The following is a 55,699-nucleotide window of genomic DNA, read 5'->3' as shown; positions in this document are numbered from 1 at the left end:
CGGCGCTGTGACTGGTCGTGCCTGCAATCCGTAACCGCGAAACGTGAAAAGGCTTGCAGGCAATAACAGTATCTACAAATCCTGTGCCAGATCATAAGAACTTTCTTCGCCTTAGATGAAGAAATCAGCACTCGATCAAATTTTCTATTTTTTTTCTCAATTATTGACATCCCCGCCAGGCCTTATAAGACGCGCACTTAGCGATTCTTACCCTTTTGCAACCTCAATTTAACGTCAAAATCAACTCTTGTGCTGAAAAGAATCCCTACTAGAATACTCACCATATAGCGTCTATTTTATCAAACAACCCCTACATATAGTATTTATCCACAGACTTAGTCACAACATGACTCTGTGGATAATATGGGGGATATTTTTTCTTTCACGGACAGGTAAAAAACCACATGAATCAGAGTCTGCTGGTGACAAAGCGTGATGGTAGTACAGAGCGCATCAATCTCGACAAAATCCACCGAGTTCTGGATTGGGCGGCAGAAGGACTGAATAACGTATCGATTTCTCAGGTCGAGCTGCGCTCTCATATTCAATTTTATGACGGTATCAAAACGTCCGATATCCATGAGACGATCATCAAAGCAGCCGCCGACCTGATCTCCCGCGAGGCACCGGATTATCAGTACCTGGCTGCCCGCCTGGCCATTTTCCACCTGCGCAAAAAAGCCTACGGCGAGTTTGAACCGCCTGCACTTTACGACCATGTGGTGAAAATGGTTGAAATGGGCAAATACGACAATCATCTGCTGGAAGACTACACGGAAGAAGAGTTCAAGCAGATGGACTCGTTCATCGTACACGACCGTGATATGACCTTCTCCTACGCTGCGGTGAAGCAGTTAGAAGGTAAATATCTGGTGCAAAACCGTGTCACCGGTGAGATTTATGAAAGCGCGCAGTTCCTCTACATTTTGGTAGCGGCTTGCCTGTTCTCTAACTATCCGCGTGAAACGCGTCTGCAATACGTAAAACGTTTCTACGATGCCGTTTCAACGTTCAAAATTTCTCTGCCGACGCCAATTATGTCCGGCGTGCGTACTCCAACCCGTCAGTTCAGCTCCTGCGTACTGATCGAGTGCGGCGACAGCCTGGATTCCATCAACGCCACCTCCAGCGCTATCGTGAAATACGTTTCTCAGCGCGCCGGTATCGGCATCAACGCCGGTCGTATTCGTGCGCTAGGCAGCCCGATTCGCGGCGGTGAAGCATTCCACACTGGCTGTATTCCGTTCTACAAGCACTTCCAGACCGCGGTGAAATCCTGCTCGCAAGGCGGTGTGCGCGGCGGTGCGGCCACCCTGTTCTACCCAATGTGGCACTTGGAAGTCGAAAGCCTGCTGGTGCTGAAAAACAACCGCGGCGTTGAAGGCAACCGCGTGCGTCACATGGACTACGGCGTACAAATCAACAAACTGATGTACACCCGTCTGCTGAAAGGCGGCGACATTACCTTGTTCAGCCCGTCCGACGTACCGGGGCTGTATGACGCGTTCTTCGCCGATCAGGACGAGTTCGAACGTCTGTACACCCAATATGAAAACGACGACAGCATCCGTAAACAGCGCGTGAAAGCGGTCGAACTGTTCTCCCTGATGATGCAGGAACGTGCCTCTACAGGCCGTATCTACATTCAGAACGTGGACCACTGCAACACCCACAGCCCGTTCGATCCGGTCGTTGCGCCGGTGCGCCAGTCCAACCTGTGTCTGGAAATCGCCCTGCCGACCAAACCGCTGACCGACGTTAACGACGAAAACGGCGAAATTGCGTTGTGTACGCTGTCCGCTTTCAACCTCGGCGCGATTAAGAGCCTGGACGAGCTGGAAGAACTGGCCGTACTGGCGGTGCGCGCGCTGGATGCGTTGCTCGATTATCAGGATTATCCAATCCCGGCCGCAAAACGCGGCGCGATGGGCCGTCGTACGCTGGGTATTGGCGTCATCAACTACGCCTACTGGCTGGCGAAAAACGGTAAGCGTTACTCCGACGGTAGCGCCAATAACCTGACCCACCAGACCTTCGAAGCCATTCAGTATTACCTGCTGAAAGCCTCTAACGAGCTGGCAAAAGAGCAAGGCGCGTGCCCGTGGTTTAACGAAACAACCTACTCCCAGGGTATTTTGCCGATCGATACCTATAAGAAAGACCTGGATGCGATTGCCAACGAGCCGCTGCACCTGGACTGGGAAGCGTTGCGTGAGTCCATCAAGACTCACGGCCTGCGTAACTCCACGCTCTCCGCGCTGATGCCATCTGAGACCTCTTCGCAGATCTCGAACGCGACTAACGGTATTGAACCACCGCGCGGCTACGTGAGCATCAAAGCGTCTAAAGATGGGATTCTGCGTCAGGTCGTGCCGGACTACGAACACCTGCACGACGCCTACGAACTGCTGTGGGAAATGCCGAACAACGACGGCTATCTGCAACTGGTAGGTATTATGCAGAAGTTTATCGATCAGTCGATTTCAGCCAACACCAACTATGATCCGACGCGTTTCCCGTCAGGAAAAGTGCCGATGCAGCAGTTGCTGAAAGACCTGCTCACCGCATACAAATTTGGCGTCAAAACGCTGTATTATCAGAACACCCGCGATGGTGCGGAAGATACTCAGGACGATCTGGTACCGTCCATTCAGGACGATGGCTGCGAAAGCGGCGCATGTAAGATCTGATGAATGTTGCCGGGTAGCGCTACGCTTACCCGGCCTACGATTGCACGGTTTGTAGGCCGGATAAGGTGTTTGTACCGCATCCGGCGCTCATCCCACAAAGGATTCACATCAATGGCATACACCACTTTTTCACAGACGAAAAACGATCAGCTTCTGGAACCGATGTTCTTCGGCCAGCCGGTGAACGTCGCCCGCTACGATCAGCAAAAATATGACATCTTCGAAAAACTGATCGAAAAGCAGCTCTCTTTCTTCTGGCGTCCGGAAGAGGTCGATGTTTCCCGCGATCGCATCGACTTCCAGGCGCTGCCGGAGCATGAAAAGCATATCTTCATCAGCAACCTGAAGTATCAGACGCTGCTGGACTCCATTCAGGGACGTAGCCCGAACGTTGCGCTGCTGCCGTTAATCTCCATTCCTGAACTGGAAACCTGGGTCGAAACCTGGGCGTTTTCTGAAACTATCCACTCGCGCTCTTACACCCATATCATCCGTAACATCGTCAACGATCCGGCTGTGGTGTTTGACGATATCGTCACCAACGAGCAGATCCAGAAGCGCGCGGAAGGCATTTCCAGCTACTATGACGAATTGATCGAGATGACCAGCTACTGGCATCTGCTCGGTGAAGGCACCCATACCGTTAATGGCAAAACGGTTGTCGTGAATCTGCGTGAGTTGAAGAAAAAGCTGTACCTGTGCCTGATGAGCGTCAACGCGCTGGAAGCCATTCGCTTCTACGTCAGCTTCGCCTGCTCCTTCGCCTTCGCTGAACGTGAACTGATGGAAGGCAACGCGAAAATTATTCGCCTGATCGCCCGCGACGAAGCCCTGCACCTGACCGGCACCCAGCACATGCTGAACCTGCTGCGCAGCGGTGTAGACGACCCAGAGATGGCGGAAATCGCAGAAGAGTGTAAGCAAGAGTGCTACGACCTGTTCGTGCAGGCCGCGTTGCAAGAGAAAGAGTGGGCGGACTATCTGTTCCGTGACGGTTCGATGATCGGCCTGAACAAAGATATTCTGTGCCAGTACGTTGAGTACATCACCAACATTCGTATGCAGGCTGTTGGGCTGGATCTGCCGTTCCAGACGCGTTCTAACCCGATCCCGTGGATCAACACCTGGCTGGTGTCCGATAACGTACAGGTTGCGCCGCAGGAAGTGGAAGTCAGCTCCTATCTGGTTGGGCAGATTGACTCGGAAGTCGATACTGACGATCTCAGCAACTTCCAGCTTTGATATGAGCCGCGTTTTTCTGCGCATCACTGGCACACGGTTGCTGTGCCAGGATGAACACCCGTCCCTGCTGGCGGCGCTGGAGTCCCACAACGTTGAGGTGGAATACCAGTGTCGCGAAGGCTACTGCGGCTCCTGCCGCACGCGGTTGGTGTCCGGCCAGGTTGACTGGCTGACCGAACCGCTGGCCTTTATCCAGCCAGACGAAATTTTGCCCTGCTGCTGCCGGGCAAAAGGTGATATCGAAATCGAGATGTAACGGTTAGTGCACCTCGTGTGCGCTAACTAACGGCATCGCCCCGCGGCGTTTCATCTGCGCAATGTACAGCGCCCCGGCTAAAACCACCAGCAGCGCCCCTACCAGATAGATCGCCCGATAGCCCACGCCCTCGACCATCATCCCCATAATGAACGCGCCAATCGCCATTCCCGCATCCATCGCATTGAAGAAAAGCGAATTGGCGATGCCAATTTTATGCGGCTCCACCGAGCTAATAATTTGTGTCTGGAATACCGGCGTGACCGAACCGTAACCAATGCCGATTAATCCCCCGGCAATAATCATCATGATGCTGCCGTTGGTGTAGCCAAGCGCCACCAGTCCGAAGGTAAAGGCCAGCAAACACGGATATACCACGTATTTCGGCCCTTTTTTATCACAAATGTTGCCGGTAAAGGTTCGACAGATCATCAGGAAAATGGCGTAGCACAACAGGAAATTACTGGCGGCGGCCATCAGATCCAACTCGCGCGCATACAGCGCGAGAAAAGCAGACACACCCGCATAGGAGAAGGTCATGAAAAACGTCACCATCGCGAAAGGCAGCGCGGCACGGTCAAACATTGCCGCAAATCCCAGCTTCGGTTTTGAGCCATCGGCATGACGGATGACCGGCGGTACGGCGACGATCAATGACAGGATAATACCCAGTGCGGCAACCGCGCTACACAGCCAGAAGGCAGTGGTAAAAGCTTCCCAGCGTGCCATATTCAGCCCTACCCACGGCCCCACAACCATTGCCAGCCCCATGGCCAAAGAGAAAAAACTGATGCCCTCCCCACGTCGGGAGGCCGGTATCAGCCGCGCGGAAATCGTTCCTTTTACCGTGGTAATGACGCCAAACGTCACCCCATGAAGCACCCGAATAAACAGCAGCGATTCAATGGAGTGGCAAACAGGATACAGCGCAGTGACAACCAAAAAGGCCAGAGAAGAGAGCACCAGAATCGTTTTATTCGAATATTTTCCCACCCATTGCCCGGCGAACGGACGCACAACAATTGCGGCGCCTAAAAAGAAGGTGACCAATAAGCCGGCTTTATCCGGCGTGGCATGCAGGCGATCCGAAATATAGATCGGTAATAACGTGAGCAGGACATAAAACACAAAGAATATAATGAAGCTAATTATCGTGATTGCCCAAAAATCCTTCGTCCACAGTTTTTCTTTCATATTCGACAACCTGTCCAGACGGCGCACGCAGGCAACGCTCAGCTCAACTGAACTACGGACAGGTGCGTCAACATGTGATTTATACGGTAGACCGCAAGTGTAAACAGGTTCATCATATTAGAGAAATTAATCGTTTTAATATTGTTAATTAGAGGGAGCTAATGACATTAACCCAAATCCACGCCCTGCTTGCGGTGCTTGAATGCGGCGGTTTTACCGAAGCCAGTAAGCGGCTGTATATGACCCAATCCGCTGTAAGCCAGGCGATTTCAGCGCTTGAAGATGAGCTAGGGGTCGAATGTCTTATCCGCGAACGCCGCAAAGACATTCAACTCACCCCGGTTGGAAGGCGGATCGTACCGCACCTGCGCATGATAGTTTCTGAAACCAACGCGGTGAAAGAGATCGCCGAGCAGGAGCGAAAAAATCCAGCCCGAACCTTGCGTATCGGCTGTTTTCCCAGCGCCTGCGCCTGCATTTTACCGGGCATTATCCACCACTTCGAGCAGCACCATCCGCACATCAAAATCATTCCCTTCGAAGAGAACAGCACGGCGATCGTGGATTCTCTGCGCAGTGGGGATATTGATGCTGGATTTGTGCATTTTCCGGTGACTGGCATGTACTGCGTACCGATCTATCGCGACAAATTTACCGTCGTGGTTCCCGAAAGCCATCCCCTGGCTGCCAATACCGCGGTTAAGGTTGAACAACTGGTGGGAGAACCGCTGATTATCAGTAAAGGTCGCTATGAATTAAGCATCATGACGCTATTTAAAGAGAAAGGTATTGAGCCGGTTATTAAATACGAATTTAACCATCCGGATACCGCGATGAGCTTTATTCGGCAGGGACTGGGTATTGCGTTATTACCGGAATTGACGCTGAAAGCCATTGGTGGGGAGATACGCTCGGTGGCGCTGGAGCCGACGTTCTATCGACAGATATCGTTACTGGCAAAAGAGCCACCGGTGGACGGCAGCCCTTTATTTCTCCTGCAGGCTTGTATGGAAACGTTGACAGCAGACGGCCTTATCTAGCAGTTAAGAACGTTATCCAATCAGGCCTGTGACCGGAGGTGCATCACAGGCCTTGTGCCATTACTCTTTATTCAGGAATTTCACTGCTTTGTCGGGGAAGTCGGTGAACAACCCGTCAACGCCCGCCTTGTTATACAGAATGTCATACAACTGGTTTACGTCAGTGGTGTAATCCGGTAGCTGATCGGCACGAACGGTATAAGGATGCACCACCATCTTGTTCTGATGCGCGTCCTTAACCATGCCAGTTAACGAGATATTGCCTTTCTTAGACTTCTCATCAACCAGCATGTGGTAGTCCGGCCCAATGCCGTCCGCATACTGCGCAACCTGCTTCATGGCACCCGGTTTGAACATCCAGTCGTAGTTGTAATTAACCCAACTACCATCCGGCTTTTTCTCCTGAGTTTCATTCCAGTCAGTGTACGCAATCAACTGCACCAGATTGAGGTCCATCCCCATCTTCGGTTCCAGTTCATTTTTAATGCGCTTTAACTCCGCGACATCAAAACACTGCAGGTAAACCTTGTCGTTTTTGCTGGTATACCCGTACTTTTTCAGTACTTCCAGCGTTTTCGCGGCGATGTCCTTCCCTTCCTGGTGATGAAACCACGGCGCCTTCATTTCCGGGTAAATGCCGATGTTTTTACCGGTTGAGTGATTCAGTCCCTGAACGAATTCAATCTCTTCTTCGAAAGTGTGCACCCGGAAATCAGATTTACCCATTGGGAAACGCCCTGGGTATGTCTGGACCTTTTTGCCATTTTCGATATCAAAGCCTTCGGTAAATTTCAGCGATTTGATCTCATCAAGCGTAAAATCGATAGCGTAATAACGTCCATCTTTACGCGCACGATCCGGAAAACGCTCAGCGACATCGGTGACGCGGTCCAGATAGTGGTCATGCAGGACGACCAGATGGTCATCCTTGGTCATCACCAAATCCTGCTCCAGATAATCCGCGCCCTGAGCATAGGCCATCGCCTTCGCGGGCAGCGTATGCTCCGGTAAATAACCGCTTGCCCCACGATGCGCAATCACGATTTTATCGGCGGCGACCGCCGCGCTGCTAACAACCATACCTGCCAGCATCAGCGCCACGCTGAGACTTTTCAATGTGGTTTTCATTAATTAGCCCCCGTTACGTTTCAGCTGCATTTCTTCGTGATGGCGTTTTTCGCCAATCATGACGACCACCAGCAGAATCACCGCCAGCACACTACCGCCAATCATCACCATAAAACCGCCGTCCCAGCCGAAGAAGTCAACGGTGTAGCCGACAATGGCGCTCGCCGCCACAGAACCGCCGAGATAACCGAACAGTCCGGTAAAGCCTGCCGCCGTGCCCGCCGCTTTTTTCGGTGCCAGTTCCAGCGCGTGCAGGCCGATCAACATAACCGGGCCGTAGATCAGGAAGCCGATGATAATCATACAAGCCATATCAACGTTCGGGTTCCCTGCCGGGTTCATCCAGTAAACGATGGTCGCGATAGTCACCAGCGTCATAAAGAACACGCCGGTCGCACCACGGTTGCCGCGGAAGACTTTATCCGACATCCAACCACACAGCAGCGTGCCCGGAATACCCGCGTATTCATACAGGAAGTAGGCCCAGGATGATTTATCGAGTGCGAAATGCTTCACTTCTTTCAGGTAGGTCGGTGACCAGTCCAGGATGCCGTAGCGCAGCAGATAAACAAACACGTTGGCGATAGCGATGTACCACAACAGTTTGTTTGGCAGTACGTACTGCATGAAGATCTGCTTCGCAGTCAGCTCTTCTTCCGCTTTCTCGTTGTAATCGTCCGGGTAGTCGTTCTTATACTCTTCAATAGGCGGTAGACCACAGGATTGCGGCGTATCACGCATCAGAGCAAAGGCAAACAGCGCGACAACGATCGCACCGAAAGCAGGCATATACAGCGCCGCTTTCCAGTCATTGAACCAGGCCATACCGAGCAGGAACAGCAGAGGAGGCAGACCGCCGCCCACGTTGTGCGCACAGTTCCAGACGGAAACAATGCCGCCACGTTCTTTCTGCGACCACCAGTGCACCATGGTACGGCCACACGGCGGCCACCCCATCCCCTGGAACCATCCGCAGAGGAACAGCAGCACAAACATTACCGCAATGCTCGATGTCGCCCACGGCACAAAGCCCATAAACAACATCACTGCAGCAGCCAGAATCAAACCTGCTGGCAGGAAAACGCGCGGATTCGAGCGATCCGAAACGGACCCCATGATGAATTTCGAAAATCCGTAAGCGATGGAGATACCAGATAAGGCAAAACCCAGATCGCCACGAGAGAAACCCTGCTCAACCAGATATGGCATCGCCAGGGCGAAGTTCTTACGTACCAGATAGTACGCGGCATAACCAAAGAAAATCCCCAGGAAAATCTGCCAACGCAATCGACGATATGTCGGGTCGATCTCCGTAGCAGGCAAACGCGCCTTATGTGGCGCTGGTTTAAAAATACTCAACATAGTGTAGCCTCCGTGGCCGTCTTTCATTCGAAGTAAACACTGCAGTTCGTCATTACTACCCTACCGCTCCCAGTGTGGCCGCGATGTTAAGGAAAGATACATAACAAAAATGTGAAACGCAGCACATATTGTTACAGATTTATGACAAATGTTCATAAAGGCGCACGGAATCACGTTTCATTTTCGAATAATGAGCGATTATGCGCGAAATCAAACAATCCATGTTTTTTATGTGGCTAAATGATAAAAAACGAACTGTGAGGAAAAACAATGAAAACTCGCGACTCGCAAACAAGTGACGTGATTATCATTGGTGGAGGAGCAACAGGTGCAGGGATCGCACGCGACTGTGCGCTGCGCGGGTTGCGCGTCATCTTAGTGGAACGCCACGATATCGCCACGGGCGCGACCGGACGTAACCATGGCCTGCTGCACAGCGGTGCACGCTACGCCGTCACCGACGCTGAATCTGCCCGTGAGTGCATCAGCGAAAACCAGATTCTGAAACGTATCGCCCGTCATTGCGTTGAGCCGACGGACGGTCTGTTTATTACCCTGCCGGAGGATGAGCTCTCCTTCCAGGCTACCTTTATTCGCGCCTGTGAAGAGGCCGGTATTCGCGCAGAAGCGATTGACCCTAAGCAGGCGCGCATTATCGAACCCGCCGTCAACCCACAGTTGATTGGCGCAGTCAAAGTGCCGGACGGTACGGTCGATCCTTTCCGCTTAACCGCCGCCAACATGCTGGATGCGCGTGAGCATGGCGCGGTTATCTTAACGGCGCATGAAGTGACGGGACTGATTCGTGAAGGGACAACGGTTTGCGGCGTTAACGTGCGCAATCATCTGACGGGTGAGATGCAGTCCCTGCATGCGCCGGTGGTGGTAAACGCCGCCGGGATCTGGGGCCAGCGCATTGCCGAATATGCCGATCTGAGTATCCGGATGTTCCCGGCCAAAGGTTCACTGCTGATTATGGATCATCGCATAAACCAGCATGTCATTAACCGCTGCCGTAAACCCTCTGACGCCGATATTCTGGTGCCTGGCGATACCATTTCGCTCATCGGCACCACCTCGCAGCACATTGACTACGACGATATCGACAGCAACCGCGTCACCGCCGAAGAGGTCGATATTCTGCTACGTGAGGGCGAGAAACTGGCGCCCATTATGGCGAAAACGCGCATTTTACGCGCCTACTCAGGCGTGCGACCGCTGGTCGCCAGCGACGACGATCCAAGCGGTCGTAACGTCAGCCGCGGTATTGTGCTGTTCGATCACGCCGAACGTGACGGACTGGATGGGTTTATCACCATTACCGGCGGCAAACTGATGACCTACCGTCTGATGGCGGAATGGGCCACCGATGCCGTTTGCCGTAAGCTGGGCAATTCTCAACCTTGCACCACGGCGGACACCGCGCTGCCCGGCTCGCAGGAATCCACCGAGCACACGCTGAAACGCGTAATTTCGTTGCCCGCGCCGTTGCGCGGCTCGGCAGTCTACCGTCACGGCGATCGCACCCCGGCGTGGCTTAGCGAAGGCCGTCAGCACCGTAGCCTGGTTTGTGAATGTGAAGCGGTCACCGCGGGCGAAGTGCAATACGCCGTCGAGAACCTAACCGTCAACAGCCTGCTCGATTTACGTCGCCGTACCCGCGTTGGTATGGGGACCTGCCAGGGCGAATTGTGCGCCTGCCGCGCCGCAGGTTTGCTGCAACGTTTTAATGTCACCACCGCTGCGCAATCTATCACCCAGCTTTCCGATTTCCTCAATGAGCGCTGGAAAGGCGTGCAGCCTATCGCCTGGGGAGATGCGCTGCGCGAAAGCGAATTCACGCGCTGGGTCTATCAGGGATTGTGCGGTCTGGAAAAGGAGCACCAGGATGAAATTTGATACCGTCATTATCGGCGGCGGCCTGGCCGGACTGCTGTGCGGCCTGCAGTTGCAAAAAAGCGGGTTGCGCTGCACGATTGTCACGCGCGGCCAAAGCGCCCTGCATTTTTCCTCCGGCTCACTGGATTTGCTCAGCAACTTGCCCGATGGTCAACCGGTGGTGGAGATAGAAGCCGGTCTGAATGCGCTGCGTACTCAGGCGCCCACGCATCCGTATAGCACCATCGGAACACAAAACGTCCTGGAGCTGGCCCAGCAGGCGCAGGATCTGCTGGAAGAGTGTGGAACGCATTTGCAGGGCAAGGTACGCCAGTCACATCAACGTGTAACCCCGTTGGGAACCCTGCGTTCAACCTGGTTAAGTTCCCCAGAAGTTCCGGTGTGGCCACTGTCCGCACAGCGTATCTGCGTTGTCGGTATCAGCGGTTTACTGGATTTTCAGGCGCATCTCGCCGCGGCCTCGCTGCGCCAGCGCAATCTCAGCGTCGAGACGGCAGAAATCGATCTGCCTGAGCTGGATGTCCTGCGTGATAACCCAACCGAGTTTCGCGCTGTCAATATTGCGCGTCTGCTGGACAACGAAGATAAATGGTCGTTGCTCTATGATGCTTTACTGCCACTGGCAAAAACCTGCGACATGATCATTATGCCAGCTTGTTTCGGCCTGGCGGATGAGCGCCTCTGGCACTGGCTTAACGAGCGCCTTCCCTGCTCGTTGACGCTGTTACCGACTCTACCGCCTTCGGTACTGGGTATGCGTCTGCATAACAAATTACAGCGCCAGTTTGTGCGCCAGGGCGGCGTCTGGATGCCGGGTGATGAAGTGAAGAAAATCACCTGTCAGGACGGTGTAGTCAGTGAAGTCTGGACTCGTAACCATGCCGATATCCCGTTGCGTCCACGCTTCGCCGTACTCGCCAGCGGCAGCTTCTTCAGCAGCGGTCTGGTCGCCACGCGCGAAGCCATCCATGAACCGATCCTCGGACTGGATGTACAGCAAACCGCCACCCGCGCCGAGTGGTATCAGCGTGACGTCTTCGATCCGCAACCGTGGCAACAGTTTGGCGTCACAACCGATGCTACGCTGCGCCCGTCGCTGGCAGGAAAAACGGTAGAGAATATGTATGCCATCGGTTCTGTTCTCGGTGGTTTTGACCCTATTGCCGAGGGTTGCGGAGGCGGCGTATGCGCAATCAGCGCCTTACACGCCGCACATGACATTGCGAAACGTGCAGGAGGACAGCAATGAGCGACACACGTTTTGAAAGTTGTATCAAATGCACGGTGTGCACCACCGCCTGCCCGGTAAGCCGCGTCAATCCGGGATACCCTGGCCCAAAACAGGCCGGACCGGACGGCGAACGCTTGCGCCTGAAAGATGGCGCGTTATACGACGACGCGCTGAAATACTGCATCAACTGTAAGCGCTGCGAAGTGGCGTGTCCGTCAGATGTGAAAATTGGCGATATCATTCAGCGCGCGCGCGCCAAATATGACACCACGCGTCCATCGCTGCGTAATTTTGTTTTAAGCCACACGGATTTAATGGGAAGTGTATCCACCCCGTTCGCGCCGATAGTGAATACCGCCACCTCGCTGAAACCGGTACGCCAGTTGCTGGACTACGCGCTGAAAATCGACCATCGCCGTACGCTACCGAAATACTCCTTTGGTACGTTCCGTCGCTGGTATCGCAGCGTTGCCGCGCAGCAGGCGCAGTATCCGGATCAGGTCGCCTTTTTCCACGGCTGTTTTGTGAATTACAACCATCCGCAACTCGGTAAAGACCTGATCAAGGTCTTGAACGCCATGGGAACCGGCGTACAGCTGCTGAGCAAAGAGAAATGCTGCGGCGTACCGCTGATCGCCAACGGCTTTACCGATAAAGCACGCAAGCAGGCGGTGAGCAACGTGGCCTCGCTCAGGGAAGCGATTGACGGGAAAGGTATTCCGGTGATCGCCACCTCATCAACCTGTACCTTTGCACTCCGCGATGAGTACCCGGAAGTGCTGGACGTGGACAACACCGGTCTGCGCGAACATATTGAGCTGGCAACCCGCTGGCTGTGGCGCAAGCTGGATGAAGGCAAAACGTTGCCGCTGAAGACGCTGCCGCTGAAAGTGGTCTATCACACGCCTTGCCATATGGAGAAAATGGGCTGGACGCTCTACACGCTGGAACTGCTGCGCCAAATTCCAGGCCTGGAGCTGACGGTGTTAGATTCTCAGTGTTGCGGAATCGCCGGAACATACGGCTTTAAAAAAGAAAACTACCCGACATCACAATCGATTGGCGCACCGTTATTCCGCCAGATTGAAGAAAGCGGTGCCGATATCGTTGTCACCGACTGCGAAACCTGTAAATGGCAGATAGAGATGTCTACAAGTCTTCGCTGTGAACATCCGATCACCCTGCTTGCCAAAGCGTTGGGTTAGCTCTGTTGCCCGGTGGCGTTTGCTATCGGGCTTTTTTGCGAACCCTGTTCCGCTTAATTGAATACGTTGCAATCGGCCGTATTTATCTCTGATTCACCCGCGCAAATAGCCAAATCCTCCCATGCAGCCCTTGTTAAAAGTAGGTACCGTCATGCCAACTTCCCCTTCAGGTGACGGACGACCATGGATAAATCAACCACCTCTACACCGCATGATGCATGCGTGATTTGATGGGGCTGGTAGACCGTCTGGTTTCACTTTTAATTACAAGCACCGCTAATGACAGCCAGCTACAAACGCTATTTAATTACCTCCTACGGTACGGCGATGCTTCTCACGTGAGCGAATTTATCCGTGAGGTTGCCGAACGTTCCCCCCATCACAAGGAGAGGTTGATGACAATCGCAGAGAGACTAAGACAAGAAGGTCACCACCATGGTCTTCAAGAAGGGATACGGCAAGGATTAGAAAAAGGTTTAGAGCAAGGAGTGCAAAAAGGTACGCAAGAAGAAGCCCTACGTATCGCTCGCATGATGCTGGAAAATGGAATTGATCATAATTTGGTTCAGTTAATTACCGGGATATCCGGCGATGTCACCGCGTGAGCCTGATAGGGAAGGTTGTAGCCTTCCCTATCAATAATTAAATCGTCAGCGTTTCAACTACTTCAATCCAGCCGTGCTCGCTGGCAACATCCTGGTCGTTTAGCCAACGACGCAGCATATTCAGTGCCATCATCGCGCAAACTTCCTGACGAATCGGCAAGCTGTAGCGATTAGCGCTAAGCCTTACGCGCAAGGCATGTGTCCCATCAGGGGTGGCCAGCGCAAAGTTAATATGTTCGCTTTCGAATGCTGATACTGCCAGCGCCAGCCCGGCATAGTGTTTGCCACGTCGCTCGGTAATCCAGTGCGCCGTTTGCGCCAGCGTTTCTTCCTGGGGCGGAACCACTTCGCTCGCTAACAGAGGGGCATTAGCGCGCGAGAGCTGGAGTGCAACTAAGCCACCGGTGAACTGTTCGCTCAGCGTCAGACTGTATTGCCGCTCCTGCAATGTACGGGCGATTTGCGCTGGCAAACCTTCCGTACCTTCGAAAATCATATTCTGTCCGGCAACCCGCTTCACCTCAGGCCACAGCGCCAGCATGGCGTCCCGTTGGGAATCCGGCCCGGTCAGCTTCAGCTCGATAATCGGCATCGACGAGCGGTAACCCATTGTCACTCCCGGCGGCAAAGGCAGCGGATCCAGACTCTGCGCCAGGTCACTTTCAGAACGGCCAAAGGTGGTTAATCGCAGACAGAGCGGTGGTTGAGGCAGAGAAAAACGCTCACGCAAACGCGGCAGAATCTCATGCTCAACCATGACTTTAAATTCCGATGGTACGCCTGGCGTAAAGAACATCAGGCAACGGTTTAGCTTCACGGCGAATCCGCACGCGGTTCCGACAGGATTATTGATAAATTCAGCGCTGGCAGGAAGCTCAGCCTGTTTTCGGTTGCTCGGCGCCATCACGCGGCCACGGTCGCGGAAATAACGCTCCATCTCGGCCAGCCATGCTTCATGCAGTACCAGCCCTTCGCCTTTCGCCGTTGCCGCCGCCAGCGCGCTTAAATCATCGCTGGTTGGCCCCAGACCGCCATTAACGATCAGCACATCGGCGTGTTCGCTACGCTCACGTAAAATAGCGACCAAATCGTCAAGATTGTCCCCTACCGTATTGCGGCGGGTTAACGGTAATCCCTGATTAAAGAAAAAATCAGCCAGCCAGGCGGCATTGGTGTCGACGATTTGTCCGTGCAACACTTCATCCCCGGTGGATAGCATCTCCACGTTTAACATCGTGTTCTCCTGCTTTTATGATGAAAACACTATAGCGCATGGAGGGGGGAAGGCGCGACTGAACGCCGCGCCAGAAATATCAGAAGCTGGCGTTAACCCCAACGTACGGACCATCAGCAATCGCGTTATCGCGGTTGCCATCTTTACCCGCCAGGTTCAGGTAGCGATAACCGGCTTCAATGCTCAGCGGGCGCATAATTGTCAGACGCGCACCGGCATTGGCTTCTTCATAGCTGTCGATACCGCTGGAAAGCGAATCAGGAGAATAATAGTACTCACCAAACAGGCGGAAACTATCGCCAATCGGCCACTGCAAACCGCCACCAACTGCCGCCGCGTAGCCTTCATCACCATCATTAGGGTTAGTATAAATACCTTTCCCTCCGACGGTTGCCAGCAACGGACCAAGCGGAATATTCAGACCCAGTCCCAGACCTGCTGCATCGCCGTCGTCATCGTTATGCATCCAGTTACCGCTGACCGCCAGTCCGGTGGACTCAGTCCCCATACCAAACCCAAGGTTGGTGTAATCTTCGCCCGCCTGGCCACTAATGCTAATTGCGCTCGCCGACGCGGAAACAAACAGCATTCCGGCAAAACCCAACATTAAACTTTTTTTCATTTTCTATCCTTTCCAGCAAGAATCAAAACATAGCCCCAAAACCGAGGAATTGTACTGCCAGATGACAAGGAATCAATGAGCTAAAAAAGCGATGCAATGGCATATTGTAACCAAATACTACTTGCAAGTTTGAGTTAAGGTTAAATTCTGCGGCTAATTGCAGAATCGAACGTAGCTACCCCTCGTTTTCAACAAACATCCCTTTCTCCTCAGATAAAGAAGGGTTAATCGTCACGGAAGCGTTTTTTCTGTCGCCAGCAAAAGGTAAGATGGACATACGATGGAATTCTCAGCCCCCCTACAAGGACCCGATTTATGCGCCAAAGAACGATTGTTTGTCCATTAATTCAAAATAATGGCTGTTATTTACTGTGCAAAATGGCTGATGACCGTGGCGTGTTCCCCGGCCAGTGGGCGCTTTCTGGCGGTGGGGTTGAAGCGGGCGAACGCATCGAAGAAGCATTGCGTCGTGAAGTGAGGGAAGAACTGGGCGAACAGCTCGTGTTATCAGAAATTACCCCATGGACCTTCAGTGATGATATTCGCACCAAAACCTATGCCGATGGCAGCCAGGAAGAGATTTACATGATTTACCTCATCTTTGATTGTGTCGCAGCGAATCGTGAAGTGAACATTAACGAAGAGTTTCAGGCATTCGCCTGGGTTAAACCGGAAGATCTTGGCACGTACGACTTAAATGTCGCCACGCGTAAAACATTAACCCTGAAAGGATTACTGTAAGTTATCGTTCTAATAGTGGCATAAAATAAACCCTCTGAATTGCGGCATTGCATTGACCTGTCTACTGTAACCAGCAATGCCGTTTACGCCGCACCACTCCTGTAAAATCCATTTAATTTCAAAACAATAAATTAAAAATACCGTTATTTTCCTTTATATCTCGAACCTTAAACTCTTAAGGATAAATTAACCTTCAGTCATTAACCTTTGAAGCCTGATAAATAATTAACGACGCCCCTGTTTATCGCTAAAAATAAAACGTCGGTGCGTTAAATGGCTTGAAGGAATAATGATGTCTGACTTTTTGCCTTTCTCTCGCCCGGCTATGGGAGCTGAAGAGCTTGCCGCAGTGAAGGCGGTTCTGGATTCTGGCTGGATAACCACCGGTCCGCAAAATCAACAGTTGGAAGAAGCCTTCTGCCAGCTGACGGGAAATCAGCATGCCGTCGCCGTCTGCTCCGCTACCGCTGGAATGCACATCACGCTAATGGCGCTGGGCATCGGTGCGGGCGATGAGGTCATCACACCATCGATGACGTGGGTTTCTACCCTTAATATGATTGTCCTGCTGGGTGCGACGCCAGTCATGGTCGACGTTGATCGCGATACGCTTATGGTCACACCAGAGCAGATTGAAGCGGCCATCACGCCACGAACCAAAGCGATTATTCCAGTACATTACGCTGGCGCCCCCGCCGACCTTGACGCGATTTATGCCATTGGCGAGCGCTATGGCATTCCGATCATCGAAGATGCGGCGCACGCCGTAGGGACGTTATATAAGAACCGTCATGTTGGCGCGCGCGGCACCGCTATTTTCTCGTTTCACGCCATCAAAAATATCACCAGTGCGGAAGGTGGGCTGATTGTTACCGACGACGGCCAGCTTGCCCAGCGGCTTCGCAGTCTGAAGTTTCACGGCCTGGGCGTTGATGCTTTTGATCGACAAACCTTCGGCCGCGCGCCGCAGGCCGAAGTGCTGGCGCCCGGATACAAATACAACCTCACGGATATCAATGCCGCCATCGCGCTGGTACAGCTGAAGAAGCTGGAGCAATTGAACTCACGCCGTGCGCAAATTGCCCGGGAATATCAACAAGCGCTGGCCGATACGCCATTTCAACCGTTGAGCATGCCCCAGTGGTCCCACGTTCACGCCTGGCACCTGTTTATCATTCGTGTTGACGAAGCGCACTGCGGCCTGAACAGAGATGCCTTAATGGAAGCGCTGAAGGCCAGAAATATTGGCACCGGTCTGCATTTTCGTGCGGCCCATACGCAAAAATATTACCGCGAACGCTTCACCACGCTTTCGCTGCCAAATACAGAATGGAATAGCGCACGCATCTGCTCGCTGCCATTGTTCCCGGACATGACCGCCACTGACACCCAGCGAGTCATTACGGCGCTTCGCGAGATTGCAGGACAATAACCATGTTTGAAGCCACACCGATCAAGAAAGTCTCAGTGGTCATCCCTGTTTTTAACGAACAGGAAAGCCTGCCAGAATTAATCAGACGCACCAGCGCCGCCTGCGAAAAATTGGGCAAAGATTATGAAATCTTGCTGATCGACGACGGCAGCAGCGACCATTCCGCGCAACTGATGATGGACGCTTCTCAGGCGCCGGACAGCCATATCGTTTCTATTCTGCTGAATCGCAATTACGGCCAGCACTCGGCAATTATGGCCGGTTTCAGCCATGTCACCGGTGACTTGATCATCACGCTGGATGCCGATTTGCAAAACCCGCCGGAAGAGATCCCCCGGCTGGTCGCCACCGCAGATGAAGGCTTCGATGTGGTCGGAACGGTACGCCAGAACCGACAGGACAGCGTATTTCGTAAGACCGCCTCGCGCATGATCAACCACCTGATTCAGCGCACTACCGGTAAAGCGATGGGCGACTACGGCTGCATGCTACGCGCCTATCGTCGCCATATTGTCGATGCCATGCTGCATTGTCAGGAGCGCAGCACCTTTATTCCGATTCTGGCCAACATTTTTGCCCGTCGCGCCACGGAGATCCCGGTACACCATGCAGAGCGTGAATTTGGTGACTCTAAATACAGCTTCATGCGTCTGATTAACCTGATGTATGACCTGGTGACCTGTCTGACCACCACGCCGTTACGTATGTTGAGCCTGCTTGGCAGCGTGATTGCCGCCACGGGCTTTACGCTGTCCGTTCTGCTTGTTGTGTTACGCCTGACGCTCGGTCCGCAGTGGGCCGCGGAAGGGGTATTCATGCTGTTTGCCGTCCTGTTTACCTTTATCGGCGCACAGTTCATTGGCATGGGTTTACTCGGCGAATATATCGGTCGCATCTATAACGATGTCCGCGCCCGCCCCCGCTATTTTGTTCAACACGTTATCCGCCCACAAACCACGCAGTCAACCGAGGAAAACCGCGCATGAAAGCCGTCGTATTTGCCTATCACGATATGGGATGTCAGGGTGTCCAGGCCTTGTTGGATGCAGGTTACGAAATCGCCGCAATTTTTACGCACACCGACAACCCGGGTGAAAAAGCGTTTTTTGGCTCTGTTTCCCGCCTCGCCGCCAGCGCCGGTATTCCGGTTTACGCCCCGGACGAGGTTAATCATCCTTTGTGGATTGAGCGCATTAGCCAACTGGCACCCGATGTTATCTTCTCGTTCTACTATCGTCATTTACTGAGTGAGGAGATCCTCAGCCTTGCACCTAAGGGGGCATTTAATCTGCACGGCTCGCTGCTGCCGAAATACCGCGGTCGCGCGCCGCTGAACTGGGTATTGGTTAATGGCGAAACCGAAACCGGCGTCACGCTTCATCGCATGGTCAAACGTGCGGACGCTGGCGCTATTATCGCCCAGCAGTCTGTCGCTATCTCTCCGGATGATATGGCGTTAACGCTGCACCATAAATTGTGCCAGGCTGCGCGTCACCTGCTGGAACAGGCGCTGCCCGCGATTAAAACGGGAGATTACGCAGAACGCCCGCAACAGGAAGCAGAGGCTACCTGTTTTGGTCGCCGTACGCCGGAAGATAGCTTCCTTGACTGGAACAAACCCGCCGCAGAGTTGCATAACCAGGTCCGCGCCGTCAGCGATCCGTGGCCGGGCGCATTTAGCTATGTCGGCACGCAGAAGTTCACCGTCTGGTCATCGCGTGTTAGCACAAATGACCTTGCAGCCCAACCGGGCACCGTCATCTCCGTGTCTCCTTTGCTGATCGCCTGTGTCGATGGCGCACTGGAGATTATTACCGGACAAGCTGGCGATGGTATTGCAATGCAGGGCTCACAGCTGGCGCAGGTTCTGGGTCTGGTACCCGGTTCTCGTCTGAACAGCCAGTCAGTTACCACCAGCAAACGCCGTACTCGCGTGTTGATCCTCGGTGTTAACGGCTTCATTGGTAACCATCTGACCGAGCGCCTGCTGCAAGAAGACAATTACGAAGTATATGGACTCGATATTGGCAGCGATGCTATTGGGCGTTTCCTGCAACATCCGCGTTTCCATTTCGTCGAAGGCGACATTAGCATTCACTCCGAATGGATTGAATATCATGTGAAAAAATGCGACGTCGTGCTGCCGCTGGTGGCAATCGCAACGCCAATCGAATATACCCGCAACCCACTGCGCGTGTTTGAGCTTGATTTTGAAGAGAACCTGAAAATCATTCGCTACTGCGTGAAGTACCGTAAGCGCATCATTTTCCCGTCAACCTCCGAAGTCTACGGCATGTGTACCGATAAAGTCTTCGATGAGGACAGCTCGAATCTGATCGTCGGTCCGGTGAATAAACCACGTTGGATCTACTCCGTTTCCAAGCAGCTGCTGGACCGCGTAATCTGGGCATACGGCGAAAAAGAGGGATTACGCTTCACCCTGTTCCGTCCGTTTAACTGGATGGGACCGCGTCTGGACAGCCTGAATGCCGCACGTATCGGCAGCTCACGCGCCATTACCCAATTGATTCTCAATCTGGTGGAAGGCTCACCGATTAAGCTGATTGAGGGCGGCAAGCAAAAGCGCTGTTTTACCGACATTCGCGATGGTATCGAAGCTCTGTACCGCATTATTGAAAACGAAGGCGGACGCTGTGACGGTGAGATTATCAACATCGGTAATCCGGAGAACGAAGCGAGCATTCAGGAACTGGCAGAAATGCTGCTAACCTGCTTTGAAAAACATCCATTACGTCAGCATTTTCCGCCGTTTGCCGGTTTCCGCGACGTCGAAAGCAGCACCTACTATGGTAAAGGTTATCAGGACGTTGAGCATCGTAAGCCCAATATTCGCAACGCAAAACGCTGCCTGAACTGGGAACCCACCATTGAGATGCAGGAAACGGTAGAAGAGACGCTGGACTTCTTCTTACGCAGTGTGGATATCACGGAACACACATCATGACCAAAGTTGGCTTGCGCATTGATGTCGACACGTTCAGGGGGACGCGCGAAGGCGTGCCCCGCCTGTTGGAGACATTGAACCGACATAACGTTCGGGCAAGTTTTTTCTTTAGCGTGGGACCTGACAACATGGGACGCCATCTCTGGCGTCTTGTGAAGCCACAATTTCTGTGGAAGATGCTGCGCTCAAACGCAGCATCGCTCTACGGATGGGATATTTTGCTGGCGGGTACAGCATGGCCGGGAAAAGAGATCGGCCAGGCCAATGCGGCGATTATTGCGCAAACCGCCCTGCTTCATGAAACCGGTTTGCATGCCTGGGATCACCATGCCTGGCAGGCGCGAAGCGGAAACTGGAATGACAAAGAGCTGATTGATGATATTTCACGCGGCATCACCGCCCTTGAAGCTATCATCAATCAGCCCGTGACCTGCTCCGCCGTTGCGGGATGGCGTGCCGACGACCGCGTCGTCCATGCCAAAGAAACGTTTCATCTGCGCTATAACAGCGACTGTCGGGGAACGTCGTTATTCCGTCCTGTACTGGCGTCCGGGAAAACAGGTACGCCGCAAATTCCTGTCACATTACCGACATGGGATGAAGTGGTGGGTCAGGAGGTCCAGGCGGTGGACTTTAACGCTTATATTCTCTCCCACATCCAGATGAGCAGAGGGACGCCGGTGTACACCATTCATGCAGAAGTGGAAGGTATCGCCTTTCAGCAGAATTTTGACGAGCTGCTCACTCGCGCTGCCGACATGGGGATTACGTTTTGCCCGCTCGGGGAGCTGCTACCGGACGATATCAGTACGCTGCCAACAGGGCGGATCGTGCGTGGGAAAATTCCCGGCAGAGAGGGATGGCTCGGCTGTCAGCAACCCGTGGATATGACACAATGAAATCGGTACGTAACGCCCTGGCATTTATCGCTTTTATCGCGCTGTATTTTATTTTACCTATTAATAGTCGTCTGCTGTGGCAGCCTGATGAAACGCGCTATGCCGAAATCAGTCGGGAGATGCTGACCTCTGGCGACTGGATCGTTCCGCACTTTTTAGGGCTGCGTTATTTTGAAAAACCGATTGCCGGATACTGGTTGAACAGCATCGGGCAATGGCTGTTTGGCGCCAATAATTTTGGCGTCAGAGCGGGCGCTATTTTTGCCACCTTGCTGACTGCTCTGCTGGTAGCGTGGCTTGCCATGCGGATGTGGCAGGATAAACGTACCGCCGTACTCTCTTCGGTCATCTTTTTAACCTTTTTTTCAATCTATAGCATCGGCACCTACGCGGTACTCGATCCTATCATCGCGCTCTGGCTCATGGCGGGCATGTGCTGCTTTTGGGAGGGGATGCAGGCCACTACCACAAAACGCAAAACTCACGCCTTTCTGCTGTTAGGTTTAACCTGCGGTATGGGCGTGATGACCAAGGGTTTTCTGGCGCTTGCCGTTCCTGTACTCAGCGTGCTGCCGTGGGTGTTCGTGCAAAAACGCTGGAAAGACCTGATCATCTACGGCCTGTTGGCAGTCATCGGCTGCGTCGTGATTGTACTGCCGTGGGGAGTAGCGATTGCTCAGCGTGAGCCGGATTTCTGGCATTATTTCTTTTGGGTCGAACACATTCAACGCTTCGCCCAGGATGATGCCCAACATAAAGCCCCAATCTGGTACTACGTTCCCGTGTTTTTGGCTGGCGCGTTACCGTGGCTGGGGCTGCTTCCCGGCGCGCTGCGTACGGGCTGGCGGGAACGCGATGTTCCGCGCAGCGCGCTGTACCTGCTAAGCTGGATTATCATGCCAATCCTGTTTTTCAGCATCGCGAAAGGAAAACTGCCGACCTATATTCTTTCCTGCTTCGCGCCGCTGGCGATATTAACGGCGCGGTTCGGTCTGCAGGCCGCGGAAAAAGGTTCAGCCGCGCTGCGTGTGAATGGCTGGATCAACGTTCTGTTTGGTGTGGCGGGCATTATCGCCACGTTTATTGTTTCCACGCTGGGGCCGTTGAAAACGCCTGTCTGGTCGCATATCGAAACCTATAAGGTTTTTTGTGCATGGGGTATTTTTCTCAGCTGGACGCTCTTTGGCTGGTATACGTTAAATAACCGCGAGAAGAACTGGCAATTCGCTGCGCTGTGCCCATTAGGACTGGCGCTGTTGTTTGGCTTCTCCATTCCCGATCGGGTCATGGAATCTAAGCAACCGCAGTTTTTTGTCGAGATGACCAAAGAGTCGCTGGAATCCAGCCGCTATATTCTCACCGACAGCGTTGGCGTCGCCGCGGGGCTGGCCTGGAGCCTGAAGCGTGACGACATCATGCTATACGGACAAACAGGCGAGTTGAAATACGGTCTCAACTATCCGGATGCCCAGGGCCGCTTTGTCAGTCGGACGGACTTTGCCGACTGGTTAGCCCAACACCGTCAGCAAGGAAATATTACCCTCGTGCTCTCGATTGATAAGAATGAAGATATTAATCAACTAGCCATTCCTCCCGCTGATTATATTGATAATCAGGGGCGTCTGGTCCTGATTCAGTATCGACCGAAATGATCTGGATAGTCTTAATTTTCGCCAGCCTGCTCAGCGTCTGCGGACAGTTATGCCAGAAGCAGGCAACCCGCCCAGTGCCATCAGGCAGGCGAAAACGCCATATTACACAATGGATTGGGCTGGCTTTGGCAAGCCTCGGTCTGGCCATGCTGCTCTGGCTGGTGGTGTTGCAGAATATCCCTGTTGGCATCGCCTATCCCATGCTGAGCCTGAATTTTGTCTGGGTGACGCTGGCTGCCTGGAAAATCTGGCGCGAACCTGTCACAACGCGCCACTGGCTAGGTGTAGGGCTGATAATCACCGGCATATTCATTCTTGGGAGCGCGGTGTAATGGGCATCTTTTGGGGATTATGTAGCGTGATTATCACCTCGGCCGCCCAACTGAGTCTCGGCTTTGCGATGGATAACCTGCCGCCGATGCTGCAACCGCTGAAATTTCTATCCGCCGTATTCGCTCTCAACGCTGGCGCATTTGCTCTTTTTAGTGGGCTGGCGGGATATTTACTGTCGGTTATTTGCTGGCATAAGGCCCTGCATCAGCTCGCCCTGAGCAAGGCTTATGCCCTGCTCAGCCTCAGCTATGTGCTGGTTTGGGTCGCATCCATGATTCTGCCTGGCTGGCAGGGAACATTTTCAGTGAAGGCGCTGGTTGGGGTACTGTGCATTATGGCCGGTTTAATGACGATTTTTCTGCCTGCTGACAAGCACCGGCGCTGAGCTCATTTATCTGCCGACAGTCGTAACAGGCGCTCCCATTCGTCACAAACGTACTGTCTGGCATCGATTATTTTAATCACGCGGGATGCATCACGATTAACACAATACTGCGCATCTTGCAGCGGTGAAAGAAGGTCGCCTGGCTTAACCCGTTCGGAAGATTGCGCCTCAGCAAGCATCTTAAGCGAACCACCGCTATCGCAAAGTACGATATAGAGCCTCCCTGCTTTCTTGTGACAGCAAGTTTTCTTCACATGCCATTCCATAGCGCACCTTTTGTTAAAGAATTTCACACAAGGTTACACTTTAGCAGATAAACAAAACGACAATAGCGACGGAATGGCAAAATGCGAAATGTAATTAATGCTTTCTTAATGTTAAGGATGAAGCACTTACCCAATCCGCCAACGCCCGACGAGAGATTTTAATCCCTCCGGCTTTGAGTTCGGGTGGCAATGTCAGCCAACATACCGGTTGCTGAAAACGGGCCAGTTTATCTTTAACCCACTCTGCAAGATTGGCGTCACCAGCGCTGGTGTCATACTCAACGACCGCCACCGGACGATGACCAAACTCTTTGTCTTCTAACGGGACAATAAAGGCTTGCAGAACCTGCGGATGCGCTGCAATCACGCGCTCCACTTCTTCTGGCTGTATGCCTTCCCCACCGCTAAAAAACAGATTGTCCATGCGACCGATAATGGTTAACTTGCCGTCCTTTAACACACCACGATCGCGGGTGGCAAACCAGCCTTCCGCGTTAACCAGAGGGGTAAGCTGCCCATTGCGCCAGTAGCCTTGCGCCATGCTGGCCGCACGCAGCCAGACTTCGTCATCCACGATTCTGACTTCTCTGCCCGCTAAGGCTGAACCGACATCGGCCAGACCATCCGCTTCTTTCGCGCAGACGGTGGAAGCGAATTCCGTCAGTCCGTAACCGCACCAGCAGCGAATCCCCTGCTCGTGCGCCTGCTCCGTCAACTCAACAGGAATAGCCGCGCCGCCCAGCAGCACCGCTTTGAGCGTGATAGGCGTTTTATTGACCAACAAGCGCCACAACTGAGTAGGGACCAGCGAGGCATGGGTGCAGCCGATCAGCATTTGTTCCAGCGGCTGCTTGTCGCGCACGGTCATTCGCGCTCCGGCAAACAACCAGCGCCATAAAATACCCTGGCCGGAGACATGAAACAGGGGCAGTGAAAGCAGCCAGTCATCTTCAGCGCCAAACGGCATTAATGACAGCACGCCCTGCGCGCTTGCCAGATGAGCCTGACAGGTGTGAACCGCCGCTTTCGGCAATCCGGTGGAACCGGAGGTTAACGTCATTGTGCTCAAACGCTGAGGCGACCACTCGGCGGCATGAGCGCCAGGTAGCGTCTGCATCTGCAACGGATTCAGCCCCGGGAACGCGCCAGCCGCCTCCAGATCCAACGCAAAACGTAGCGTTAAGTCCGGAACCAGCGCATCAAGCAACGACTGTGGCAACTGCGGATTCACAGGTAAAACCCGCGCCCCACATTGCAGCAGCGCCAGCCAGGCCAGTAAAGAACGCGGATGGTTCCAGGCGCGGAGCAGGACCCCATCGCCCTCTTCCACGCCCTGAGCAGCAAACCCGCAGGCCAGATGGTCAACGCGTGCGCAGAGTTCATTCCAGCTTAACACCTCATCGTTGAGGCGTAAGGCTGGCACCTGCGCACGAACCTGTCGCCAGTGACGCCATGGCCAGTCAGTGCCCGATAAGCTTGCGCTATCGGGCGTTTCCCACGAGGTCATAGCAGGCGTTCCAGCGCATCAACGTCAATACACGGCAATGCGCTACCCGGCCAGGTGCGTACCTGCTGACACTGCATCAGGCTCAGCGTGTCCAGACCCGGAATCGTCTGTGGCGTCAGCCAGGCGGCAATTCTCGCCAGTTGGGTTAAGCCGAGACTCGACTCAATAGACGAACTGATAACGGCGGTGAGACCAAGCGCATGCGCCGCCGCAACCTGTTCACGCACTTTGTCGAGACTACCGGTCAGCGTCGGTTTGATAACCACAGCCTTGACGCCCTCTTCGGCTTCAAAGGTGAAATCCGCTTCGCGCAGACTTTCGTCCCAGGCGATGGCAATGCCGGTTTCACGTGCGAATGCGCGTGAGTCATCGCGGGTTTTACATGGCTCTTCCAGGAAGGCAATGCGTCCGCGATACTCTGGATTGACGTATTTCGCGAACTGTTGGGCTTTCAACGGCGTCCAGGCACGGTTGGCGTCAAGTCGCAGATGCAGCTCCGGAATCGCCTCGAGCAGCAGATTGGCGACCATCCCGTCGCGAACCGCTTCATACAGCCCAACCTTGATCTTCGCGACTTTTTCGCCCGGCATATCCGCCAGTTGCAGCACCAGATCGTCAGGATCGCCCGTACACAGCGGCGCAGCACGATAGTCTGCGGCCTCCGGCAGAGTACCTGCCAGTTCGGCCAGCGCACAGCTTGTGCCAAAAGCGACAGCAGGCAGCTGTGGTAAAGAAGCATCCCCTTGCAGCCAGCCTTGCACCCAGGCCAGTAGCTCGGTTTGCGCCTCTTCCCAGCTTTCCTGACTGAAGCCCGGCAGCGGGGAGATCTCTCCCCACCCTTCACGCTCGCCGTCACGCAGACAAACATACAGCCCGTCACGCGTTTTTAACCGCCTGTCGCGCAGAATCACCCCCGCGTCCATGGGGATCTGCCAGCGGTATACCTGCGCGCTACGCATTACGGATTCCGTTTGAATTTGCTGAAGTCAGGCTGACGTTTCTGGTTAAAGGCGTTACGGCCTTCCTGACCTTCTTCCGTCATGTAGAATAGCATGGTGGCGTTACCGGCCAGCTCTTGCAGGCCTGCCTGCCCATCGCAGTCGGCGTTCAGCGCGGCTTTCAGGCAACGCAGCGCCATCGGGCTGTTTTGCAGCATCTCGCGGCACCAGCGTACGGTCTCTTTCTCCAGATCTGCCAGCGGAACCACGGTGTTGACCAGGCCCATGTCCAGCGCCTGCTGCGCATCGTACTGACGGCACAGGAACCAGATTTCACGCGCTTTTTTCTGACCAACGATACGGGCCATGTAAGAGGCACCCCAACCGCCGTCGAAGGAACCCACTTTTGGGCCGGTCTGACCAAAGATGGCGTTTTCCGCCGCAATGGTCAGATCACACATCATGTGCAGTACATGGCCGCCGCCGATGGAGTACCCTGCCACCATCGCCACGACCGGTTTTGGACAGGTACGAATCTGACGCTGGAAGTCCAGCACGTTCAGGTGATGCACACCGGAGTCATCCTGGTATCCGCCGTAGTCGCCACGCACTTTTTGATCGCCGCCTGCGCAGAACGCTTTATCACCCGCACCGGTCAGAATGATCACGCCGATGTTGTCGTCATAGCGGGCATCCGCCAGCGCCTGGATCATCTCTTTTACGGTAACAGGACGGAAAGCATTGCGTACCTGCGGACGATTAATGGTGATTTTGGCGATACCGTCGGTGGATTTCTCGTAGAGAATGTCGGTATAGCCTGCAGAGCAATCGTGCCATTCTACCGGTGCGTAAAGCATTGTTTCATCAGGATAGATCATAAAATGTCCTATAGTCAGCGACGCAGAATCTGAGCCAGACAGTTCACCACGCCAGCGGGGTTGTCCCGATGCGCGTTGTGTCCGGCGTTACGAATCACATGGTTTGGTACTGACATTTCCGTCGCCAGCGCGCGGAATTTATCGTCACGTTCACCACATAAATAATAAAACGGAAATGTGCGCGCAGTGAGTCGCGCACGTAAATCAGGTTGTACGGCAAGCGAGGTAGCCTCCAGCATCGCCGCCAGCGTATGCCCATTATTTTGGCTACGCAGATCCACCAGCGCCTCTCTTTGCGCTGCATTCAGCGAGGAAAATACCGGCTGTTGATACCAGTCATTAAATACCTCACGCAGCGGTTCAGCGCGAAAACGCGCGGCCCAGCGGCCATCCGAGAGGCGACGTTGGACGCGCTCCTCCTCGCTTTGCAAACCAGGATGTCCACCTTCAACGACCAGACCGCAAAGCCCGGGCATCTCCTGACAGGCCGCCATCATCGCGACTCTGCCGCCAAGAGAGTATCCCACCAGCCAGTAGTTAAGTATGTTGTAACTAAGTAAGGTGCTGCGCAATAACACACAAACATCATTGAACCCGCTCACCTTGATGTCGGCGGAACCGCCGTGTCCCGGCAGGTCGATATACAGCCGCGAATAATCCTGAAACGCTTCACCGACCGTCTGCCATTCCCGACAGTCGCCGGAGAAACCGTGCAGGAAAACCAGCCAGGGTGCTCCACTCTGGCTTACGGTCGCCTGGGCGTGCAGGCTCATAGATGGCTTACCTGCGCCAGCAGTTGCTGCAGGGTTTGCGCCCCGTCAGTTTCGTTCACCACCAGCTCAATCACCGTTGCTGCAGGAGTACGCCAGGCATTTGTCAACGCGTTCTCCAGTTGCTCCCAGTTTTCTGGGCGCTGATATTTAAGGTTAAACATGGCTGCGGCATGTTCAAAATGCACGTTCTGCGGCATCAGATAGAACCGTTCACGTTCACTTGCCGGCGTCGGCAGCAGGGAAAATATCTGCCCGCCGTTATTATTGACCACAATCAGGACAAACGGCGCGGAAACCTGACGCAATAACGCCAGCGCATTGAGGTCATACAGGGCAGATAAATCGCCGACGATAGCCAGCGTTGATTTTGCGCTGGCGCGCTGTACGCCCGCCGCCGTTGACAGCAGACCGTCAATGCCGCTCGCGCCGCGGTTGCTATAGACCGGGAAACCAGCCGGAAGCTGCGACAGTGCGTCAATCAGGCGCACAACCAGACTATTACCCACAAACAGTTGCCCTTGTTCGGGCAGATATTCGTGAATACGATGGGCTAATTGCGCTTCACCAAACGCATCGCGACGAGCTTCCACCGCCTGCCATGCCAGTTGCGCCAGGCGCGGGATTTCCACGCACCAGGGTTGGCGTTTTTCCGCCGGGTGCAGATCCAGCCAGTCACCCACCTTCGCCACCAGCCTGCGCCCACGATGATGCGCCGGATCGAGGCGACCTTCAATATTATCGACAATCCAGTATTCCTGCGGATCGCAGCTGGCCTGCCATTGCAGGAGTCGTTTTCCGGTCAGGCTACTGCCAAGCTGCACCACTATCTGCGCCTGCTGTAACTCAGTCACCGCCTTCGCATTCCCCAACCACAGGTCAGCACATGGCAGGGGTTGTCCGGTTTGCGACAGCACATCGCCAATCAGCGGCCAACCGAGCATCTGCGCCCATTGCGCAACTTTCTTGCCCTCTTCCGCGCTCATACGACCGGCAATGACTACACCGCGCTTTTGTCGCCAGAAAAACCAGTCACGTTGTTTGTCGCTTTCCAGCCGACGCGCTTCACGTAGCCAGGGCTTGTCGTCCTGCCACCAGTCGCCAAGGCGTTGCTGCCAGGCAATACCCGTTTCGTCCATGTCGCCATACAGCGGCTCTGCAAAGGGGCAATTAATATGAACCGCCCCGCTATGCAAGGCAGCAAGCGCATTATCAATGGTAGACACCAGCCAGCTCGCCGGGATGTCCTGCGTCGGGCGCGGTAAAGAGAGGGTTTGCGACGGATGAGAAGCAAACATGCCGGCCTGACGAATCGCCTGGTTAGCGCCACAGTCGATAAGTTCAGGCGGGCGGTCAGCCGTGAGTAAAATCAGTTTTTCACCGGTCAGGCCCGCTTCAATCAATGCGGGATACAAGTTCGCCACCGCCGTACCGGACGTGACAATCACGGCGACAGGCTGCCGGCTTACTTTTGCCAGGCCTAAGGCCAGATGCCCAAGCCCACGCTCATCAAAATGGGTATGGTGGATAAAAGCAGGATTTTCCGCAGCTGCCAGCGTCAACGGTGTAGAACGAGAGCCAGGGGCAATGCAGACATGCCTGACGCCGTGGCGAGTGAGTGCTTCCAGAATGACCGCCGCCCAGCGTCGGTTAAATGCGCTTACTGACATGAGATTGTCCGGTATCAATATTGCGACACAGTATAAAGAATCGAATAAATGGATTTTTGATATGAGTCGGTAATATACAACTCATTACCCTTCCATCTGTAATAAAGTGCGCAGTCCTGCCGCTTTATTGTCTATTTCTTGCCATTCTTGCTCAGGATCTGAACCACGCACGATCCCCGCACCGGCATACAGGCGGACCACGTTGGCGTTAATTTTCGCCGAACGCAATGATACGCAGAATTCACTTTGGCGCAGAGAAAGATAACCCGCAGAGCCGGCATACCACTCGCGTTCAAAGGGTTCATTTTGCTGGATGAATACGCGTGCCAGCTCACGCGGAATGCCTGCAACGGCCGCCGTAGGCTGGAGTTGCATCAGGCAAAGCGTATCGTCGGCCTGATTCAGCTCCGTCCAGATACAACGGCGTAGATGCTGCACCTTACGCAGTCTGAGCACCTGCGGGGGGAGCACATCAAGGGTTTGCGTACAGCCTTGCAGCCGCTGGCAAATATCTTCGACCACCAGCATATTCTCGCGCTGGTTTTTATCATCTTTCATCAACCAGTCGCCTAACTGCCAGGCGCGATGATCCTCGGCGTGATTGGCAACGGTTCCGGCCAGCGCTTCGGTGCGCAGCGCCGTGTCGCGCCGCCGATACAAACGTTCAGGGGAAGAGCCAAGAAAAGCAGAGTCGGCAGAGAATGCCATAAAGAAATGGTAGCAGTTGAGGTTTAGGCGACGGCTGGAAGCCATTACCGCAGCGGCATTCACCGGCTGTGAAAACTGTAAATCGGTCGCTCGCGCCAGCACAACTTTGTCGAGTTCTTCCCCATTTATCGTGTGCGTGGCAAGTTTTATCAGGTCTATCCAACCGGCTTTATCAGGCCAGTGTTGTTCTCCCGTTAAACTCAGACGCAACGCGGGTAGCGGCTTAACGTTGGCCAGCGTGGAGATAAATTCAACCGCGCGTGCGGCGTCTTCACGCAGCGAAACATCGCTGTACAGGTGTAACCGTAAGCTTGCCACCCCGGCGCAGCGTCGCCATTCCAGTCGCGGTAACAATAAATTGCCGTGCTGGGGCTCGAACGCATTGAGGCCCCAGATACGCAGGTCAGGTTGATTGTCGTGCTGACGTAAAAACTGCTGAGCGGATGCCAGCGAGGAAAATGTGGCGACAGCCCCCAGCACAGCGGCTTCTTCGTCGCCGTTACGCTGCTGCCAGTAAAACTGGGGCCAGACGGGTTGACTGGCCAGCCATCCTAAAGCATCAAACGCATCGTTCAGAGGGAAAGGTATGTCGTAAATACGAATTCCAGGTGCTACCGGTATCTCTTGCGACAAATGACGCATCAGACCTTCCAGCGCAGTAGTGATTGATTGCACGCGGACCTCTCCCTGTTAAAAACCTCTTATTATACGGGGTACTGAACAGAAAAAGCAGTACCCCCAGTTAGGGAGTACGAACAAATGCGCTGACGTTGCGGAATTTATCGCCGTGCTAACAATAATCCCATCACTAAACCGACCGTGGCGCCAACACCGATTCCGCGCCAGGGCTTTTCATGCACATAGTCATCTGCCCGACATACGGCCTTTTTCGCGCGGAAATAATAATTGTCAGAAGCATGGCTGACGCGATTTCTCACCTCTTCTAACGCCCGCTCTGCCCTCGCTTTTAACTCAAGATATTTTTGATCGGCCGGATCGCCGGAAGAACGCAACACCTCTTCCAGCGTTTCGCTCAGTAGTTCCAGATCATCATCGATACGTGATTCATAAGATTGAAAAGACATTGTATTCTCCCTTTCTATTGACGTATCCGCTAACTATAGACAACCTGGACCGTTTGCGCCTGTTTATGCCTGATGTGCTTCTCGCGCCATCCCGATGTGCGGAATCCCGTCTTCGTCATAAATATCCGTCACCGGTATAAAACCAAAGCGCGCATAAAACGGTTGCAGATGCGCCTGCGCCCCCAGATACAGCGCCTTGTGCGGCCAGTGCTGCGCACAGGATGCCAGCGTCTGAGTCATTAGCTGTTGCCCCAGTTTTGCGCCGCGCAGTGCTTCGCTGACAATCACCCGGCCAATGACCACCGGCTCCAGATCGTCGTCGCTTTTCAGAATCCTCGCATACGCCACCAGTTCCTCATTGTGCCAGCCCAGAATGTGCCGATTTTCTCCAGCCAGATCGTCGCCATCCACATCCTGATATGGACACTGTTGTTCAACAACAAACACCGCGCAGCGAAGCTGAAGAATGGCATACAGTTCTTGTGTACTCAGCTTTGCATGGTGGAGATCTTGCCAGTGAATCATTGTCTGCCCCTTTGTTGTGATAACCTGAACACCCTGCCTTATTGATGGCGAAAAGTGTAACGCAAAGATGGAATTACTATTTTTAGGCACGTCAGCGGGAGTTCCTACCCGCTCACGCAATGTAACGGCAATTTTACTTAATCTGCAACACCCGACTCAGCCGGGGCTGTGGCTTTTTGATTGCGGCGAAGGAACACAGCATCAGATGCTCGCCACGCCGTTCAATCCGGGAAAGCTCGACCGTATCTTTATCAGCCACCTGCATGGCGACCACCTGTTTGGTTTACCTGGGCTGTTGTGCAGTCGTTCGATGGCCGGGAACGTGAAGCCACTGACGCTTTACGGACCAAAAGGATTACGGGAATTTACCGAAACCGCATTGCGTCTGAGCGGTTCATGGACTGATTATCCTCTGGATATTGTGGAAATCACCGCGGGTGAAATCGTCGATGACGGCTTGCGTAGGGTAACGGCATATCCACTGGAACATCCGCTGGAATGCTATGGTTTTCGCATTGAAGAGCACGACAAACCCGGTGCACTTGACGCCAGCGCTCTGAAGGCGGCTGGTGTTAAATCCGGCCCGTGGTTCCAGGATTTGAAAGCCGGGAAAACCATCGTACTGGAAGATGGTCGCGCGATTAACGGTGCCGACTTTCTTGCCCCGGCCACCAGGGGAAAATCCGTGGCGATTTTCGGCGATACAGGCCCGTGCGCAAGTGCCCTTGAACTGGCAAAAGGCGTGGATGTGATGGTGCATGAAACCACGCTGGACTCGTCAATGGAGGAGAAGGCCAACAGCCGCGGGCACAGCTCGACCCAACAAGCTGCAAAGCTGGCGCGTGAGGCCGGAGTGGGACGTCTGATCATGACCCACGTGAGTTCACGCTACGATGAAAAAGGCTGTCAGCGGTTACTCGAAGAGTGCAGAGCGCTGTTCCCGGCAACTGAACTGGCTCACGATTTCGCCATTTTCACCGTTTAATGCTCTATTTTTTCGCCTCAGTGCCGATAACAGTGAAAAGGCTGGCTTTCACACTGAGGACAGGATGAACAATTTCCAGAAAGATATTGATGACAGGACCAACCTAACCCTGTCTAACCGTTTTGAACTGCTGCTGTTTCGCCTCGGCAAATCCGTCGAGGAACAGAAATCAGAGCTGTTTGGCATCAACGTATTCAAACTGCGTGAAATCGTGCCGATGCCGACCTTTACGCGTCCGGCGGGAATGAAAGCTCCGCTGTTAGGTATGGTGAACATTCGCGATCAAGTGATCCCGGTGATTGACCTGCCGGCGGTGGCGGGCTGTAAACCAGAGACCGGGCTTAACATCCTGCTCATTACGGAATACGCCCGCAGCGTACAGGCGTTTGCCGTGGAGTCAGTGGAAAACATTATGCGTCTGGACTGGCAACAGGTGCATACCGCCGAGAAAGCCGTCAACGGTCGCTACATTACCAGTATCGCCTGTCTGGACGACAACAAAGAGACTAACAACCTGGCGTTGGTACTCGACGTTGAGCAGATCCTTTACGACATCGTACCGTCCAATCACGATTTACGCGCGACAGACCTGAAAACCAGTAAATTCAATATCACGCCGGGTGCGGTGGCTATTGTGGCAGAAGATTCGAAAGTCGCTCGCGCGATGCTGGAGAAAGGGCTTAACGCCATGGAAATCCCGCATCAAATGCATGTGACAGGTAAGGATGCGTGGGAAAAAATCCAGCAGCTTTCCGCAGAAGCGCAAGCGGAAGGCAAGCCAATCACCGAGAAGATAGCCCTGGTGCTCACCGACCTGGAAATGCCCGAGATGGACGGTTTTACGCTTACCCGTAAGATCAAGACCGACGAACGCCTGAAGAAAATCCCGGTGGTTATCCACTCCTCGCTTTCCGGTAGCGCCAATGAAGATCATGTTCGCCGGGTTAAAGCTGATGGCTACGTGGCAAAATTTGAGGTCAATGAGCTCTCTTCTGTGATTCAGGAAGTTATGGAGCGCGCAGCGAAAGACATTAGCGGTCCGCTGGTGAGCCGTCAGCTTTCGGCCTGACGCTCAACCTGCCCCCTTACTCTGCGGCTCTCCAACGAGTAAGGGAGGCGTTCCCCTGCAAAAATAACCTCATTACCATGCCCCCTTTAATTATCATTAAAAATTGCCGCTTTTAGATACCAGCCGTTGAGTAAAAAAATAGCGCTCAACAATTATCCTACATGATTTTCACATTTCTAAGCAGGCAGTGACGTGGATAAACACCGTTTCATTAAAGATCTCCAAAAACATGCAAAATCTCTGGCCAAATACAAACTTAATTTAGACATCGACAATATTAAGAATACTTTAATCGCAGGCCAGCAACATATAGAGGAGAATGAACAATCTGTCACCTTGATCAATAACCTTATACCGCTCACGACAAGAGATATCACTGAAAAAGATGTAGAGGTTATTCTTCCTATAATTTCAGAATACTGGATGACGCTCCTGCAATCCGCGCAATATAAGATTTTCTTTTATGGCACCCATAGTCATTATCTCAGTTTTAGTACCATTATCGCGGATCGTTTTCAGTCACAACTTGTACATATCGACATCACCGCTGACGTTGAACTCTGTATTCAGACTATCAACCATCCGTCAACCTATGATGCAACTAACATTCTCATCTATGATGATGAAGGAAGCCATATTTTAAGAAGAAAATTCGACTGTGCGAATGTTTTCTCTTACATCTACTATAGTCCACTACGGGTGGACTGTGGGACTAACAAAAAGTATGCCATGTATCTGGAATATGAATACAACAAATACAATACACAGATTATTGATAATGTCGTTACGGGGTCATCTTATGCCTGGTGGGGTGTACCAACACAATTGACTACCTGTACAGCCAATATGTCCGTTAAAAGTGGTGATACTGCCTTTGCCCTGGCTATCACTGAACATCTGGCTCAGAGTGGCCAGTTAAAAAACCATATTCATATCACGAGTTTCTTTGATTTACACCATGAATTAGCCAGAAGTAAAAGCACCTTTAACAGTGGCGTATTTAAGGAGCTTAAATTTTTCGCCAAAAAAAACAATATCCCATACATTCAATACGATGAAGAAATTTTCACCAGCAATCATGATGAGATATACCAACCTGCATCAATTAGCAGTAGCATTGAAAAAAACCTGTTAAATTTATTTATATCTGAAGCAAAGTTAATAGCCGCGATAACAGATATTGTTAACCAAAAATATCACAACTTTGACTTTCATACGTTAATTGGTGAACAAAAAAATGAAAGTTCAATGTGTGAAGAGGAAATGGATAAACTCAGCATACAGCGCGGTACCAATCACTCAAAACTTTTTCGTTATAAGGAATCATTGAAATCAAATTCGCGTAATCTCGAGAAAATGGTCCACAATACCGAGATAAATAAATACGCCATGTATATAGTATTCGCCCCTCAGCCGCAGAAGTATATAGAAAACATTGATAAAGAAATGCTCAATGAGGCTTTTTCATTTTACCAACAAATCACATTCAATAAGAAAAATATTGTACTCATCGACATGAGTAGTGACCCGGACTTTACTCGTCACGACTTTCAGGATGGCGATCACTTAAACTTTAAGGGTGCGATTAAATTTATACAGAAGCTTCAGGCCTATGGCATCACTATCTAGATAAAAAAAAGAGTCTGGACATTGCCCAGACTCCTTTTGTTTACAGCATGATGTATTACATCAGCGGTGTCGCTAACTGCACAATGCTGATCAGCGGTTGCGGATAGATACCCAGCACCAGCACCAACAGAGCAGAAATCAGCACCACGATCCCGCCCGCGCTGTACTGCCAGTTAGACGGCGCATCGCGGTTCAGCTGTTGCGGAGCGCTCAGGTACAGGCTCACGGCAACGCGCAGGTAGTAGTACAAACCAATCGCGGAACCGACCACCACGGCAGCAACCAGCCACCACAGGTTAGCCTGCACACCGACCGCCAGTACATAGAACTTACCGATAAAGCCCAGCGTCATCGGGATACCCGCCAGAGACAGCATCATCACCGTCATCACTGCCGCGAGGATAGGACGATGCCAGAACAGACCACGGTAGGAGAACAGAGAATCTGCATCCGGGCCGCGGTACGGGCTGGACATCAGGCTGACCACACCGAACGCGCCGAGGCTGCTGAACAGATAACCGGCCAGGTACACGCCAACCGCTTCCATCGACATCTCCCCGCTCTGCAGGGCAATTAACGCCACCAGCAGATAGCCGAGGTGAGAGATGGAGGAGTAACCGAGCAGACGCTTAATGTTGGTCTGGCTCAGCGCCATCAGGTTACCGAAGATGATGGAAGCAAAGGCAATGATGCCCAGCACGATACGCACCGCTTCGCTGTCGCCAACCGGCGCATACAGGAACAGACGCATCACCACGCCGAAGATAGCGATTTTGCTCGCCGTCGCCAGGAAGGTAGAAACCGGAGCCGGAGCACCCTGGTATACGTCTGGCGTCCACAGGTGGAACGGAACCAGCGAGAGTTTAAAGCCGAGGCCAACAATCATCAGACCGAAGCCCGCCAGCAGCAGCGGTTCATGCAGCATGCCGTCGCCAAGGCTCTTACCGAGCGCAACAAACGACAGGTTGCCAGACTGCGCGTACACCAGCGCCATACCGAACAGCAGGAAGGAAGACGCTGCGGCAGACAGAATGGTGTATTTGATACTGGCTTCCAGCGAACGTTTCTGACGGAACGCATAGCCAACCAGACCAAACAGCGGTAGAGAAATCAGTTCGATACCGAGGAACAGCGCCGCCAGATGGTTAGCATTTGCCAGCAGAATACCGCCGAGCGCGGCAATCAACACCAGCAGGTAAAACTCTTCCCGGTTGTCGTCGTAGCCTTCCAGCCACGGGTAAGCAAAGGTACAGGTGGCAAGACTCGCCAGCAGCACCAGCCCGGTGTAGAGCATGGCGAAACCGTCAACCCGCATCAGCGGGGTGACGTCCATGGCGCCCGCCTGGCCAACAAACCAGAGCGAAACCAGCGCGGCGTTAAGCCCAATGACCGACAGCGTGGCATTGAGGAAGTGATTGCGTCGCCACGCAATGGAGAGCATCACAACCACCACCGTCAAGCCGACGATCAGCAGCGGTAGCAGCGCAATCAGGTGTTGTGGAGTTATTGTCATGGCGATTTACGGCCTTGTAGTAGTAACGGAATTAACAAACCACTGCTGGATGTTGCTCATCGCAGAATGCGAGGTATCCAGAATCGGCTGCGGATAGAAGCCAAGCAGTACCAGAAGCACGACCAGCAACAGGATGATAAACAGCTCACGCAGCGACATCCCTGGCAGTTCTACACTGGCAATCTGGCTCTTCGCCTTACCAAAGTAAGCGCGATGCAGCATCGCCAGCGAGTATACAGAGGCAAACACCAGACCAAAGGTCGAGATCACGGTAATGACCGGAACCACCTGGTAGCTGCCGAACAGAATCATAAATTCGCCAACGAAGTTACCTGTACCCGGCATACCCAGCGTACATACTGCGAAGAACATGGACAGCGCAGGCAACCATTTCATTTTGCCCCACAGACCGCCCATCATACGCATGTCACGCGTGTGCAGACGTTCGTACAGCTGACCACACAGGATGAACAGACCGGCTGCGGACAGACCGTGCGCGATCATCTGGATAACCGCGCCCTGGTAAGCCAGTTGGCTGCCGGTGTAGATAGCAATCAGCACGAAGCCCATGTGGGATACGGAGGTGTAGGCAATCAGACGTTTGATGTCGTACTGATTGAAGGCCATCCACGCGCCGTAGAAGATACCGATTACGCCAAGCCACATTGCGATAGGCGCAAACTCCGCCGACGCGTTCGGGAACAGCGGCAGGGAGAAACGCAGCAGACCGTAGGCTGCGGTTTTCAGCAAGATCCCCGCAAGGTCAACGGAACCTGCGGTCGGTGCCTGGGAGTGCGCATCCGGTAACCAGCCATGCAGCGGAACCACCGGCATTTTCACCGCGAAGGCGATGAAGAAGCCCAGCATCAGCAGATATTCCACGCCGTGGGACATCGGGGTGTTCAGCAGCTCTTCATAGTTGAAGGTCCACACGCCGGTCGCTTTATAGTGCACAAACACCAGCGCCAGGATGGCAATCAACATCACCAGACCACTCGCCTGGGTGTAAATGAAGAACTTGGTTGCCGCCGTGATACGCGTTTTACCGTCAGAGGCTTTATGCCCCCACAGCGCGATCAGGAAGTACATCGGCACCAGCATCATTTCCCAGAAGAAGAAGAACAGGAACATGTCGATGGCCAGGAACACGCCGATGACGCCGCCCAGAATCCACATCAGGTTCAGGTGGAAGAAGCCCTGGTATTTTTCGATTTCATTCCAGGAGCAAAGGACCGCCAGAACACCGAGCAGACCGGTCAGCACCACCATCAGCAGCGACAAGCCGTCGATTGCTAAATGGATAGAGATGCCAAAGCGTGGGATCCACGGCAGAACAAACTCAGACTGCCACTGCGGAATACCCGCGGATTGCGTCAGTGAATAGCCGCCCTGCAACCACAGTTGCAGGCCAAGCGCCAGCGTCAGTCCCATGGTAATCAGCGCGATCCAGCGCGGCACCTTCACGCCAAAGCGTTCGGTCTGCCAGCACAGGAAGCCACCGATAAAGGGAATCAATATTAGCCAGGGTAGTAACATGGCGATTTTTATTCCTTTTTAAGGCCTCTGACAGAGGCCTGATTTTCAACGAATTTGGATAAAATTCACTTTACGATCAACGCAGTACCATCAACAGTGCCAGCACAACGACAGCGCCAATGCTCATTGATGCCACATACCAGCGCAGATAACCGTTCTCGCTTAACAGCAGGCCTTTACCTGCAAAGCGGGAAAGGATCGCCGGAATGTTCATCAGGGCGTTAAGCGGATCGCTTTTCAGCAGCCAGGCAACGCCAAGGAACGGCTTAACGAACACTTTGTCGTACAGCCAGTCGAAGCCCCATGCGTTATACCACCAGGTACCCAGCAGGCGGCCCGGCGCACTGTTGGCAATCGACGTCACCAGCGTACGTTTACCCAGCCACAGCCACGCGGCGATCAGGATGCCCGCAATCGCTACGATGCCGGAGGTAATTTCCAGCGTCATGACGCGACCATGCTCAAGTTCGGTCGTTGCAGGCAGTACGCCCTGCAGCGGCGGCACAATCAGCGCGCCAACAAAGGTAGACAGGATCATCAGCACAATCAGCGGCAGATGATGGGTAATCCCCTTCCCGGCGTGAGCGTGAATTTGTTCTTTACCGTGGAACACGATGAAAATCATACGGAAGGTGTACAGCGAGGTCATAAACGCACCGACCAGACCTGCAACCATCAGATTGATATGACCGTTCGCCATCGCACCGGCCAGAATCTCATCCTTACTGAAGAAGCCCGCGGTGATCAGCGGCAGAGCCGACAGCGCCGCGCCACCAATCAGGAAGCAGAGATACACCAGCGGAATAGACTTACGCAGGCCGCCCATCTTGAAGATGTTCTGTTCGTGATGGCAGGCCAGGATAACCGAGCCGGACGCCAGGAACAGCAGCGCTTTAAAGAAGGCGTGCGTCATCAGGTGGAAAATCGCCGCATCCCATGCCTGAACGCCGAGCGCCAGGAACATGTAGCCAATCTGGCTCATGGTGGAGTAAGCGAGAACGCGTTTGATGTCGGTCTGTACCAGCGCGGCAAAACCCGCCAGCACCAGCGTGATTGCACCGATAATCCCCACCAGATGCAGGATTTCCGGGGTCATCAGGAACAGACCGTGGGTACGTGCAATCAGGTAGACACCGGCGGTAACCATCGTCGCGGCGTGGATCAGCGCGGAGACAGGCGTCGGGCCGGCCATCGCATCAGCAAGCCAAGTCTGCAACGGCAGCTGCGCGGATTTACCTACCGCACCACCCAGCAGCATCAGGGTTGCCCACATCAGCATGTTGTTACCCGCTTCGAAGTGCGCAGGTGCCAGTTCGACCATCTCGCGGAAGTTCAACGTGCCCAGCTCGTTGTAGAGGATGAACAGCGCGAAGGCGAGGAACACGTCACCGACACGGGTCACCACGAAGGCTTTCATTGCCGCAGCGCCATTCTTCGGATCGGTGTAATAGAAACCGATCAGCAGATAGGAACACAGGCCCACACCTTCCCAACCGAGGTACATCAGCAGCAGGTTATCCGCCAGTACCAGAACCACCATGCTGGCGATAAACAGGTTGGTGTAAGCGAAGAAACGAGAGTAGCCCTCTTCTCCGCGCATATACCAGGAGGCGAACATGTGGATCAGGAAACCGACGCCGGTTACCACGCTGAGCATAGTCAGCGACAGGCCGTCCAGCACCAGGTTGAAGCCGATGTTGAAGTCACCGACAGACATCCACGTCCACAGCGGCTGGCTGTAGGCTTGTTGACCATTAGCAAAGAAGTCAACGCCAACAAACGCCGTCACCAGCGCAGCCAGGCCAATAGAGCCAACGCCCACGGTAGCGGACAGATTTTCTGACCAACGACCGCGAGAGAATGCCAGCAATACAAAGCCAATAAATGGCAGAATTATGGTTAAGGCAAGCATGTTCATCCACGCATCTCACTTACTGAATCGATGTTCAGGTTCTGGCGACGGCGATGAAGTTGCAGCAACAGCGCAAGTCCAATGCTCGCTTCCGCAGCCGCAAGGCTGATGGCGAGAATGTACATCACCTGACCATCGGTCTGGCCCCAGTAGCTTCCGGCGACCACAAAGGCCAGCGCGGAGGCGTTAATCATGATTTCCAGCCCAATCAGCATAAACAGCAGATTGCGGCGGATAACCAGACCGGTTAAGCCCAGCACGAATAAGACAGCCGCGAGGATCAGTCCATGTTGTAAGGGGATCATGCGTGCTCCTCCGTTTTTCTTTTCGCACGGTCATCGGTGCGATTGCTCAACACTTCACCTGAACGCTCTTCGCGACCAACGTGGAAGGCCACAACCAGGCCCGCCAGCAGCAGCATCGAAGCCAGTTCGACCGCCAGTACATACGGTCCGAACAGGGTAATACCGACTGCTTTCGCGCTAATTGGCGTCCCGTCGATGCCCTGATCGTTAACACCCAGAATGGCGTACACAATCACCACCAGCATGATGGCCGACAGAATCGCCGGACCAATCCACACCTGCGGTTTCAGCCATTGGCGTTCCTGTTCAATTTCAGAGCCACCGAGGTTGAGCATCATTACCACGAACACGAACAGCACCATGATGGCACCCGCGTAGACGATAATTTCCAGCGCACCGGCGAAGTAAGCGCCTAACGAGAAGAACACCCCGGAAATCGCCAGCAGCGAAATAATCAGATACAGCAGTGCGTGTACCGGATTGGTGTGGGTGATCACCCGCAAGGTTGCGAGAATGGCTATCAGGCCACAGATATAAAAAGCGAACTCCATTGCCCCTCTCCTTACGGTAACAGGCTCTTGACGTCGATAGGCTTGGCTTCGTTCTCTGCTTCGCCCTTATCTTTGCCGTCGATTGCCATACCTGCCATCCGGTAGAAGTTATATTCCGGGTATTTGCCCGGACCGGAGATCAGCAGATCCTCTTTCTCGTAAACCAGGTCCTGGCGCTTGTACTCACCCAGCTCGAAATCTGGAGTCAGCTGAATAGCCGTTGTCGGACAGGCTTCTTCGCACAGGCCGCAGAAAATGCAGCGTGAGAAGTTAATGCGGAAAAACTCCGGATACCAGCGGCCGTCTTTGGTCTCGGCTTTTTGCAGAGAGATACAGCCTACCGGACACGCTACCGCACACAGGTTACAGGCAACGCAGCGCTCTTCACCGTCCGGATCGCGGGTCAGAACGATACGACCACGAAAACGGGGCGGTAGATAGACCGGCTCTTCCGGATACATCTGCGTTTCGCGTTTCGCGAACGCATGCAGGCCGATCATCCAGATACTACGTACCTGGGTGCCGAAACCTACGAACAATTCTTTTAAGGTCATGGTCTTTGTGTCCCTTATTGCGCCTGCCACAGAATGACAGCCGCCGTTACCAACAAGTTGACGAGCGTCAGCGGCAGACAGACTTTCCAGCCGAAGGACATTACCTGGTCATAACGAGGACGCGGTAACGACGCACGAATCAAAATGAACATCATCATGAAGAACGCGGTTTTCAGCGCGAACCAGACGAATGGCGGTAAGAACGGGCCATGCCAGCCACCGAAGAACAGGGTAACCATCAGTGCAGAAATGGTGACGATACCGATGTACTCGCCCACGAAGAACAGACCGAATTTCATACCGGAATATTCAATGTGGTAACCGTCGGCCAGTTCCTGCTCGGCTTCTGGCTGGTCAAACGGGTGACGGTGACACACCGCCACGCCCGCGATAGCAAAGGTGACAAAACCAAAGAACTGCGGAATAACGTTCCAGATATCAGCCTGGTTATTGACGATGTCGGTCATGTTGAATGAACCGGCTTGCGCCACCACGCCCATCAGGGACAGTCCGAGGAACACTTCGTAGCTCAGCGTCTGCGCAGAAGCACGCATCGCCCCCAGCAGCGAGTATTTGTTGTTGCTCGACCAACCGGCGAACAGTACCGCGTATACCGCGAGACCAGCCATCATCAGGAAGAACAGGATGCCGATGTTCAGGTCAGCCACGACCCAGTTTGGACTCACCGGCACGATGGCGAAAGCCAGCAGCAGCGAGGTAAAGGCGATCATCGGCGCCAGGGTAAAGATGACACGATCCGAGAATTTTGGGATCCAGTCTTCTTTAAAGAACATCTTGATCATGTCCGCAACCAGTTGGAGCGAACCGCCCCAGCCAACACGGTTCGGTCCGTAACGGTTCTGGAACAGACCCAGCAGACGACGTTCGCCAAAGCTCATGAATGCCCCGCAGGTGACCACCACCAGCAGAATCACCACCGCTTTGAGAATGCTCAGCAGGATCTCAATCAGATCGGGTGTAATCCAACTCATTGCTGTGCCTCCTGCAGATCCTCAAGACGCGCACCTGCCAGAACCGGCGCGATGCCAGGCATACCCATCGGTAAACCAACCTGCCCTGCCGTTAATCCTTCAGCGATTTCAACCGGCAGCGTGACCGTATTGCCATCGTAGCTGAAAGAAACGCGGGTACCGGCATTAACACCCAATTTCGCGGCGTCTGCCGGGTTAAGTTTGATGTACGGCTGCGGCATACGGGTCTGGAAGACCGGCGCACGCTGGGACAATTCGTCGCTGCCAAACAGATGGTAGTACGGCGCGATACGCCACTGACCATCCTGAGCCTCGAAGCTCGCCGGAACGGTAGTGAAGTAATCCATACCGCCAGCAGAGGCTTCAATCAGACGCACGCCCGGATCGCCATGACGCAGTTTACCGCCCACTTCATCCTGGAACTTGTTCCACGCCTGTGGGGAGTTCCAGCCCGGAGCCCAGGCAAAAGGAATTTGTGAACGCGGCGCAGACGGCTGGTTGTTCCCTTCCATCGAGAAGGCGAACATGGTGTCTTTGTCCTGCGGCTGACGTGGTTCATGGACGCTGATGTTGGCGCGCATTGCGGTACGACCGCTGTAGCGGTGCGGCTCACGCGCCAGTTTCTGTCCACGGATACGGAAGCTTGCATCCGGTGCGGCATCTTTGATCCCAGCCAGTTGCGGCAGCTTCTCAACAACCGCGTCGATAACGTGGTCGAGCTGCGTCCAGTCCACTTCCCGGCTCTGCACGGTACTGTGCAGCGAGTGCAGCCAGCGCCAGCTTTCCAGCATCACGGTGTTGCTGTCGTAGTATGACGGGTCATAGACCTGGAAGAAGCGCTGCGCGCGGCCTTCGTTGTTAATCACCGTCCCATCGCTTTCGGCAAAGCTTGCGGCGGAAAGCACCAGATGGGCGTTTTCCATAATTGCCGTGCGCTGATGGTCAACAACCAGTACCAGCGGCGCTTTCGCCAGCGCGGCATTAACACGCGTTGCTGAAGCATGGCGATGCAGGTCATTTTCCAGCACCACGACGGCGTCAGCACGACCTGTTTCCAGCTCGGTCAGCGCGTCGTCAAGAGAACCACCGCCAATCATACCCAGGCCCATGCTGTTAACAGAGCGCGCAATCATGGTGATGCCGACGTCAGCGCCACGACCTTTCAGCGCCTTCGCCACGTTGGCAGCAGCCTGAATCACTTCGGCGCTACCGGCGTTGGTGCCGGAAATAATCAGTGGTTTCTTCGCTCCGGCTAATGCCTGAACGATCACGTCAATTTTGTTCTGCAGGTCACGATCGATACCGTCAACCGCCGGGGCGTTGTTATCCAGCGCGTGGGCGATAGCGAAACCTAAACGCGCCTGATCTTCAACCGGCGCACGGTAGGTCCATGCAGCGATGTCATCCAGACGGGTGTTATCGACGTTAGTCACAAACAGCGGGTGCTTAGCACGCTGGCCAATGTTAAGGATGGCCGCAATCTGCCAGTCGGCCACTTTCTGCGCCGCCGCCATTTCGCGTGCTTTACCTTTCACCGCCTGACGCACCGCCAGTGCAACGCGCGCGCCGGTCTGGGTGACGTCTTCGCCCAGCACCAGAACCGCATCGTAAGACTCGATTTCGCGCAGTGCCGGGGTATGAATACCGCCGTCACGCAGCACGCTCAGCGCCAGCTGCAGACGTTCCTGCTCACCCTGGGCGATACCGGTATAGAAGTTATCCGCCCCGACCAGTTCACGCAGTGCGAAGTTGCTTTCAACGCTGGCGCGCGGGGAGCCGATACCAATCACTTTCTTCGACTGGCGCAGAATATCCGCCGCGCCCTGCATCGCCTGTTCGGCGTTGAGCGTGATCAGGTCATCGCCACGACGCTGTACCGGCTGACGCGGACGGTCTTTCAGGTTCACGTAACCATAGCCAAAACGACCACGGTCGCAGAGGAAGTAGTGGTTAACGGTACCGTTGTAGCGGTTTTCGATACGACGCAGTTCACCATAGCGCTCGCCCGGACTGGTATTACAGCCAATGGAACACTGCTGGCAGATGCTCGGCGCAAACTGCATGTCCCACTTACGGTTGTAGCGCTCGGAGTGCGTTTTATCGGTGAAAACGCCGGTCGGGCAAATCTCGACCAGGTTACCGGAGAATTCGCTTTCCAGCGTACCGTCTTCCGGGCGACCGAAGTAGACGTTGTCATGCGCGCCATACACGCCCAGATCCGCACCATCGGCGTAATCTTTGTAGTAACGTACGCAGCGATAGCAGGCGATGCAGCGGTTCATTTCGTGAGAGATGAACGGCCCCAGATCCTGGTTGCGGTGCGTACGCTTCGTGAAACGAAAGCGACGGAAGCTATGACCGGTCATGACGGTCATATCCTGCAGGTGGCAGTTACCGCCCTCTTCGCAGACCGGACAGTCGTGCGGGTGGTTAGTCATCAACCACTCCACAACGCTTTCGCGGAACTGTTTCGCTTCTTCGTCATCAATTGAAATAAAGGTGCCTTCGGTGGCTGGTGTCATACAAGACATCACCAGGCGACCACGCGTATCTTCCGCGTTTTGATATTGCTTCACCGCACACTGGCGGCAAGCACCGACGCTGCCCAGCGCCGGGTGCCAGCAAAAGTACGGAATATCAAGGCCGAGAGACAGACAAGCTTCCAGCAGGTTGTCCGCTCCGTTGACCTCATATTCTTTGCCGTCTACATGAATCGTAGCCATAGTCAGCATGCTTCCAGTTGGCTTAGTCAGTGACTAAGCGTTAATCGAATTACTTATCGCGATGCAGGGGTTAACCTGCAATTACCAGCGCTCTTTCAGCAGGTTCGGCTGAATACCACCAATAGCGTGGGTATTGCTGAAGGTCTGCTTGATGCCAGCTTCGAATTCTTCGCGGAAATATTTAATGGCGCTCTGTAGCGGCTCCACCGCGCCCGGTGCGTGTGCACAGAAGGTTTTACCCGGGCCGAGGAAACGACACAGTTGCTCAAGTGTCTCGATATCCCCAGGCTGGCCTTCGCCACGCTCCAGCGCACGCAGAATTTTTACGCTCCACGGCAGACCGTCACGGCACGGCGTACACCAGCCGCAGGACTCGCGGGCAAAGAACTCTTCGAGGTTACGCACCAGCGGTACCATGCCAATCTCGTGGTCAACGGCCATTGCCAGCGCGGTACCCAGACGGCTGCCCGCTTTACCGATGCTTTCGAACTCCATCGGCAGGTCGAGATGCGCTTCGGTCAGGAAGTCAGTTCCCGCGCCGCCCGGCTGCCAGGCCTTGAATTTCAGGCCATCACGCATACCGCCCGCGTAGTCTTCGAGGATCTCACGCGCGGTGGTGCCAAACGGCAGTTCCCACAGGCCAGGGTTCTTCACGCGACCGGAGAAGCCCATCAGCTTGGTGCCCGCATCTTTGCTCTTCGAGATGTTCTGGTACCACTCCACGCCGTTGGCGAGGATTGCCGGTACGTTACACAGCGTTTCGACGTTGTTTACGCAGGTCGGCTTACCCCATGCGCCAGAGCTTGCCGGGAACGGCGGCTTGGAGCGCGGGTTAGCGCGACGACCTTCGAGGGAGTTAATCAGCGCGGTTTCTTCACCGCAGATGTAACGCCCTGCCCCGGTGTGGACAAACAGTTCGAAGTCGAAACCGGTGCCCATGATGTTTTTGCCAAGCAGGCCGGCTTCGGTGGCTTCGGCGATCGCACGGCGCAGATGCACAGCCGCCTCGATATATTCACCGCGCAGGAAGATGTAACCACGGTATGCTTTCAGCGCAAACGCGGAAATCAGCATGCCTTCCACCAGCAGGTGCGGCAGCTGTTCCATCAGCAGGCGGTCTTTATAGGTGCCCGGTTCCATTTCATCGGCGTTACACAGCAGGTAACGGATGTTCATGGATTCGTCTTTCGGCATCAGGCTCCACTTCAGACCGGTGGAAAAGCCCGCGCCGCCGCGCCCTTTCAGGCCAGCGTCTTTTACCTGATTGACGATTTCGTCCGGTGACAGGCCGGTCAGGGCCTTACGCGCACCTTCGTAACCGTTTTTGCTACGGTATTCGTCCAGCCAGACCGGCTGTTTGTCATCACGCAGACGCCAGGTCAGCGGATGTGTTTCGGGAGTACGGATAATGTCTTTCATTTATACCGCTCCAGCAGTTCAGGAATGCCTTCCGGGGTCAGGTGAGCATGAGTATCGTCATCGATCATCATGTTCGGCCCTTTATCGCAGTTCCCCAGGCAGCAGGTCGGCAGCAGCGTAAAGCGACCGTCAAAGGTCGTCTGCCCCGGCTTGATGTTGAGTTTTTTCTCCAGCGCCGCCTGGATCCCCTGATAACCGTTGATATGGCACACCACGCTGTCGCAATAGCGGATCACGTGGCGACCTACCGGCTGGCGGAAGATCTGGCTATAGAACGTGGCAACACCTTCTACGTCGCTCGCCGGGATACCCAGCACATCCGCGATCGCATAGATCGCCCCATCCGGCACCCAGCCACGCTGCTTCTGAACGATTTTCAGCGCTTCAATGGACGCCGCACGCGGGTCTTCGTAGTGGTGCTTCTCGTGCTCAATCGCTTCACGCTCAGCCGCACTCAGCTCAAAAGCCTCGGTTTGTGGTTGTTGATTCTCGTGCATAATTAGCGGTCCACATCTGACATAACAAAATCAATACTACCCAGATGGACGATAAGGTCGGACACCAGGCTGCCGCGTACCGCTACCGGGATCTGCTGCAGGTGCGCATAGCTCGGGGTACGGATACGAGTACGGTAACTCATGGTGCTGCCATCGCTGGTCAGGTAGTAACTGTTGATACCCTTGGTCGCTTCCACCATCTGGAAGGACTCGTTTGCCGGCATAACCGGTCCCCACGAAACCTGCAGGAAGTGGGTGATCAGGGTTTCGATATGTTGCAGCGTGCGCTCTTTCGGCGGCGGCGTAGTCAGCGGGTGATCCGCTTTGAACGGGCCTTCCGGCATGTTGTTGAGGCACTGCTCAAGGATGCGCAGACTCTGGCGCAGCTCTTCAACTTTCAGCATTACGCGGGTATAGCAGTCGGACACGCCACCGCCAACCGGAACTTCAAAGTCAAAGTTTTCGTAGCCAGAGTATGGACGGGCTTTACGCACGTCGAAATCAATACCGGTCGCACGCAGCGCAGCACCGGTACAACCCCAGTCCAGCGCTTCTTTCTTGCCATAGGCGGCAACGCCCTGGGAACGACCTTTCAGGATGGTGTTACGCAGTGCGGCTTTCTCGTAGGAATCCAGACGTTTTGGCATCCAGTCGAGGAAGTCACGCAGCAGTTTGTCCCAGCCGCGCGGCAGATCGTGTGCGACACCGCCGATACGGAACCAGGCCGGGTGCATACGGAAACCGGTAATCGCTTCTACGACGTCATAGATTTTCTGACGGTCGGTAAAGGCGAAAAAGACCGGCGTCATCGCGCCGACGTCCTGAATAAACGTGGAGATGTACAGCAGGTGGCTGTTGATGCGGAACAGTTCAGACAACATCACGCGAATCACGTTGACGCGATCCGGCGTGGTGATGCCCGCCAGTTTCTCAACGGCCAGCACGTAAGGCATTTCGTTGACGCAGCCGCCGAGGTATTCGATACGGTCAGTGTACGGAATGTAGCTGTGCCAGGACTGACGTTCACCCATCTTTTCAGCGCCACGGTGGTGGTAGCCGATGTCAGGTACACAGTCGACGATTTCTTCGCCATCAAGCTGCAGCACAATACGGAACGCACCGTGAGAAGACGGGTGGTTAGGACCGAGGTTGAGGAACATGAAGTCCTCGTTTTCGGTGCTACGCTTCATGCCCCAATCTTCCGGTTTGAAGGTCAGCGATTCCATTTCCAGATCCTGTTTGGCTTTGGTCAGCTCAAACGGATCGAATTCGGTCGCACGCGCCGGGTAGTCTTTACGCAGCGGGTGGCCTTGCCAGGTATGCGGCATCAGCAGGCGCGTCAGGTGCGGGTGACCTTCGATATCAATGCCAAACATTTCCCAGGTTTCACGCTCATACCAGTTGGCGTTCGGGAACAGTTTGGTGAACGTCGGTACGCGCAGATCGTTTTCAGACAAAGCCACCTTGAGCATGATATCGCGATTGCGTTCAATGGAAATCAGGTGATAGAAAACGGAAAAATCCGCGGCAGGTAACCCTTCGCGGTGCGTACGCAGACGTTCGTCCATGCCGTGTAAGTCAAACAGCATGACGTAAGGTTTTGGCAGTCTCTTTAAGAAATCGCCAACTTCCAGTAATTGTTCACGCTTGACCCAAACAACGGGTACCCCGGTGCGAGTCGCCTGAACGGTAAAGGCATCCGGCCCAAAATGGTTGCGCAGTTCGCCAATGACCGGGTCATCAAGGTGATCCCGTGTTTGCCATACAGCGTCTTGCGCGGTTAAGTCGGTCATATTGTTCACCATTGCAAATGGTCCGTGGTAGTCGGCAGTGCTTCGCGCTATTTATGTAGTGATAAGCGAAGGAAGGGCTGCTGCCGACAGGCGCAAATTAAATCTCGTCTGGTGTACGAAGATTCGTTACAGCAATACGTTCGCCGCGTTTACGCTCGCGTTCTGACTGCATATTGGCGCGATAAACGCCCTGATCGCCAACCACCCAGGAGAGCGGACGGCGTTCTTTGCCAATGGAGTCCTGCAGCAGCATCAGAGCCTGCATATACGCTTCTGGACGCGGCGGGCATCCCGGGATGTACACATCGACCGGAATAAATTTATCAACGCCCTGCACCACAGAATAGATGTCGTACATACCGCCGGAGTTGGCGCATGCGCCCATGGAAATAACCCATTTTGGTTCCAGCATCTGATCGTAGAGGCGCTGAATAACCGGTGCCATTTTGGTAAAGCAGGTTCCAGCCACGACCATCAGGTCAGCCTGACGCGGCGAGGCGCGCAGTACTTCCGCACCAAAACGGGCCACATCGTGCACGGCGGTAAACGAGGTCACCATCTCAACGTAGCAGCAGGAAAGGCCAAAGTTATATGGCCAAATTGAGTTTTTACGGCCCCAGTTAACCATGTCATGGAGCTTGCCCATGAACACGTTTTTATTAACTTCTTGCTCCAGGGGGTCGGTTACGATCTCCTGTTTTTGCAGGGGGTAACGGTCGTTCTCACCGTTAGGATCTATGCGGGTGAGCGTATAATCCATCTTAATGCCTCGCGGTTAGCGTTGACGATTAGCGATACTGTTCGTTTCCGGGTTCATACGCTCGCGGCGTGAACGCGCGGGCGTCCAGTCCAGCGCGCCAATACGCACCAGATAAACCAGACCAGCCAGTAACACAAAAATAAAAATTGCAGCTTCCACAAAGCCAATCCAACCGCTTTCACGGATAGATGTTGACCATGCGAACAGATACAGCGCTTCAACGTCGAAGATAACGAAGAACATGGCTACCAGATAAAACTTGGCAGACAGGCGCAAGCGGGCGGTGCCGACCGAGTCGATACCTGATTCAAACGGCACGTTTTTAGATCTCGCGCGCGCGCGACCACCTAAAAACCAGCCGCCGACGAGCATCAGGCAGCACAGGCCAATGGCGACAATAAGAAAGATAGCGAATGCCCAGTGATGAGCGATGATTTCAGTGGATGTTGACATACTCATTGCTTACTCATCAAAAGTAGCGCCAAATTCTCTGCTCTTTTCGGCAGATGAACGCCACATCGATTCATGGGGAGGAATAAAAAAAACCTTACAATCACTGTAGAAAACCAATTTATACAGCCAATTGATGGGGTTTTTTACTCCTTTCTATAACCTTTTGTCAACTTTAACAAAAGTTTCCTCACATTATTTTACACTGTTCCAACGTCATTAACATAAAGTGCTGTTTAGACCCATTTCGATCGCATCATCGGTCTTTTTTAATGTTGTTGAATCGTGTCCGTAGTGAAGTAAAAAAGATAATACACGTCTATTTTGACAGGAATTCACACTAATGCCTCCCCCTAAATGGGAGTATTTTCTTGATCTGTGACACGCTTTTGTTAATTCACCATAAAAAACAGCAACAATTTCTCTAGTTTTTTAACATGGAAACAATTAACACCTCTGCTGATTATTTTTCACCCTATTTGCAGGCTGTTTTTTTACCCACTGATTTTGTTAAGTTTTAGTATAGCAAATGACATAAACCAATGTTATTTGCATAAAAAAAGAGCCGCTGAATGTTTTTTCATCATTAGCGGCTCTTTTTTTACACTTACATTTTAAAACGTTTTTTGTGACGCGTTACTCGAAGTCGCCTTCAACAAGGAGCGAATCATCTCCCCCTTCGGGGGTAAACTGATTGTATTGCCAAGGATTTTGATAAGTCTGCATCGAGTTAAAGATAACCTGAGCTAATTCATTTTTCGTAGTCGGATCGCAGCACAACAGATACTCTGTATCAGGCAATGGCGGTAATCCGTCCGCCGCGCCCAGTACGCGCAAATCAGGACTCATCATTTCAACGGGACGCGCAGTGACGCCCAGACCTGCTTTGACCGCAGCACGAACCGCAGGCAATGTTGACGCAACATAGGCTAAGCGCCACGGGATCTGCGCAGCATTCAGCGTTGCCAACACCATATCGCGGAACGGGCTCGGATCGTCCAACAAAACCAACGGGACCGGCTCACCTTTTTGCAGGATATATTCGGCCGCACAATACCAGTGCGTCGGTGAAGTGCGCAGATTCAGACATTCAAAATCGCCCGGACGGTTAGTCGTTACCACCAAATCCACTTCTTGCGACTTCAGCATATCCACCATATAGGCGTTGCGCTTGACCCTCACATCCAATGCAAGCTTCGGATAAACCGAGCTTATACGGTTGAGCAGGAAAGGCAGTATAGTATCGGCAGATTCATCAGAAGCTCCGATAGTTAACACTCCCTGAAGATTGTTAAACATTAATGATGAGCATGCCTCATCATTAAAACGCAAGATTTTTCTGGCGTAACCCAACAGCTGTATACCATGTTCGGTCAGCAGTTTGTTGCGTCCATGGCGCGCGAACAACTCTTTCCCCACGAGTTGCTCAAGACGCTGCATTTGCTGACTCACCGCAGACTGAGTGCGACATACCGCAGCTGCCGCAGCCGCGAAGGTATTCAGGTCGGCAACAGCAACGAAGGTTCTCAGCAGATCGAGGTCGAGGTTAATTATCGGACGATTTGCATTTATCATAGTTTTTCACTTACTCGCGGGTCATACCGGGTTAATGCTGTGCATTCAGAATCAAACAACTCCATTTGTTATCTGCCTTCCTTGCAGTTTCGCTTAGTGTAACCAAGTGAAAATAAGGATGTATTTGGTTTAACAAACGAAACAATTCTCTTTCTACGCTATATAATAACCGTGACACTCATCGGAATATAGCAACGAGAAAGGGCCATATTTTTAGCTGCTGGATGATTCTGACTAATGGAAAACATGTAAATTTTGTAAATTTAAAAAAAGTTAACGAACAATAATTTACACATTAAAAACTAACTTTTCAGTACGTTAGGAACAACCAACAAACATTTGAATTATCGTAAAATTCTTACTACGCACCATTTCATGAGACTTATCTTAACCTAAAACCACTATATTTATAAGTGTTATCGCGAATAATTCGAGGTAACAAGGCGTTATGTCAGAGCTGCGGTTTTCGTATTATTAGGCCATTCAATTTAATGCGATTTAAATATTAAATAATAATTAATTAAGAATCCCTCAATTCATTAATTATGCTTAACAATGAATTCACACCGTACCACGCACGGATCAGGCCGATAACAGCCCTCGCAGATAAAACCTCAGTATTTTCGAATGACGTCATACCGCTTAAGTATCGGTTACCTATTGCTTTCCAGACTTAAGTTTTTTTGACCAGACAAACCACCACACCAAAACCCAACGAGCAAAACACACAACCTATAAAATACATTTTCTTAGATTATTATTCTGTGATAATTGATTTATTTAGATATTAACAGTTAATTATAACTTCATAGATTTTCAAAATCTTCTACCAAAGACCCTTCAAAACTTACCGTCGTGGGAGTACATTGTGCTGGGCTGACTTCCATGGCAGGGAGTGGCATTCACAGCTAAAAAGGTCAACGTTCATGTCCCCCATTGAAAAATCCAGCAAATTAGAAAACGTCTGTTATGACATTCGCGGCCCGGTTCTGAAGGAAGCAAAGCGCCTGGAAGAAGAAGGCAATAAAGTTCTGAAACTGAACATCGGCAACCCAGCGCCATTTGGGTTTGAAGCGCCAGATGAAATTCTGGTTGATGTGATCCGCAATTTGCCAACAGCGCAAGGATATTGCGACTCAAAAGGTCTTTATTCAGCCCGTAAAGCGATCATGCAGCATTACCAGGCCCGCGGGATGCGCGATGTAACCGTGGAAGATATCTATATCGGTAATGGCGTTTCCGAATTGATTGTGCAGGCGATGCAGGCATTGCTGAACAGTGGGGACGAGATGCTCGTTCCGGCACCTGATTACCCGCTGTGGACGGCGGCGGTATCGCTCTCCGGCGGTAATGCCGTGCACTACCTGTGTGACGAATCATCTGACTGGTTCCCGGATCTGGACGACATTCGCGCCAAAATTACCCCGCGTACGCGTGGGATCGTCATCATTAACCCCAACAACCCAACCGGCGCTGTTTATTCCAAAGAGCTGCTGATGGAGATTGTTGAAATTGCTCGCCAGAACAATCTCATCATTTTTGCGGATGAGATTTACGACAAAATTCTCTACGATGATGCTGAACACCACTCGATCGCCGCAATGGCTCCGGACCTGCTGACTATCACCTTCAACGGCCTGTCAAAAACCTATCGCGTTGCCGGTTTCCGTCAGGGCTGGATGGTGCTGAATGGGCCGAAGAAACATGCCAAAGGGTACATCGAAGGTCTTGAGATGCTGGCCTCGATGCGCTTATGCGCCAACGTTCCGGCGCAACATGCGATTCAGACCGCACTGGGCGGATACCAGAGCATCAGTGAATTTATCATGCCTGGCGGGCGCCTGTATGAACAACGCAACCGTGCCTGGGAGTTACTCAATGATATTCCCGGCGTCTCCTGTGTGAAACCGCGCGGCGCGCTGTATATGTTCCCGAAAATCGACGCTAAACGCTTCAACATTCATGACGACCAGAAAATGGTGCTCGACTTCCTGTTGCAGGAAAAAGTGCTGCTGGTTCAGGGGACGGCGTTCAACTGGCCGTGGCCGGATCATTTCCGCATCGTCACGCTCCCGCGCATTGACGATATCGAAATGTCGCTGAGTAAATTTGAGCGCTTCCTGTCAGGGTATCATCAACTTTAATTAAACACGGGCTGTTGGATCAGTATGACGAGTATTTGCATCTGACAGCCTTCTCTGCGCACAATGACTCTCAGGTTGCCATCATATAAGGGTCGTTATGAAGCAGAGCCATTTTTTTGCCCACCTCTCCCGCTTAAAGCTCATTAACCGCTGGCCGCTCATGCGCAACGTGCGCACCGAAAATGTGTCCGAGCATAGTTTGCAAGTTGCCATGGTCGCCCATGCGCTGGCGGCGATCAAAAACCGTAAATTTGATGGTCAGCTTAATGCAGAGCGCATTGCCCTGTTGGCAATGTACCATGACGCTTCAGAGGTACTGACCGGTGACCTCCCTACCCCGGTAAAATACTTCAACTCGCAAATAGCCCAGGAATATAAAGCGATAGAGAAAATTGCCCAGCAAAAGCTGGTCGATATGGTTCCCGACGAGTTGCGCGATATTTTTGCTCCGCTGATTGATGAACATGCTTACAGCGAAGAAGAGAAATCTATCGTCAAACAGGCCGATGCGCTGTGCGCCTATCTGAAGTGTCTGGAGGAACTTTCGGCGGGCAATAATGAGTTCTTGTTGGCGAAAACGAGACTGGAAAAAACGCTGGAGTCGCGGCGCAGCGAAGAGATGGACTACTTTATGGACGTATTTGTCCCGAGCTTCCATCTTTCTCTGGATGAAATTAGCCAGGATTCACCGCTTTAAACGATTTTGCCGGATGGCGGCGAGCGTCTTATCCGGCCTACAAGTCGCGTGATATCCGTAGATACTGTTATTGCCTGCAAGCCTTTTCACGTTTCGCGGTTACGGATTGCAGGCACGACCAGTCACAGCGCCG

The 55,699-nt window shown here is 53.3% G+C and carries 49 protein-coding genes; 21 read left to right on the top strand and 28 right to left on the bottom strand.

The genetic code is table 11. From position 1 onward, the window contains the following. Positions 1 to 404 precede the first annotated feature (404 nt). The 3 genes from nrdA (at position 405) to yfaE (ending at position 4,188) form a co-directional block, all read left to right on the top strand. Positions 405 to 2,690 carry a class 1a ribonucleoside-diphosphate reductase subunit alpha gene (nrdA, locus tag ACVXHP_RS23305; RefSeq protein ID WP_304700847.1) on the top strand — a complete coding sequence of 762 codons (2,286 nt, stop codon included), beginning with the start codon at positions 405 to 407 and terminating at the stop codon, positions 2,688 to 2,690. 111 nt (positions 2,691 to 2,801) lie between these two features. Then, positions 2,802 to 3,932: a class Ia ribonucleoside-diphosphate reductase subunit beta gene (nrdB, locus tag ACVXHP_RS23300; RefSeq protein ID WP_003027605.1), complete on the top strand. Its 1,131-nt coding sequence runs from the start codon at positions 2,802 to 2,804 to the stop codon at positions 3,930 to 3,932. A gap of 1 nt (position 3,933) precedes the next feature. Further along, complete coding sequence (gene yfaE, locus ACVXHP_RS23295; protein WP_106924348.1) at positions 3,934 to 4,188, top strand: class I ribonucleotide reductase maintenance protein YfaE; 255 nt, start codon at positions 3,934 to 3,936, stop codon at positions 4,186 to 4,188. 3 nt (positions 4,189 to 4,191) lie between these two features. Here the strand turns inward: yfaE and ACVXHP_RS23290 are convergent, their stop codons facing one another. Further along, on the bottom strand, positions 4,192 to 5,382 hold the full coding sequence (locus ACVXHP_RS23290; protein ID WP_447572250.1) for an MFS transporter: 1,191 nt from the start codon (positions 5,380 to 5,382) through the stop codon (positions 4,192 to 4,194). Between the two features lie 161 nt (positions 5,383 to 5,543). On the opposite strand from ACVXHP_RS23290, the gene ACVXHP_RS23285 reads away from it, so the two are divergent. Next, the gene (locus ACVXHP_RS23285; RefSeq protein WP_304700853.1) at positions 5,544 to 6,422 is read left to right on the top strand and encodes a LysR family transcriptional regulator; all 879 of its coding nucleotides are present in this window, start codon (positions 5,544 to 5,546) and stop codon (positions 6,420 to 6,422) included. A gap of 60 nt (positions 6,423 to 6,482) precedes the next feature. On the opposite strand, the gene glpQ is transcribed toward ACVXHP_RS23285, so the two are convergent. Together glpQ and glpT are read right to left on the bottom strand one after the other, a co-directional pair. After that, entirely contained in the window at positions 6,483 to 7,550 is a 1,068-nt protein-coding gene (glpQ, locus tag ACVXHP_RS23280) for a glycerophosphodiester phosphodiesterase (RefSeq protein ID WP_304700855.1), read from the bottom strand. A gap of 3 nt (positions 7,551 to 7,553) precedes the next feature. Beyond that, positions 7,554 to 8,912: a glycerol-3-phosphate transporter gene (gene glpT / locus ACVXHP_RS23275; RefSeq protein WP_200005709.1), complete on the bottom strand. Its 1,359-nt coding sequence runs from the start codon at positions 8,910 to 8,912 to the stop codon at positions 7,554 to 7,556. A 270-nt stretch (positions 8,913 to 9,182) separates the two neighbouring features. Between glpT and glpA the strand changes: the two genes are divergently transcribed. The 4 genes from glpA to ACVXHP_RS23255 all read left to right on the top strand — a co-directional run bounded on the left by glpA (position 9,183) and on the right by ACVXHP_RS23255 (position 13,852). Continuing rightward, entirely contained in the window at positions 9,183 to 10,811 is a 1,629-nt protein-coding gene (gene glpA / locus ACVXHP_RS23270) for an anaerobic glycerol-3-phosphate dehydrogenase subunit A (protein ID WP_200005707.1), read from the top strand. Beyond that, positions 10,801 to 12,060 (top strand): glycerol-3-phosphate dehydrogenase subunit GlpB, encoded by a 1,260-nt coding sequence (gene glpB / locus ACVXHP_RS23265; protein ID WP_447572249.1) that lies wholly within the window; start codon positions 10,801 to 10,803, stop codon positions 12,058 to 12,060. Before glpA ends, glpB begins: the two co-directional genes overlap by 11 nt. Continuing rightward, positions 12,057 to 13,247, top strand: a complete 1,191-nt coding sequence (gene glpC, locus ACVXHP_RS23260) for an anaerobic glycerol-3-phosphate dehydrogenase subunit GlpC (RefSeq protein ID WP_200005704.1) — start codon at positions 12,057 to 12,059, stop codon at positions 13,245 to 13,247. The genes glpB and glpC overlap by 4 nt, the downstream gene beginning before the upstream one ends. 218 nt (positions 13,248 to 13,465) lie before the next feature. After that, on the top strand, positions 13,466 to 13,852 hold the full coding sequence (locus tag ACVXHP_RS23255; protein WP_447572248.1) for a hypothetical protein: 387 nt from the start codon (positions 13,466 to 13,468) through the stop codon (positions 13,850 to 13,852). A 37-nt stretch (positions 13,853 to 13,889) separates the two neighbouring features. On the opposite strand, the gene ACVXHP_RS23250 is transcribed toward ACVXHP_RS23255, so the two are convergent. Then, positions 13,890 to 15,086: a nicotinamide mononucleotide deamidase-related protein YfaY gene (locus tag ACVXHP_RS23250; RefSeq protein ID WP_447572247.1), complete on the bottom strand. Its 1,197-nt coding sequence runs from the start codon at positions 15,084 to 15,086 to the stop codon at positions 13,890 to 13,892. 79 nt (positions 15,087 to 15,165) lie between these two features. After that, the gene (locus ACVXHP_RS23245; RefSeq protein WP_038642254.1) at positions 15,166 to 15,708 is read right to left on the bottom strand and encodes a YfaZ family outer membrane protein; all 543 of its coding nucleotides are present in this window, start codon (positions 15,706 to 15,708) and stop codon (positions 15,166 to 15,168) included. A 315-nt stretch (positions 15,709 to 16,023) separates the two neighbouring features. Between ACVXHP_RS23245 and nudI the strand changes: the two genes are divergently transcribed. The 8 genes from nudI to arnF all read left to right on the top strand — a co-directional run bounded on the left by nudI (position 16,024) and on the right by arnF (position 24,115). After that, the gene (gene nudI / locus ACVXHP_RS23240; protein ID WP_038642256.1) at positions 16,024 to 16,449 is read left to right on the top strand and encodes a nucleoside triphosphatase NudI; all 426 of its coding nucleotides are present in this window, start codon (positions 16,024 to 16,026) and stop codon (positions 16,447 to 16,449) included. A 292-nt stretch (positions 16,450 to 16,741) separates the two neighbouring features. Further along, positions 16,742 to 17,881, top strand: coding sequence for a UDP-4-amino-4-deoxy-L-arabinose aminotransferase (gene arnB / locus ACVXHP_RS23235; RefSeq protein WP_447572246.1), 1,140 nt, complete (start codon positions 16,742 to 16,744; stop codon positions 17,879 to 17,881). A gap of 2 nt (positions 17,882 to 17,883) precedes the next feature. Continuing rightward, entirely contained in the window at positions 17,884 to 18,867 is a 984-nt protein-coding gene (gene arnC / locus ACVXHP_RS23230; RefSeq protein WP_304700866.1) for an undecaprenyl-phosphate 4-deoxy-4-formamido-L-arabinose transferase, read from the top strand. Further along, the gene (arnA, locus tag ACVXHP_RS23225; protein ID WP_447572245.1) at positions 18,864 to 20,846 is read left to right on the top strand and encodes a bifunctional UDP-4-amino-4-deoxy-L-arabinose formyltransferase/UDP-glucuronic acid oxidase ArnA; all 1,983 of its coding nucleotides are present in this window, start codon (positions 18,864 to 18,866) and stop codon (positions 20,844 to 20,846) included. The genes arnC and arnA overlap by 4 nt, the downstream gene beginning before the upstream one ends. Next, on the top strand, positions 20,843 to 21,745 hold the full coding sequence (gene arnD, locus ACVXHP_RS23220) for a 4-deoxy-4-formamido-L-arabinose-phosphoundecaprenol deformylase (RefSeq protein ID WP_262798747.1): 903 nt from the start codon (positions 20,843 to 20,845) through the stop codon (positions 21,743 to 21,745). The genes arnA and arnD overlap by 4 nt, the downstream gene beginning before the upstream one ends. Then, entirely contained in the window at positions 21,742 to 23,397 is a 1,656-nt protein-coding gene (gene arnT, locus ACVXHP_RS23215; protein WP_447572244.1) for a lipid IV(A) 4-amino-4-deoxy-L-arabinosyltransferase, read from the top strand. Before arnD ends, arnT begins: the two co-directional genes overlap by 4 nt. Further along, on the top strand, positions 23,394 to 23,729 hold the full coding sequence (gene arnE, locus ACVXHP_RS23210; protein ID WP_200005682.1) for a 4-amino-4-deoxy-L-arabinose-phosphoundecaprenol flippase subunit ArnE: 336 nt from the start codon (positions 23,394 to 23,396) through the stop codon (positions 23,727 to 23,729). The genes arnT and arnE overlap by 4 nt, the downstream gene beginning before the upstream one ends. Continuing rightward, a complete protein-coding gene (gene arnF / locus ACVXHP_RS23205; protein WP_200005680.1) occupies positions 23,729 to 24,115 on the top strand; it encodes a 4-amino-4-deoxy-L-arabinose-phosphoundecaprenol flippase subunit ArnF in 387 nt (128 codons plus the stop codon). The genes arnE and arnF overlap by 1 nt, the downstream gene beginning before the upstream one ends. A 2-nt stretch (positions 24,116 to 24,117) precedes the next feature. Here arnF and pmrD read toward each other — a convergent pair whose 3' ends face one another. The 9 genes from pmrD to ACVXHP_RS23160 all read right to left on the bottom strand — a co-directional run bounded on the left by pmrD (position 24,118) and on the right by ACVXHP_RS23160 (position 32,462). Beyond that, positions 24,118 to 24,381: a signal transduction protein PmrD gene (pmrD, locus tag ACVXHP_RS23200; protein WP_316129699.1), complete on the bottom strand. Its 264-nt coding sequence runs from the start codon at positions 24,379 to 24,381 to the stop codon at positions 24,118 to 24,120. A 94-nt stretch (positions 24,382 to 24,475) separates the two neighbouring features. Then, a complete protein-coding gene (gene menE, locus ACVXHP_RS23195; RefSeq protein ID WP_447572243.1) occupies positions 24,476 to 25,888 on the bottom strand; it encodes an o-succinylbenzoate--CoA ligase in 1,413 nt (470 codons plus the stop codon). Next, positions 25,885 to 26,847: an o-succinylbenzoate synthase gene (gene menC, locus ACVXHP_RS23190; RefSeq protein WP_316129701.1), complete on the bottom strand. Its 963-nt coding sequence runs from the start codon at positions 26,845 to 26,847 to the stop codon at positions 25,885 to 25,887. Before menC ends, menE begins: the two co-directional genes overlap by 4 nt. After that, positions 26,847 to 27,704 (bottom strand): 1,4-dihydroxy-2-naphthoyl-CoA synthase, encoded by an 858-nt coding sequence (gene menB, locus ACVXHP_RS23185; protein WP_200005673.1) that lies wholly within the window; start codon positions 27,702 to 27,704, stop codon positions 26,847 to 26,849. Before menB ends, menC begins: the two co-directional genes overlap by 1 nt. Before the next feature lie 14 nt (positions 27,705 to 27,718). Further along, a complete protein-coding gene (gene menH, locus ACVXHP_RS23180; protein ID WP_447572242.1) occupies positions 27,719 to 28,477 on the bottom strand; it encodes a 2-succinyl-6-hydroxy-2,4-cyclohexadiene-1-carboxylate synthase in 759 nt (252 codons plus the stop codon). After that, the gene (gene menD / locus ACVXHP_RS23175; protein ID WP_200005669.1) at positions 28,474 to 30,144 is read right to left on the bottom strand and encodes a 2-succinyl-5-enolpyruvyl-6-hydroxy-3-cyclohexene-1-carboxylic-acid synthase; all 1,671 of its coding nucleotides are present in this window, start codon (positions 30,142 to 30,144) and stop codon (positions 28,474 to 28,476) included. The genes menH and menD overlap by 4 nt, the downstream gene beginning before the upstream one ends. Before the next feature lie 84 nt (positions 30,145 to 30,228). After that, the gene (gene menF, locus ACVXHP_RS23170) at positions 30,229 to 31,527 is read right to left on the bottom strand and encodes an isochorismate synthase MenF (protein ID WP_447572241.1); all 1,299 of its coding nucleotides are present in this window, start codon (positions 31,525 to 31,527) and stop codon (positions 30,229 to 30,231) included. 104 nt (positions 31,528 to 31,631) lie between these two features. Further along, positions 31,632 to 31,937 (bottom strand): stress response protein ElaB, encoded by a 306-nt coding sequence (gene elaB / locus ACVXHP_RS23165; protein ID WP_006683669.1) that lies wholly within the window; start codon positions 31,935 to 31,937, stop codon positions 31,632 to 31,634. Positions 31,938 to 32,000: 63 nt separating this feature from the next. Then, on the bottom strand, positions 32,001 to 32,462 hold the full coding sequence (locus ACVXHP_RS23160) for a GNAT family N-acetyltransferase (RefSeq protein WP_447572240.1): 462 nt from the start codon (positions 32,460 to 32,462) through the stop codon (positions 32,001 to 32,003). 67 nt (positions 32,463 to 32,529) lie between these two features. Here ACVXHP_RS23160 and rbn point away from each other — a divergent pair, with 67 nt between their 5' ends. The 3 genes from rbn (at position 32,530) to ACVXHP_RS23145 (ending at position 36,145) form a co-directional block, all read left to right on the top strand. Further along, entirely contained in the window at positions 32,530 to 33,447 is a 918-nt protein-coding gene (gene rbn, locus ACVXHP_RS23155; RefSeq protein WP_200005663.1) for a ribonuclease BN, read from the top strand. A gap of 64 nt (positions 33,448 to 33,511) precedes the next feature. Then, positions 33,512 to 34,516: a chemotaxis protein gene (locus ACVXHP_RS23150; protein WP_316129705.1), complete on the top strand. Its 1,005-nt coding sequence runs from the start codon at positions 33,512 to 33,514 to the stop codon at positions 34,514 to 34,516. Positions 34,517 to 34,708: 192 nt separating this feature from the next. Then, positions 34,709 to 36,145, top strand: coding sequence for a hypothetical protein (locus ACVXHP_RS23145; RefSeq protein WP_447572239.1), 1,437 nt, complete (start codon positions 34,709 to 34,711; stop codon positions 36,143 to 36,145). 55 nt (positions 36,146 to 36,200) lie between these two features. On the opposite strand, the gene nuoN is transcribed toward ACVXHP_RS23145, so the two are convergent. The 14 genes from nuoN to lrhA all read right to left on the bottom strand — a co-directional run bounded on the left by nuoN (position 36,201) and on the right by lrhA (position 52,725). Beyond that, positions 36,201 to 37,658 carry an NADH-quinone oxidoreductase subunit NuoN gene (gene nuoN, locus ACVXHP_RS23140; protein WP_137384155.1) on the bottom strand — a complete coding sequence of 486 codons (1,458 nt, stop codon included), beginning with the start codon at positions 37,656 to 37,658 and terminating at the stop codon, positions 36,201 to 36,203. 6 nt (positions 37,659 to 37,664) lie between these two features. After that, positions 37,665 to 39,194, bottom strand: coding sequence for an NADH-quinone oxidoreductase subunit M (gene nuoM, locus ACVXHP_RS23135; RefSeq protein WP_003027692.1), 1,530 nt, complete (start codon positions 39,192 to 39,194; stop codon positions 37,665 to 37,667). 76 nt (positions 39,195 to 39,270) lie between these two features. Next, positions 39,271 to 41,112: an NADH-quinone oxidoreductase subunit L gene (nuoL, locus tag ACVXHP_RS23130; protein ID WP_200005659.1), complete on the bottom strand. Its 1,842-nt coding sequence runs from the start codon at positions 41,110 to 41,112 to the stop codon at positions 39,271 to 39,273. Continuing rightward, positions 41,109 to 41,411: an NADH-quinone oxidoreductase subunit NuoK gene (gene nuoK, locus ACVXHP_RS23125; protein WP_006683663.1), complete on the bottom strand. Its 303-nt coding sequence runs from the start codon at positions 41,409 to 41,411 to the stop codon at positions 41,109 to 41,111. The genes nuoL and nuoK overlap by 4 nt, the downstream gene beginning before the upstream one ends. Further along, the gene (nuoJ, locus tag ACVXHP_RS23120; RefSeq protein ID WP_042307097.1) at positions 41,408 to 41,962 is read right to left on the bottom strand and encodes an NADH-quinone oxidoreductase subunit J; all 555 of its coding nucleotides are present in this window, start codon (positions 41,960 to 41,962) and stop codon (positions 41,408 to 41,410) included. The genes nuoK and nuoJ overlap by 4 nt, the downstream gene beginning before the upstream one ends. An 11-nt stretch (positions 41,963 to 41,973) precedes the next feature. Then, complete coding sequence (gene nuoI / locus ACVXHP_RS23115; protein WP_003028062.1) at positions 41,974 to 42,516, bottom strand: NADH-quinone oxidoreductase subunit NuoI; 543 nt, start codon at positions 42,514 to 42,516, stop codon at positions 41,974 to 41,976. A 14-nt stretch (positions 42,517 to 42,530) separates the two neighbouring features. Beyond that, positions 42,531 to 43,508, bottom strand: coding sequence for an NADH-quinone oxidoreductase subunit NuoH (gene nuoH, locus ACVXHP_RS23110; RefSeq protein WP_003028063.1), 978 nt, complete (start codon positions 43,506 to 43,508; stop codon positions 42,531 to 42,533). Next, entirely contained in the window at positions 43,505 to 46,231 is a 2,727-nt protein-coding gene (gene nuoG, locus ACVXHP_RS23105; protein ID WP_447572238.1) for an NADH-quinone oxidoreductase subunit NuoG, read from the bottom strand. The genes nuoH and nuoG overlap by 4 nt, the downstream gene beginning before the upstream one ends. 81 nt (positions 46,232 to 46,312) lie before the next feature. Further along, the gene (gene nuoF, locus ACVXHP_RS23100) at positions 46,313 to 47,650 is read right to left on the bottom strand and encodes an NADH-quinone oxidoreductase subunit NuoF (protein ID WP_003839356.1); all 1,338 of its coding nucleotides are present in this window, start codon (positions 47,648 to 47,650) and stop codon (positions 46,313 to 46,315) included. After that, entirely contained in the window at positions 47,647 to 48,147 is a 501-nt protein-coding gene (gene nuoE, locus ACVXHP_RS23095) for an NADH-quinone oxidoreductase subunit NuoE (protein ID WP_006683660.1), read from the bottom strand. The genes nuoF and nuoE overlap by 4 nt, the downstream gene beginning before the upstream one ends. A gap of 2 nt (positions 48,148 to 48,149) precedes the next feature. Then, a complete protein-coding gene (nuoC, locus tag ACVXHP_RS23090) occupies positions 48,150 to 49,952 on the bottom strand; it encodes an NADH-quinone oxidoreductase subunit C/D (RefSeq protein ID WP_447572237.1) in 1,803 nt (600 codons plus the stop codon). A gap of 85 nt (positions 49,953 to 50,037) precedes the next feature. Next, on the bottom strand, positions 50,038 to 50,700 hold the full coding sequence (gene nuoB / locus ACVXHP_RS23085) for an NADH-quinone oxidoreductase subunit NuoB (protein WP_003028075.1): 663 nt from the start codon (positions 50,698 to 50,700) through the stop codon (positions 50,038 to 50,040). 15 nt (positions 50,701 to 50,715) lie between these two features. Beyond that, positions 50,716 to 51,159 (bottom strand): NADH-quinone oxidoreductase subunit NuoA, encoded by a 444-nt coding sequence (gene nuoA / locus ACVXHP_RS23080; protein ID WP_003028077.1) that lies wholly within the window; start codon positions 51,157 to 51,159, stop codon positions 50,716 to 50,718. 627 nt (positions 51,160 to 51,786) lie between these two features. Continuing rightward, entirely contained in the window at positions 51,787 to 52,725 is a 939-nt protein-coding gene (gene lrhA / locus ACVXHP_RS23075) for a transcriptional regulator LrhA (protein WP_200005655.1), read from the bottom strand. A gap of 926 nt (positions 52,726 to 53,651) precedes the next feature. Here lrhA and alaA point away from each other — a divergent pair. Both alaA and yfbR read left to right on the top strand, forming a co-directional pair. After that, a complete protein-coding gene (alaA, locus tag ACVXHP_RS23070) occupies positions 53,652 to 54,869 on the top strand; it encodes an alanine transaminase AlaA (protein ID WP_005129483.1) in 1,218 nt (405 codons plus the stop codon). A gap of 97 nt (positions 54,870 to 54,966) precedes the next feature. Beyond that, a complete protein-coding gene (gene yfbR, locus ACVXHP_RS23065) occupies positions 54,967 to 55,566 on the top strand; it encodes a 5'-deoxynucleotidase (protein ID WP_447572236.1) in 600 nt (199 codons plus the stop codon). Positions 55,567 to 55,699 lie beyond the last annotated feature (133 nt).

Source organism: Citrobacter freundii complex sp. 2025EL-00176 (genome assembly GCF_053309355.1).
The sequence above is the reverse complement of the archived record's forward strand: the minus strand, read 5'-3'. Positions and strand labels throughout refer to the sequence as shown.

Excerpts from the sequence above, each read along its gene's own strand:
- glpA (WP_200005707.1), top strand. The coding sequence starts at position 9,183 with ATGAAAACTCGCGACTCGCAAACAAGTGACGTGATTATCATTGGTGGA.
- arnB (WP_447572246.1), top strand. The coding sequence starts at position 16,742 with ATGTCTGACTTTTTGCCTTTCTCTCGCCCGGCTATGGGAGCTGAAGAG.
- nuoH (WP_003028063.1), bottom strand. The coding sequence starts at position 43,508 with ATGAGTTGGATTACACCCGATCTGATTGAGATCCTGCTGAGCATTCTC.
- nrdA (WP_304700847.1), top strand. The coding sequence starts at position 405 with ATGAATCAGAGTCTGCTGGTGACAAAGCGTGATGGTAGTACAGAGCGC.
- ACVXHP_RS23245 (WP_038642254.1), bottom strand. The coding sequence starts at position 15,708 with ATGAAAAAAAGTTTAATGTTGGGTTTTGCCGGAATGCTGTTTGTTTCC.
- arnT (WP_447572244.1), top strand. The coding sequence starts at position 21,742 with ATGAAATCGGTACGTAACGCCCTGGCATTTATCGCTTTTATCGCGCTG.
- glpQ (WP_304700855.1), bottom strand. The coding sequence starts at position 7,550 with ATGAAAACCACATTGAAAAGTCTCAGCGTGGCGCTGATGCTGGCAGGT.
- arnA (WP_447572245.1), top strand. The coding sequence starts at position 18,864 with ATGAAAGCCGTCGTATTTGCCTATCACGATATGGGATGTCAGGGTGTC.
- ACVXHP_RS23250 (WP_447572247.1), bottom strand. The coding sequence starts at position 15,086 with ATGTTAAACGTGGAGATGCTATCCACCGGGGATGAAGTGTTGCACGGA.
- yfaE (WP_106924348.1), top strand. The coding sequence starts at position 3,934 with ATGAGCCGCGTTTTTCTGCGCATCACTGGCACACGGTTGCTGTGCCAG.
- arnE (WP_200005682.1), top strand. The coding sequence starts at position 23,394 with ATGATCTGGATAGTCTTAATTTTCGCCAGCCTGCTCAGCGTCTGCGGA.
- rbn (WP_200005663.1), top strand. The coding sequence starts at position 32,530 with ATGGAATTACTATTTTTAGGCACGTCAGCGGGAGTTCCTACCCGCTCA.
- ACVXHP_RS23255 (WP_447572248.1), top strand. The coding sequence starts at position 13,466 with ATGCGTGATTTGATGGGGCTGGTAGACCGTCTGGTTTCACTTTTAATT.
- menD (WP_200005669.1), bottom strand. The coding sequence starts at position 30,144 with ATGTCAGTAAGCGCATTTAACCGACGCTGGGCGGCGGTCATTCTGGAA.
- nuoE (WP_006683660.1), bottom strand. The coding sequence starts at position 48,147 with ATGCACGAGAATCAACAACCACAAACCGAGGCTTTTGAGCTGAGTGCG.
- ACVXHP_RS23160 (WP_447572240.1), bottom strand. The coding sequence starts at position 32,462 with ATGATTCACTGGCAAGATCTCCACCATGCAAAGCTGAGTACACAAGAA.
- glpT (WP_200005709.1), bottom strand. The coding sequence starts at position 8,912 with ATGTTGAGTATTTTTAAACCAGCGCCACATAAGGCGCGTTTGCCTGCT.
- arnC (WP_304700866.1), top strand. The coding sequence starts at position 17,884 with ATGTTTGAAGCCACACCGATCAAGAAAGTCTCAGTGGTCATCCCTGTT.
- glpB (WP_447572249.1), top strand. The coding sequence starts at position 10,801 with ATGAAATTTGATACCGTCATTATCGGCGGCGGCCTGGCCGGACTGCTG.
- nuoK (WP_006683663.1), bottom strand. The coding sequence starts at position 41,411 with ATGATCCCCTTACAACATGGACTGATCCTCGCGGCTGTCTTATTCGTG.
- nrdB (WP_003027605.1), top strand. The coding sequence starts at position 2,802 with ATGGCATACACCACTTTTTCACAGACGAAAAACGATCAGCTTCTGGAA.
- elaB (WP_006683669.1), bottom strand. The coding sequence starts at position 31,937 with ATGTCTTTTCAATCTTATGAATCACGTATCGATGATGATCTGGAACTA.
- nuoL (WP_200005659.1), bottom strand. The coding sequence starts at position 41,112 with ATGAACATGCTTGCCTTAACCATAATTCTGCCATTTATTGGCTTTGTA.
- menH (WP_447572242.1), bottom strand. The coding sequence starts at position 28,477 with ATGAGCCTGCACGCCCAGGCGACCGTAAGCCAGAGTGGAGCACCCTGG.
- nuoF (WP_003839356.1), bottom strand. The coding sequence starts at position 47,650 with ATGAAAGACATTATCCGTACTCCCGAAACACATCCGCTGACCTGGCGT.
- ACVXHP_RS23285 (WP_304700853.1), top strand. The coding sequence starts at position 5,544 with ATGACATTAACCCAAATCCACGCCCTGCTTGCGGTGCTTGAATGCGGC.
- yfbR (WP_447572236.1), top strand. The coding sequence starts at position 54,967 with ATGAAGCAGAGCCATTTTTTTGCCCACCTCTCCCGCTTAAAGCTCATT.
- arnF (WP_200005680.1), top strand. The coding sequence starts at position 23,729 with ATGGGCATCTTTTGGGGATTATGTAGCGTGATTATCACCTCGGCCGCC.
- ACVXHP_RS23290 (WP_447572250.1), bottom strand. The coding sequence starts at position 5,382 with ATGAAAGAAAAACTGTGGACGAAGGATTTTTGGGCAATCACGATAATT.
- menC (WP_316129701.1), bottom strand. The coding sequence starts at position 26,847 with ATGCGTAGCGCGCAGGTATACCGCTGGCAGATCCCCATGGACGCGGGG.
- nuoG (WP_447572238.1), bottom strand. The coding sequence starts at position 46,231 with ATGGCTACGATTCATGTAGACGGCAAAGAATATGAGGTCAACGGAGCG.
- lrhA (WP_200005655.1), bottom strand. The coding sequence starts at position 52,725 with ATGATAAATGCAAATCGTCCGATAATTAACCTCGACCTCGATCTGCTG.
- nuoM (WP_003027692.1), bottom strand. The coding sequence starts at position 39,194 with ATGTTACTACCCTGGCTAATATTGATTCCCTTTATCGGTGGCTTCCTG.
- arnD (WP_262798747.1), top strand. The coding sequence starts at position 20,843 with ATGACCAAAGTTGGCTTGCGCATTGATGTCGACACGTTCAGGGGGACG.
- nudI (WP_038642256.1), top strand. The coding sequence starts at position 16,024 with ATGCGCCAAAGAACGATTGTTTGTCCATTAATTCAAAATAATGGCTGT.
- ACVXHP_RS23150 (WP_316129705.1), top strand. The coding sequence starts at position 33,512 with ATGAACAATTTCCAGAAAGATATTGATGACAGGACCAACCTAACCCTG.
- nuoA (WP_003028077.1), bottom strand. The coding sequence starts at position 51,159 with ATGAGTATGTCAACATCCACTGAAATCATCGCTCATCACTGGGCATTC.
- alaA (WP_005129483.1), top strand. The coding sequence starts at position 53,652 with ATGTCCCCCATTGAAAAATCCAGCAAATTAGAAAACGTCTGTTATGAC.
- glpC (WP_200005704.1), top strand. The coding sequence starts at position 12,057 with ATGAGCGACACACGTTTTGAAAGTTGTATCAAATGCACGGTGTGCACC.
- nuoN (WP_137384155.1), bottom strand. The coding sequence starts at position 37,658 with ATGACAATAACTCCACAACACCTGATTGCGCTGCTACCGCTGCTGATC.
- nuoI (WP_003028062.1), bottom strand. The coding sequence starts at position 42,516 with ATGACCTTAAAAGAATTGTTCGTAGGTTTCGGCACCCAGGTACGTAGT.
- nuoJ (WP_042307097.1), bottom strand. The coding sequence starts at position 41,962 with ATGGAGTTCGCTTTTTATATCTGTGGCCTGATAGCCATTCTCGCAACC.
- nuoC (WP_447572237.1), bottom strand. The coding sequence starts at position 49,952 with ATGGTGAACAATATGACCGACTTAACCGCGCAAGACGCTGTATGGCAA.
- menB (WP_200005673.1), bottom strand. The coding sequence starts at position 27,704 with ATGATCTATCCTGATGAAACAATGCTTTACGCACCGGTAGAATGGCAC.
- pmrD (WP_316129699.1), bottom strand. The coding sequence starts at position 24,381 with ATGGAATGGCATGTGAAGAAAACTTGCTGTCACAAGAAAGCAGGGAGG.
- nuoB (WP_003028075.1), bottom strand. The coding sequence starts at position 50,700 with ATGGATTATACGCTCACCCGCATAGATCCTAACGGTGAGAACGACCGT.
- menE (WP_447572243.1), bottom strand. The coding sequence starts at position 25,888 with ATGACCTCGTGGGAAACGCCCGATAGCGCAAGCTTATCGGGCACTGAC.